Below are 57,671 nucleotides of genomic sequence, written 5' to 3'. Positions count from 1 at the left end.
GTTGAGGGAAATGGAGACCCGAACGCCCGAGGCCGTGCTTTCGGAAGCCAATAGTTTGCGACTTAAGGCCACACCTGCAGCGGGTGGGTGTGGTTAGACGTTGCGTCCGCGGCCGACATCAGCCGCCAATGCGGCCGTTTTCATGACGGCTTTGCGCCTGATCTCGGACGTTGGGGACAGATCTGCCACTGATTGAAAGCGGACATCACGGCGACAACGCCGGGCGTCGCTCGCGACTCAGCGCGATCAAAGCCACCACGGCCGAACGAGAGTCGCACCGTACGCCCGATTTGGATTGTGCGTCAGTGCATTGGCAGGATGTTCTGGTTGAGGCGGAACAGATTGTCCGGATCGTATCTGTGCTTGATCTTGGCGAGCCGCGCGTAAGCCTCGGCTCCGAAGGCGTCGCGCACGAGATCCGCTCCTTCGCCATGGCCGGGGAAGTTTAGATAGAGGCGGCCGGTCGAGTAGCGCTGCATGTCCTGCCAGCAGTTGCGAACCCAGCCGATGTTCGCATCGTCCTCGTCAGCGCCTGGCCAGATCGCATCAATGCTCAGCATGAACGGCATGGAACGGTCGCCGAAGGCAGTCGCATCGGCTGCAACGCGCTGGACGAAACCGCCGAACTTCCAGATCGAGGCGAAGGTCATTTCGGAGGGCCGCTTCGCCATCCGCACGGTGATCTCCCCGATGACCTCGTCGTCGAGGCGCGAGAGGTAGGTGGATTTCCAGTAGCAGTGGTCGCGGCCTTTCGGGAACAGGCCGTCATAGAGCGACTGGATGGTGCAATATGCCATGCGGCCGCTGAAATCGACGAGCGGTTCCCCAAAGCTGCGCAACGGCGCCACGACCCGCTCGCCCTCGTCGGCCGGTCCGTCATAGACATGCGCGAGCGCGAGGACGCGCCGGCCCCTTGCATGCTCGGGGATCGAGGGATCGTCCGGCAGCGTGGAGAATTCCGCTAGGCCGCTTAGGCGATCGGGTGCGGTCTGCATGAAGTCGCGCCAGAGCGGAATGATCTCGTTGGCACGCTCCTCGGGATAGGTCGGACCGCACAACATCAGCTCCGGCTCGATCGGGTGCAGCTTGAACTCGAAGCTCGTCACCACGCCGAAATTGCCGCCGCCGCCGCGCAGCGCCCAAAAGAGATCCGGGTTCTGCATCGCGTCGGCATGGATGAGGCTGCCATCGGCGGTCACCAGATCGGCGGCCAGCAGATTGTCGACGCTGAGACCGTGGCTGCCGCGCAGCCAGCCAATGCCGCCAGAAAGCGTCAGGCCGGCAACGCCCGTCGCCGAGATGAGACCGCCCGGCGTGGCGCGGCCAAGCGGGGTGGTGGCCGCATCGACATCGGCCCAGGTGGCGCCGCCCTCGACGAAGGCACGGTCGAGGTCGGGCGCGACCTGTACGCCCTTCATAAGCGACATGTCGATCATCAGCCCGCCGTCGCAGACGGCGTAGCCTGCAACATTGTGGCCGCCCGAGCGGATCGCGATCACCAGCCCGTTTTCGCGCGCAAAATTCACCGACGCCACGACATCCGCAGCATTCCGGCAGCGGGCGATGAGGGCGGGACGGCGGTCGATCATGCCGTTCCAGACGACCCGAGTCGCGTCATAGGAAGGGTGCGACGGCTCCAGCACCTCGCCGCGCAAGATGGAACGGAAGCTTTCGATGCTCGATGATGCAATGGTAGCGGTGGCGGCCATGGGGCGGTCTCCTCGTTTCACGCACGCGCACACGCTAGCGCGGCGCGGGCACGGCCGCTAAAGTCGAAAATGCTGGAAGGCGGTCATTTCTGCCATGATTGAACAGACCACACCATTGAATGTAGCGATCCTTGCCGCTCCGGAGGCTACCGCCTCCACGATCTACGGCATGTTCGACTTGTTTTCCTCGCCCGGCAGGGATTTCCTGTTCATCACCAGCGGGGCCGCGGGCACGCCGCGCATGCGGCCCTATGTGGTTGCCGGGGACGGCAGCCCGTTTCGCGCGGCAAACGGCATCTGGGTGCGTCCGGACCACGCGCTCTCCGATTGCCCCCGCCCCGACATCGTCTGCATCCCCGATTTCTTCGTCAATCCGGGCGAAAGCGTCGCCGGGCAGTATGATGCCGAGGCCCGCTGGCTGAAGCGCGCGCATGACGACGGCGCGATGCTGGCCAGTGCATGCTCGGGCGCGGTGCTGCTCGGCGAGGCCGGGCTACTCGACAATCGCGAGGCCACCATTCACTGGGGCTATGTCGAGACGCTCACGAACAACTATCCCGGCGTGAAGGTGAGGCCGGACCAGTCGCTTGTGCTGACCGGCGAGGCGCAACGGGTGGTCATGGCGGGGGGCGGCTCGAGCTGGCAGGATCTCGCCCTCTATCTCATCGCGCGCTTTGTCGGCCTCAAGGAGGCGATGGAGGTCGCCAAGGTCTACATGCTGCAGTGGCACGACATGGGCCAGCAGCCCTTCGCCGCGCTGATGCGCTTTCGCCAGACCAGCGACGCGGTGATCAACCGGTGCCAGAGATGGGCGGAACTCAACTACCGGACGCCGTCGCCCGTCACGGCCATGACCAAGTTGTCAGGCCTGTCCGAGCGCTCCTTCGTGCGCCGCTTCGCGAGGGCTACGGACATGAAGGCGATCGACTACATCCACGCGCTCCGGCTCGAGCAGGCCAAGCAGATGCTGGAGACGGGCGGTCTCCCGGTCGAAGCGGTGGCGAATGAAGTCGGCTACGAGGATGCGAGTTTTTTCGGGCGTCTCTTCCGCCGCAAGGTCGGGCTGACGCCGGCGCAATATCGCATTCGCTTCGGTGCACTCCGGCGAGCGCTGAGCCGCGATTGAATCTCAACCGTAGCGGCGCGAGGCCCATATTCCGCTCTGCGCCTATCTCGGCCGTATAGATTAGCATTGCCGTTTCCTGAAAGCTGCCGTTCAATCAATGGAGCGCTCTTGGATTCCTAAGCGGTCGGTGAGATGGCGTCGAGCGCCACCTCGAATTGTCCTTGGGCACCGTCGAAAGGATTATGACGGCCCGGGGGTCAGCCGGCTGCTAGGCGTGATGTCCTATGGGCATCAGTACAGCCGAGACGTTTATCGCCTAAGGAAACCGGTACTCTTCGAAGCCGAAAATCATTGGCGGCAGAACGTCGGGTAGGCGAAGGCAACAACGTAGTCCGGTGCGACGCCAAGCATACGGATGCTCCCCGATCGTCTCTTGGCGGCGGTCAGTGCTTGAGACACTTGCGACCCACTGCCATTGCTTTGAAGGTCCCCTTCAAGTCGACGACAAAGGTTCCCTTGGTTTCCGGAAACACGGTCATTTTGTATTTTTTTGCCACGTCGCGCTTGAACTTCGGGTCGTCGGTCAGGATGTAGCCGCCAGAATATCCGCCCTTGAGTTCGCCACTCGTGCTGGTCGCCACACCCTTGTAGAGATGGCCGTCCAAAGAGACGAAGATGTCCGACGTCGTCCCGTTCTTAAGGCCGATATCCACCTTCGTGAACACGCCGAGATACCCGATTTCCTGATTTGCGGTAACGCCCATTTGCACCGCACTTGGCCCGTCTTGGCGCACGATCAAGCAATCTCCACGGGTTTGATTTGTATAGACTGTCCAGCCCTCGACGTCCTCCCCGTATCGGACGAGCACATCGCTGGCCTTGGGAAGCGGATTTTGTGTTTGTGCGTAGGCTGCCGTCGCGGACGAAAGTGCTACTGACGTTGCCGCGATGAGTGTCATGAAGTTTCGCATGGTATTGCCTTTCCTTTGGGTTGCCGTTCTTTGAGCATGAATGTTCGTTTTTGTGGATCGTCACTGCCGTGCTCATCCTGGAGCGTTGCTCGGCGGTCAATTTCACCAGTTCGATCTCTCCGGCCTAGTCTTGTCGAACCAAGGCCAGAAACTTGACCTCGCGCTTTGTTCCCCACTTTCTTGCGCTCGATTGCTACTCGATCTTCTTCGGCGCCGTTAGAATGCAGCTAGCAACATCAGTTTCAGGCAACTTCTCCCTTGATGGTGTGAAAATGGCGCCGGCAAGACTGGCACATCGCCAAAGCCTTGGTCGGTTCGAGCTCTTTTTTCCATCAGGGCATCCTCGAAAGCGCATCGAGTGGCCCCGGAAACTGGATGCCAGGATACAAGCCCTGAATTTTGCGAACAGTTTTGCGCGCTCCCGCGACATTCCCGGAAGCGACCTCCCACAAGCCGAGCAGCATCAGAACATCGGATTTCTGCGGCGCCACGGCCAGCAGCGCATCGATTTCAAGTTTTGCGTCAGCGAGATTGCCTCGGTGCAGAAGAACGATGGCGAGAGTGATGCGAAGTTCCTGGTTATCAGGCGTGGCCCCGACCGCAGTCTTCAGCGTTGTCTCGGCCTCCTCCAGCCTGCCTTGTTGGATGAACAACTGGCCGAGATTGAGCGCGATGACGGCATTGCCGGGGTTCTTTTGATAGCCTGTCGAAAGGACCGATGTGGCATCCGCCACGTCTCCAAGAGCGGATGAAATCCGAGCGCGAGAGAGCCAAGCGTCGACGAGCTGGGGATCGAAAAAGGCGGCCTCGGCAAATGCGTCCTTTGCCGCATCCCAGTTTCTGGTCGCCATGGCCAAGCCGCCGATCGCCATCTGTCCCTCAGGAAAATCGGCGCTGGCCGCCATTGATGCGCGGAGGTTTTCAAGGGAGGTGCGCAGTTTGCTCCGTTGTTCGGCCGGCAACCCTTCCATCTGGACGATGGATAATTCGAGGGCAGCCGCCAGACGAACTGCCGCTATCTTGTCATCCAGCAGGGGTAGGAGCACCGCCACCCGTTCGCCTTCGGGGGCGTTGCGCCAAAGCTGCACCGCAGCTCTCCTCACGAGGTCGCTATTGTCCGACAGGAGTGGCAAGAGGCGGGACGCAATCTCTGCATCCGCCTGGTCGCCAATTTCGGCGACTGCGCTGGCGCGTACAATCGCCGTTTTGCTGGCGTCGCTCGCGACCTCGACAAGACCGCTGATCGTAGCTTGATTCAGCCCGTCGCGCCGCGCGGCGGCGAATGCTTCACCGTAACCGGTCTTGCCTGGCTTGTGCTCGGGGTACCAGGTGCCGATCGCGTCTGCCGCCCATTGCGCCGACTTTGCCGTGTGACAGGAGAGACAGGCGCTTGGCGAACCCACTTTCTCGGACAGAAGCGGATCAGGAATGCGGAAGAAGTGGTCGCGGCGAGCGTCGACGACCATGTAGTTGCGTTCGGGCATGTGACAACTCACGCATTGCGAGCCGGGAGTGCCGGGCACATGGTGATGATGCGACGAAGCGTCGTAGACGGCCCGTTTCAAGGTCGGGAATTCTGGCCTGCCAACCTCGTTGTGGCATTGCGTGCAAACAGCATTGCCTTCGGCGACCAATTGCCCGGAATGGGGGTCGTGGCAATTAGTGCAGGTGACGCCTTTCTCGTGCATCTTGGATTGCAGGAACGAGCCAAGCACATAGACTTCGCCCTCCTGCTGTCCGTCGGCGAAGTAACTGCCGTTTGCCAGATACGACAGCCGATACCCATCGCCAAACGCTCCGGTAGGAAGTGTGCTGTCCGCTCCTAGCGCTTCGCGGCGGGAATGACATGGGCCGCACATGTCCTGCTCGACGGCTTGTTTTGAGATGCCCGTGCGTCGCATCCAGCCATGCGGATCAAGCTGTTCGTCGGGGGCGGCGGTCGTGCGTTTCTCGGCCCACGCCACGTGAGCGCTGCCCGGCCCGTGGCAGGCTTCGCAGCCGACGGTGAGATCGCTCCATTGGCTCTTGTAGCCGTGCGATGCAGGATCGAAGTTCTTGCGGAAGTCGGTCTGATGGCAAACCGCGCATCGCGCCTGCCAGTTCTTGTAGGGACCTGTCCAATGCAGACCGTTTCCTGCGCTCACCTCTGTGTCCGGGTAGAGGTGAAACCACCTTTTTTGCGCGACGTCCCACGCAAGATCGAGCGGTTGCAGACGGCCTCCATCAAGTTCGACCAGATATTGCTGCAAGGGAGAGACGCCGACCGTGTATTTCACTTCGAACGTCGCAGGCTTGCCGTCGGCGCCATCGGTCTCGACGAAGTAGCGGCCATCCCTGATGCTGAAGCGCGAGGTCAGCCCCTTGAGTGTAAAGTTGGCATCATTGAAATCGCCGAGGACGTTCTCCACCGTCGCCGGCCGAAGCGCCCATCCGTGATGCGAGTCGGACCATGATCGAGCCTGATCTTGATGGCACGCCGCGCAGGCACCCGAGCCAACGAAACCTGGCGTGTCTGAGGCAAAAACCTTGTTGCTAGCAACTGAGAAGTCCGCAAGTTCGAACATGAACGCCAGCAGCAGACAGTGGAAGAGCCGCCCTGCAACAGCCGCAAACACCGCCCTTCCAATCGGAGGGCGGTGTGCACGAACTGCATCTTCAGCGGCCAAGCTTCGGGCCATCGATGAACTTCTATCGCCGGGGTCCGCGCCTCCTACTTACTCACGTCGAGCGTGATCTTGTCGATCTTGCCGCTAAAGCGGGTCTCCGGACCGATGCCGATACCCTCTGCAACCGGTGTCTGATTGTCGATGCCGACGTCAGCAGTCTCGTCCGCCGAGAAGATGTTGGGCTGGGTCTTCTCGACCCGTCCCTCGCCGACCGATTTTCCATTCACATAGAGCGTCGCCTTGCCACCTTTACCCAGTCCACCGCCGTCATAGACGAAGTCGAGGGTGACCGTTGCGGGACCGGCTGGTAAGGCCTCCGCTGCGGCGACGGTGTAACGCGACAGCCCGAGGAAGTTGTAGGTGTAGGCCGGTTTGCCGTCCTTCATGAACACCGACCAGCCGCCAAAGCGCCCGCCTTGTGACAGGATCGCGCCATTGGCGCCACCCTCTGGAATATCGAGTTCGGCTGTGATCTTGCTCGACCGGTTCTTCACGTTCATGAAGCTGTTCTCGAGCATGCCCTGCATCCCGTCGTAGAGGGTGAGGGAAGTCCGGTCACCCAGGAGATCAGGCCGGCCCGCGAGGGTTGGATTCATGCGATCGATGGTTCGGTCATCGATCGGCAGCACGTGGTACTTCTGCGCCTCCTCCATGAACAGAGCCTGCATCTCCTTCAGCTTTTCGGGCTGCTCTGCGGCCAGGTTCTTTGTGAGACTGAAATCATTCCTTGCGTCATAGAGTTCCCACACATCCGAAGTCAGCGGCGGCAGGTTGCTCGTCTGCCATGGCGCCCGGTGGATGGTTCGGGCAATCCAGCCATCGCGGTAGATTGCCCGATTGCCGAACATCTCGAAATACTGCGTCGTGTGCCGCTCCGCCGCCGTGGCATCGTTGAAGGTGTAGACCAGACTGGTGCCTTCGATCGGCGTCTGCACCGTGCCGTTGACGATCTTGGGCTCCGGCAAACCGGCCGCCTCCAAAATCGTGGGAGCAATGTCGATGACGTGCGAGAACTGAGTGCGCAGGCCGCCCTTGTCCTTGATACCGTTCGGCCAACGAATGACCATGCCGTTGCGAGTGCCGCCGAAGTCGGAGGCCACCTGCTTGGTCCACTTGAAGGGTGCGTCGAAAGCCACCGCCCAGCCGGCGGCCATGTGCGGGAAGGTTTCCGGGCCGCCCCACTTGTCGATTAGCGGGATCAGGTCCTCCACCTTCTCCGCCACGCCGTTGAAATAGGTCATCTCGTTGTACATGCCGACGAACCCACCCTCGGCGCTCGTGCCATTGTCACCGGCAATGTAGATGAAGAGGGTGTTGTCCAATTCACCTATGTCGTCCAACGCTTTTTCAAAACGACCGATCTCGTGATCGGTTTGCTCGAGGAATCCTGCAAACACCTCGGCCTGGCGCGCGAAGAGACGCCGATTGTCCGCCGGTAGCGTGTCCCACGCCTGGATCTCGGCTGGCCTGTCGGTCAAGCTGGTGTTGGCGGGGATTACGCCGAGCTTCTTCTGTCGTTCGACCGTCTCTTTTCGAACCTCGTCCCAGCCCTTGTCGAACTGGCCTTTGTACTTGTCGGCCCATTCCTTCGGAACATGGTGCGGCGCGTGCACTGCCCCGGTTGCGTAGTAGACGAAGAACGGCTTGTCCGGCGTCATTGACTGCTGCGCCTTCACCCAGTTGATGGCCTGGTTCGTCATGTCGATGGTGAAGTGGTAGTCCTTCATTTTCGGAGGATCGACCTTGATCACGCCGTCGTAGATGAGCGGGTACCATTGGTCGGTTTCACCGCCGATGAATCCATAGAACTTGTCGAAACCCTGGTGGGTAGGCCAGCGGTCAAAGGGGCCTGACACGCTGGTCTCCCAGGCGGCGGTTTCGTGCCACTTGCCGAAGGCACCGGTGCTGTAGCCGTTGAGCCGCAGCATTTCCGCCAAAGGCGCGATGCTGTTGGGAATCTGGCCGGTGTTACCGGGGAACGCCGTCGAGCTCTCCATGATCGAACCTGCGTTGGCGGTGTGATGATTTCGGCCCGACTTGAGCGCGATGCGTGTCGGCGAACACAGCGCGGTAGTATGAAAATTGTTGAAGCTGAGGCCAGACTTGGCAAGCTCGTCCATGGTTGGCGTGTGGATAGGACCGCCGAACGTACTTGGTCCGCCGAAACCTATGTCATCGATGAGCACGATCACGACATTGGGTGCTCCCTGGGGCGCCTTCACCTCGAACCGTGGCGGTGCCTTGGCATTACGCGCGTCAAGTTCGCCGTAGGTCGGTGGGGTGGGCTCCGCAATAGGCAGCACCGTCCGATCCAGATTCTCCTGTGCCGATACTGCCACCGCCGATAAATGAAATGTGCCCGCGAATGCTGCGGCGATGAGGCTTGGTTTGAGTTTGTTGGCCATGGTTCTGATCTCCTCCCTAGAATCGTTGATTTTCAACTACACTTTTCTTCCAGCCGCATTTGCCGGCAGCTACTTCACCAGCTCGACCTCACTGGGCTGCCACGTCTTGTCGAAGAACGCCTGCGTCGGACTGTAAAGACGCAGGATGGTGAACCAGCCTCTCTTGGGATCGGTCTGGATCCAGTTGCCACGTTTGACGGCGGTTGGCTGTGTCGGGGAAAAGTAAACCGTCGTCGAGCCGTCGGCGTCCGGTTCCGCGGCGGGAGACGGATAGCTCTGGTCACCGGCCCGTGGGTAGCGTTGCGGCGTGTCCAGGAACGAGCGCGTCTGGTTGTCGTAGACCGTGAACGACCAGAACCGCTCCTGCGGAATGCCCTTCGGCAACGTCACCCTGTAGGCCTTGCTGCCATCGAAGTAGTCCTTGTTCGCATCTGCGGTGACCATGAGGTACTGGGAGCCGATGCCGGTGAGATTCATGACCATCGCCGGTGTGTTGCCGGTGGCGAAGTAGAAGAAGCTCGTGCGGGCATCGAGCGTGCGATATCCGGTTCGAGGATACGGTTTGGCGCCCTCGGGCGTGATCTGTGCCGCGGGTGTTTCGAAGTCGGCGCCGCCGACGAAGAGCGGATTGAACCACGACTTGCCGGGATAGTAGTAGGCACCCGGGTCGCGCGGGTTCATCGCCAGGCTGCGAGCGGTGGCGTTCGCCAAGGCAACCGCATCGCTGAGGGTTTTCTTCATTCGCGTGTTCGGGGCGAATGGTTTGCCTTTCACGATGCCGATCGCGGCGATCGGTCCCATCAACTCGGCGTCGAGCGACGTGGCCGGCTCCTGCTGCACGAGCTCATTAAGCAGCTCGTAGTAGCTGAAGTCGCTTGGCGGAATGGTGTCAATCGATTTGCCGGTGCCTTCATGAAAGACTTGGGGCGCCAGTTGAGGCGCGGCTGCGAGTGTGCCGTTGCCGGTCAGAAATTCGGCAATGCTCGTGCCCGCTCCGCCGGGCGTATAGGGATAGATCTTGGCCGTTCGCCTGATCAGGTCGACCACGGGCTTGGGGTCGCTGTTCTGCATGAAGCTCCGGCCAAAGGCGAGTACGTGGTTGGTCTTGGAACGAGCGACATAGAACCCGCCTTCGGGCACTGGCCCGTCGTAACCGGGCGGAAGGATCAAGTATTTCCCGCCTTCGCCGCGGTCCGGTCCAGGGCCGCCGAAATCGATCACCCAGCGAAACCACATGTCGTCGATCAACCCAAGCGATCCGGGTGGCGCTTCGAACACCATCGGCCCCTTACTCAGGTCGATGAAGCCGTGGAAGTAGATCGTGTCTGAATTGGCCGTCAGGTACAGCGACTTCGCGTCCATCAGCTCGGAGAAGATGATGATTTCGTTGTCCTTGACTCCCGCTTCGAGCAAGCCTTTGCGCATGTCGAATATGTTGACGCCCTGATAGGTATTCATGAACGCGTCAAACGCGTGCACGAAGTCGAGGTTTTCGTAGACTTTGTCCAGCGTAGCCTTGCTCGGCATGCCATCCTTGAAATCCAGCGTGCCAACCCGCGTCTCGACGGAATCGGGTGTAATAGTGGACTTAGGTATGTCCGTTTGAGCGCGGGCGGTCAGTGTAGTGTCCACGCTTTCGGGTGGCGTCAGGGCCGCAGCCTCTTCGGCGCAATCGCTTGCGGGTGTGACATTGTCTGCGCGAATGGCCGCCAGTTCGGACTTTGCGGCCTCCAAGTCAGCACGGAATGCGGGCTCGGCATGGAGGCGCGCCACGACGCCGGCCGCCATGGCCTGGCCCTCAACGATGTCGCTGTGCCAATGGACGTTGCAGACGCTGCGGCTGTCTCCATACGCCGCGCCGCGCGCGAGAATGGAATCGGTTTGTTCCGGCGCGATCTCGCTCAGGATCAGGGCCCATCCCCAGCCAACCGCCGCGTGGCCCGACGGATACGAGCCGTCCTTTTCGATATCGGCCTGTTGGGCGGGGGTGCAAATGGGTTCTTTGTTTTCCATGAACGGACGAGTGCGATGGTAGTGATCCTTGGCGGCATAGGTTGAGAGACCGACGTCGGTCAGCGAGCGGCGTAGCAGCACGTACAGATGCGGCGTACGCTCTTCCGTTATGGGAGCCTTGAGGGCGCAGGAGAATATGGCGGCCGCCTTCGGAAAGCTCAGATCGGCATCCACTTCCGCCTGTGTCCACCGCGGGGTTCCGCGCAGAGCAACGCTCTTGCGCGCGACGTCTTCGTCAAGGGCAAATGCGGCCGATCCTGCCGGCGGAGGCGGGGGAAGCAGCACCAGACTGTTGGGGAGCGCTTCCCTAGGCAAATAGCCCTTGAGCAAGCCGCCCGGCAGGGACTTCGGCGCACCGGGAGCCGCATCCTCGGCGTATGCACTCGTGATCGTGAGCACGCCGGTGAGTACGGCAGCAAGAAGGGCTTGTTTGCGGATGATGTTCATGACTGAATTCCTTCTGTGCTCACTTCACGAGCTCGATCTCGCCCGGGCTCCAGGTCTTGTCGAACCAGGGTTCGAGCGGGCCGTAGAGACGCAAATACGTGAACCAGGCTTTGCCCGGCACCGTTTCAGTCCAGTTCGCCTCCTTGCCGGCCGGAGCCTTGGGACCGAAATAGAGGTCCACCGAGCCGTCTGCGTTGGTAATCAGCTTGTCGCGCTTGTTGTTCTTGCTGGGGAACGGCTGCGACGTCTGCAGTTCGGAGCGCGTCTGGGGGTCGTAGACGACGATGGACCAGAAGTCCTTCGCTGGCGCATTGGCGGGGATGTTCAACTTGTAGTCCTTGGCGCCGTCGAGGTAGGCGCCAGCGCTGTCCCTGGCCGCGAAAACATATTGAGACCCGACACCAATCATCTTTGCCACCATGGCCGGCGTGTTGATCGTGGCCTGGTAGAAGAACAGCGTGCGGGCATCGCTGTTGCGGCTTCCCTTGTCATCATTGAGCCAATCATAGGTGCCGCCGACAAACGTCGTGTTCCACTTGCTTCCCGGATGGATAGGAGCGCCTTCCATGCGCGGCTGGAAGGCGATGGCCCTGGCTGATGCGTTGCCAATGGCCACCGCGTCGGTGAGGATCTTCTTCATCCGCGCGTCCGGAGCGAAGGGCTTGCCTTTCTCGATGCCGATGGAGGCGAACAGTCCGCGCAATTCAGCGTCCGGCATCTCCACCGGTTCGCGCTCGATCACGGTATGGAGTTCTTCGTAGAACTCATAGTTGTTCGCATGGATGGTGTTGAAGGCCTTGCCGGATGCGCTGATGAACTCCATGACGGGTGGGTTGCCGGCCTGCGCCAGCGGATAGATTTTCAGGCCACCCTTGAACGACGCCGTGGCGGCATCAGGCTTTCCATCCACAAGGAAACCGCGCAGGACGATCAGGTCCACATAGCTGGGCGATTTGGCGACGAAATACTTCTCGCCATCGACCTCGGCTTGCTCGTCGCCCTTGGTGGGTTTGATCTCACCCGAGTAGTCCGGCGGCAGGATCAGATACTTGCCGCCCGCACCGCGATCCGGACCCGGACCGCCCATATTGATGATGAAGCGGAAGTAGGCATCGTCCACGGTGCCCGGGCCGACCTTGGGCGGCACCACCACGACCGTTGGCCCATCGGTTTTCAGGTCGAGAAACCCAAGGGCGTAGACGGTCTCGGTGTTGGCGGTGAGGAACAGCGGATTGGAGTCGGCGAGCTTGTCGAAGATGAGCACGTGATTGGACGTCTTGCCGCCGAGTTCCATCCATCCCAGGCGCATCCCCTCCAACGATGTGGCGGGAATGCCTTTGAGAAATGTGTCCACGCCGCGCGCCGTGTCGAGGTAGTCGTACACCTTCTGGGAAGTCGCTTCGGAGGGCAGTCCGTCAAAGAAATTCAGCGTGCCAATGCTGGTCTCCACCTTGTCGGGGGTCATGATCTTTTCCGGAATTTTCGTGTTGTATCCCGGCGTCTTGTCCTGCGCCTGCGTGCTCGTGAGGCTCAGCGCGCCGACGACTGCGGCTGCGATGAGACCCTGTCTGTAGAGTATCGTCATTTCGGTTTCCTCCCGATTTATCGTTGCTCGTCGCAGGTCACAGACTGATGTCAGTTGACCTGGACGACCACGTACCGGGAGCCCGCGTGTTGGTAGTATCTCCCGCCGCAATGCCAGACTGACGTTCCGTTGACGGAGGTTCTGACGCAACCGGCAGGAAGCCTGGCTACGTAGACGCTTGTTCTGCGGATCGTTCTACGGACCGTTCGGCGCGTCGTGCGTCGCCCGACACCCGCCACGCTGCGGGGCGTAAGAGGATGGCCGACGCGCGCCAGCGCTTCAGATGAAATCGACCCCTGGGTCACCAGGGAGACCGGATCAACCTGCACGAAAGTTGCCAAAGCCAGGGCCAGGACGGCGCAGTTGCGGAATGTAAGTTTCGTTGTCATCACTTCCTCCCCTTTCGTTCGTTGATGCAGTTTCTGGATCTAAAAACGCATGACCAGTCCCATGATCGGTCCTTGCTGGACGACATCGAAGACGAAGCCGTCATTGCGGTAGTTGACGCCGAGCGCGCGGTAGCCGGCGACCGCTAAAAACCGTTCGTTGAAGCGGTAGCCCAGTGCGGCTGCGACGTCCCAGTCGACATTGGCGCTGCCTGCACCAACCATGCCCCAGCCCGTCAGATAGACTTCGGGCGTGAGCGAGTAGTTTGCACGAACGCCAACCAGCCCATCCACCCAGGTCTTTCCGTCGCTGCCGGAGGCGCCGTCAAGGATACCGCCATGGAAATCGAGGTCTGTCTTTACCGACCAGACCCTCATGGCACCGACCAAATCGAGACGTCCGGCGTCACTCTGGAGAATCGAATAGCCAGCTCCGACCAACCCTGAAAATGTTTGCGACGTGAGATCGACACTTGTAGCGAGGACGCCTCTCGGCGTGCCGCTTCCAGACGACAGCTTTACATAGATGAGGTCGCCGAAAATGCTGTAGCGGTCATAGCGTGCCTCAGCTGTGGCCATCGCAGCGAAGTCGAGATTCTTTAGGATGTCGCCAAAACTCGCATCGACGTCGACGGGCGGCAGACCAAACTGCCCCACCTCTCCCGAGAGCCCCGCTGCCCAAAAGTACGGCGCAACGGAAAACGTCCAGCCCTGTTCCGTCACCACAGGCTTCAGATCCGGCGTCAAGGGTGAGACCGCATCCGCGGCCCCGGCGGGATGGGCAAGCCAAAGCAAGGAAAGAACGGCACAACCCAAGGCGTGTGTTCGATAGAAATTCATCATGTCAGGGCTTCCTCCCGAGTCCGCCCGCTTGCATCGGAGCTTTGGAAGACTTGAGCGAATGGCGGAGGGAAATCCCCTCCGTCGGCCCGTCTCCCGTGCTGCGGGTCCGGCATTCATTTGGCTGTTCACCGTGGCGGCCATGGGTTGATACCTGATCTGCGGGCGGCATCTGTGTTCAGCACTGCTGCTCCTACCTCTCCAACCAAGCGATCCACCAGTTCTTGCCATTCGGCTCGTCTGGCCTCGCGCAATGCTGGCGGGGCCTCGTCGACCTTCGAAAGCGCAACCTCCGCATCGGCGAGTTCCTCGCAGATGTCGCGAAAGCTTTCATTTCGGTCCATCAGCCGATGGATCGTCAATTCAAACTGGGGGTATCGGCGTACTGCCGCCGAGACCGCTCGGTGCCTGTCAGACGATCCGTCTTTTGTGCTCATGACGCCAGTTCATCGACCTGAAGCAATCGTATTGCAAAGTGGCGGCAGCAGAAGGTAAGTTACGTGGGCAAGCATGTAACCGCACAACAAAAAGAACCGCGGTTTCTGGGGATCAAGACATGGTAATTGAGGCGGAAACGTCCGCACCCGGGGAGCAGATGCTTTCCCCCGATGCTTGTCGCGCCCAGCTTGCCCTTATCCTCAACAGTGCGGACTTCGATGCCACTGGCCGTGAGCACCGCTTCCTCCGCCACGTGGTGGAGGAAGCCTTGTCGGGAAGAGGCGACCGTATCAAGGCCTATTCCATCGCAGTCGAAGTGTTTGGTCGCGGCGAGGCGTTCGACCCGCAGACGGATCCGATCGTTCGCATCGAGGCTGGCCACCTGAGGCGTGCGCTGGAGCGCTATTATCTGACAGCCGGGCACACAGACCCAATCCTGATCACGATTCCAAAGGGGGGCTACGTTCCTGCCTTCTCGCTTCGCTCGCTACCGGTGTTGCCGAGCCCACTGGCGCCCGTAGTTTCTGCAGCCATCGCTGACCGTCGGGCCCGGCGGTTGAGGTCGCGACCGCTGCTGTCGGCCGTGCTTGTGGCCTTCCTCGCGGCCGGAGCCTCTGTCTTGGTATGGTGGTGGCATGCAGCGAGAGCGGGCGCGCCGGAAACACCTCGGGTGCTAGTCGAATCGTTTGACGATCTGACCGGCACAAACGCGGCGGCAGCCATCGCGAGTGGATTGAAGCAGGAAGTCGTCAGCCAGCTTTCCAAGTTCAAGGACATCGTTGTCGTGGAGTCGGCCGCAAAGGAGGAGGATCCCTCGACCGCGCCGCCACGATTTGTCCTTGCCGGAAGCGTCAACCTGTCGGTCGATACCTTTCTGCTTCGGGTCCGGCTGCTCAACCGGGCTGACGGCTCGGTTCTGTGGGCCGAAAGCTATGATGGCGGGCTGAAAGTGGCGGAGCTTATGGAAGCCCAAACCGACATCGCGCGCAATGTATCCACGAGCCTGGCCCAGGCATATGGCGTTATCTTCCAGGCGGACGCCAATCTCCTCGTCGACAATCCGCCCGACGATTGGGCAGCCTACTCTTGCACGCTTTCCTTCTATGCATATCGGGCCGATCTCGATGCAGAAAGCCGTTCATCGGTACGCGCGTGCCTCGAGAAGGCGGTGGACCGCTTTCCGAACTACGCCACCGCCTGGGGTCTTCTTTCGCTGATCTACATAGATGACTATCGATTCGAGTTTCCAAGCGACGCCGCACTGTCCGCCGCCGCGATCGAGCGCGCCTTGGCAGCGGCAAGGCGGTCTGTGGGGATTGAACCTGTCAACATCCGCGGACGCCAAGCCGAAATGCTTGCGCTTTATTTCAACAAGGAGATCGATGCGGCATTGAAAGTGGGCAAGCAGGCTTTGACCATCAACCCGAACGACACCGAGTTCATGGGCGAATATGGAGAGCGCCTGGCTGTTTCCGGAAATTGGCGTGACGGATGCCAGTTGATTGCGGAGGCGCGCCAACGCAATCCAGGCTCTTCAGCCTACTACGAGGCGGATCTGGCGCTCTGCGCCTATTTCAGCGGCGATTATCCGCAGGCAGCTATGTGGATCAAGAAAACGCCGGCTCCGTCGAATCCGATCTACCATCTGATTGCCGCTGCCGCCTTCGGCGAAGGAGGATACAAAATCGAGGCTGATCGCGAGGTTGCGTGGCTGAACCAAAATCAGCCTGATTTGGTGAAGAACATGCGTCAGATGGTTTCGACACGGTTGGCCCGTTCGCAAGACGTCGAATTCGTCATCGGCTCGCTTAGGAAAGCCGGCCTCGACATCAAAGGCTGACCTCAATGGTGGCCCGGTCGGTCCAGACAATCGTCAGTTGGAGATTCCGGCTTCGGCTCAGCCCCATGAAAGGCTTTGACGTGCGGGTCTGCGTAGCATGTCCGCTCGGGAAGCTCGCGGTGAACACTTGCGTGACGTGGGGTATGTCTGGCCTGGGCCGGTCGAAGCTCTTCTTGAGGAACGTGCTGAGCACTTCCCTGCCAACCACCGACTAGGGCTCTCCATCACATGCATAGTTGCACATTTATGGCAAATAGACGAGTGGGGGCCAACGTGTCGGCTATCAAGGTTCTAAAGTTCAACCCCAAAGAAGCAAGCGAGGCCGTTCGATCGGCATTCGAAGCGATCCGACGCTGCTCGCCCTACGATGGCAGGATAGGGATTGAGCACGTAACCATGAGGGCCAAGACAGATCCGTAGCCGCTCCCCCAGAACTAGGCTCCTGGCCTGCCATATAGTTATCGCAAGCGGTTGCCAAGTTTGCCTAGTCGGGCGCTCGTTGCAACGCGGCACTGAATCCTATCCGCTGTTTGAGGGTGCCCGCGATGTCTGAAATGGGGATCCTAGAGTGGCGAAACCGCATTGGGCACCTCACCGCGATACTCGCAACTGACTCGAAGGTCCGCTATTGAAGATCCGAGGGCCGAAGCTGCCGGTCCGCTACCGGCCCAATCCGGTCATTCCCGAATATGCACTAGAGAACATTTCTTCATCCCGACGGGCATTACACATCACTCGATTGTTGCCTCAGGCGTCTCGGCAACGCCAAGTTTTTCAGTCAGTCACAATGGATTCCACCCTATCTATTCTTTTCACATAACTTTCATGTAATCGGCAAATCAAGCTGTGTAGGCGGCACTGCTGGACAGTCTGGGGTTGACGGCAACTCAGCAGTAGGCACCCGGCGCGCGTTGGAGTTATGGAGGGGCCTCGTGAAGAATCCGGGGTGTTGTCGTGGGCAATTTGGATTGAAGGATCGACAGCGCTCGCGAATCTCAGCCTTATGCGACTGCCTGCCTTCTAGGCAGCTGTTGGGCTTAGACTGTTGATTGATTGTCGAATGCAAACAACAATCTGGAACAACCAGAGGGATAGGGGGAAAGTGCCGATGGCCAGGGGCATACTAGTTAAGTTTCCGACGCCGGAAGCGCAGTTGAAACGCGCGGTCCGCCAGCATCTCAAGCGCCTTGGGTTCAAAAAGGGTAAAAACGGTTTGCTCTTGCCGCCGGGGCAAGACAAGGAGGCGGTGCGGCAGCTCCATGGCGAGCAACGCAGGGACAAGCTTGAGGCGAACAGAGTCTTCCTTGCCCGATGTGCAGAGGAACTCCTGCCGCATTTTGCGGACGGCGACGAGATTGAACCTGCCAACATCAGGTTGGCGCTTCGGCGAGTGCGCAGCGATACCAAGGATGCCGACCTGTTCCGGCTGGCCGCGCTAACTTGGTCCGTACCTGTATCGGCGGGGTTTGGGCGCCGCCTGCGCTACCTGGTGTGGGACGAGGGTCACGACCGTCTGGCGGGGATCATCGCTTTGGGCGACCCTGTTTTCAATTTGTCGGTACGCGACAAGTTGGTCGGCTGGAACTCGGCGGACCGTTCGTTGCGGCTGGTGCACCTGCTGGATGCTTATGTGCTGGGTGCTGTGCCGCCGTACTCGTTTCTGCTCGGCGGTAAGGCTGTGGCTGCACTGGTACGGACGCAGGAAGTGGTGCGGGACTTCAAGGACACCTACGGCGATTCCGTCGGCATCATTTCGGGAGCCGCCAAGCACGCCAGCCTGCTGATGGTCACAACCAGCTCATCGATGGGACGTTCATCGGTCTATAACCGATTGGCCCTTGGCGGCACGCGGTACTTCCAGCCGGTGGGCTATACCATGGGCTGGGGGCACTTCCATATTACAGACGCCCTGTTCGAGAAACTGCGGGCCTATCTCCGGGAACTCAGCCACGACTATGCCGATCACCACGCGTACGGCAAGGGACCGAACTGGCGGCTGCGCACCATCAAGGCGGCGCTGACGCGGCTGGGCTTCAAAGACTCGCTGCTAAAACACGGCATTCAGCGGCAAGTATTCCTGTGCAGCCTGGCAGCCAACACGGTCGACATCCTGCGTGGGAGCGGGGCCGATCCCGACTACGGCGGCCTTTTGAGCGTCGCCGAGGTTTCGGCGCTGGCCGTAAGCCGCTGGATGGCTCCGCGCGGCATCCGCGAGCCGGCTTATCGCAATTGGCGCAAAGACCGCGTGCCGCAGTTGGTGAGCGGCGCCGTTGCCGGCAGCCTTGCCGAGTTGAAGGAACAATCTGCGCAACCTGCCAGTCGAACGGGCTGAGGGGATGTATTTCGCCATCGACGTTGCGAGCGGACAGCGGGTAGAAGCCTCGCTGGCGCAGCGGTACCGCCGCTACTCCTGTCCTGTGTGCGATGCGCGTGTAAGCCCCCGGCAAGGCACCTACCGTGATGCGCACTTTGCCCACGTCTCGGGTGCCGCGCGACCGGAGTGCTACCTATATCATGCGTCCGAGGGATGGCAGGGACCAGGGGCGGAGCCGGCCGTGCAAACGCGGCCAGAGCCAGCCACACCTCAGTTGCCCCTTGCCCTTACTCTGCATGTGCAGCCGCCGGTCGGCAGGGTATCGGCCCGTTGGGGCCTTGAGGTGCAGGTTCCGCGCGCGCCCACCCCGAGGGGCAGGTTAACCTTCGATGGCGGTGGCGACGGGTTCCGGGTCGAGGTAGCCTGTGCCCGGCTGCACGCTGGGGCGCAGGCCTACGCCGTCAACCCTGACTCCCCGGCGTTTCGCGTGGCTTGGGTCAGCGGGGACGTGGACAACGCCTTTGGCGTCGCCGTGCAGGAACGCATACCCGGTTTGGATACCGTGCGGAGCACGGTCTTTTCGGCCGGAAGAGGCAGCCGACAGGCGTTGGCAACCGGCCTGGACTGGGGCGCTACCTATTATTTCGTGCAGCGTGCCGAGCTCGTCACGAGTGTGCCGCCGCAACTCGCAGTCAGCCGTCTGGCCGACCTGAAGCAGTGGAGCTGCCTGCTGGTCACGCTTCCGCAGGTGGCCGACGAAGGGCTGGCCGAGTGGATCAGGCGGGCTACTGGTTTGGCGGTGCAGCAACCCAAACGTCGGTGGGGCGTGGTGTCACCGCCCATGCACTTCATTGACGCATCGGCTCGACTTGTCCTGGACACCAAGGGCGAACTCACCTTGGCGGTCCACGCAGGCGATAGCCATGGTGAGGCAATCCTGCGCGCGCGCAGCGGTGAGGACAGTGCCTCCGTACCCCTCGCACGGGGACAATGGCAATTCATACGGGTCAGCGGCTTTCCGGCGACCGAGCCGCCTGTTCTGGAGGCCGAGGGGCGGCTATTGCCAGAGGTACTGGTCAGACCTGTTGTGCGAGCTGCAAGGGGAGCTCTTCTGACCTTCGGTTCACGCTCGGTTTCGGCGAGCTCGGCCGAGGCACGGCCCCTACTCGAGCAGGTGCGGGCCGGCTCGCTCGACCTTTCTGGCCTCAATGTTCCCCGCGGACTTGTTCCAAGTCTTCGGTCACGGCCGGCGGGGGCTGTCGATTGGACCCAGCACGCCTTCGCGACCACGGCCGCGGATCTCCATTCGGCTGCCGAGGCAGTGACGACGGAAGCCCTCGCTGAGCTCCAAGTCGCGCTGCGTGACACCAAACGCGACGTGGTATTGGACTTGGGTCCGTTCGGCGCATGGTGGTTCGAAATGCGGGGGGCGCCGGACGGGCCGACCCGGCACCTGCCGCCAGCCACGCGTGCGCATGCCCGTTGGGTTCTCGCCGCCGCTGGGCAGGCGGGCGTCGCTTCAAGGTCGCAGTCCGACGAGGCGCTTTCGACCGCATTGCGCGCCATGATTGCGCCGCGTTGGCTTGAGGCTCACCACCGTCTTGCCTTGACCCGGATTCGCGGAAACAGGGACGCAACATGACCCAGCCGTCGCCCACGCCACAGGCTGTCAAGCGGCTACGCGCGCTCGGTGACCGCGAACTGCTGGCCTTCTTCAACGAAGTGACCAGCAAGACAAGCCGGGAACTGTTGAAGGTGCTGCCTAGCGTTGACGGCTTTCGTAAGGATAGTGCCGCCAGCCTCCCGAAGCGCAAGCAGGCGCTGCTCCATCACTTTCTCAAGAAGGGCGGCGCTCCCAAGGCCAACAAGGAGCACGCCGACCTCGCCTACTATTATCTGTGGCGGGCGTGGGCGGAACAGCATTTGAAGGATGTCGAGGGTCTCGCCGCGATGCTCGACGCGATTGAGAATGCAACAGCAAAAGACCATCCACAGGTGGTCGCGGACCAGCCGCAAGCGGAGATTGAAGCACTGTTCCGCAGTCTGCATGAACAGTCGTTTCTCAACAATTGTGCTGCAGAGACGATCGCGCGGCTTCTCCAGTTTAGCCCCTTCGAAACCACCGATACGCTTGAGCGGCTGGTAAGCAGCGCCAAACCGCAGGTGGCGGTGGAGAGAGACCGGGCGTTGTCCGCCCTGCCGAAACGTCTGCAGGGCCACGAGGAACTGTTGAAAAGCCAGCAGGGCGACGTTGAGAGGTTGTCAGGCGAGGTGGCGCGATTGGCGGAGACCGTGACCGGTCTCGTGGCCCGGCCAGCCCCGGTGGTCGAAGAGGGCGTCCCTACGCGCGCACTCGAAGCGGTGCTTGCCGAACTGGCGGCTGTGCGGAAGGAGTTCGAAACCCATGGCCAGGCCGTTGCGCGCGTCAGCGACGCGGCAGACGGGCGCCTGAAGGCCGTTGAACGCAGCGTGGCCGATCTCGAGGCGCTCTGGAGCGACACCGAGGACCGGGCAGGCAAGCACACCGCGGAACTGCAACAACAGCTTGCCGACATCGACGAGAGGGTTGGGCAACTGGGGCAGAACGCCAGCCCGGCTCCGGTGCAGACCGAGGCACCATCCGTGGCCTCTACCCCATCGCTACGGGTTGTGCCGCTGGAGCAACGACCGGATCCGATCAAGGCCCTGGCGACGGGTACAGAGGCTGCGGCCCTGCTGACATCGAACTACGCTGCGCTTGGCCTTAAGTCTCCGGGCGCTGCGGTCTTTGCAGAGGAAGTGCTCGCCGCTGTAGTCACTGGCAGGGTGCTGTTTCTCAAGGGATCATTCTCGACCGAGCTGGCCCGTGCGACGGCATTGGCGCTCGCCGGCAAGCATGTGGTGCGGGCGCGGGTGCCGGTCGGTTTTGTCGATGCAGCGACGCTCGACACCGATGTGGTGGCGGCACTTGGCAAACAGGATGGCATGATCGGGGCGCTGGTGCTGGAGCGGGTCAACAATGCGCCCTTCGAACTGCTGGCCGATGCGATCGCGGACCTGATCCGCGACGCAAGCGTCTTGGTGGTGGCAACACTGGCGGACGGGGTTTCGACGTTTCCAGAGCAGCCGCTCTATCTCCAACTGGGGCCGGTGTTCGACGCGGATGTGCTGGACTGGAGCATCTTTCCGAAGGCCAACGCCGTCGTCTCGGCAGGGGCACTGGCGTCGCTCGATCCCAGGGCCTTATCGATGCAACTCTCCAAAGGCAAAGCCCAAACGGAAGAATTGCTGAGGCTTTTGCGGAAGGATCGTTCGTTGCGCAACCCGCGCATCGAGCGGACTGCAACAGCCTTCATGTCCACGCTTGAGAGTTTCCGTACTTCAAATGCGCCTACCTCGCTCCAATCCACATCCTATGGCTGGTTGTGGCCGTTTTGGCGCATGACGGGCTTGGCACCGGAGAACATCGAGGACGAACTCGATGGCGGGCGGATCGATAGCGAGGACCATGTAGACACACGGCTCCAACTCCTGCTCGACCTTGCTGGCATCAGGAGGGAGTAGCACCGAGATGGCCCTGTCACTGCGTGTCCTTTCCGCCTCCGAGGCGCTGGCGAGCGTGACGGTCGGCTTGTCGATCCAAGGCTCCCCGGAGGCGGTTCGGCGCGCGTTGATTGCGGCGCACCTGCACGCTGCGTGCGATGCAGACGGAGCGCGGGATGGTCACGGCGTGTTCACAGGGCGCCTCACCGACATGATCGAAACGAATCTTGGAGGCTTAATCGCGCCTGCCGAGGCGCGTCCGCTGGCTAACAAGGTGCTGGAGGCGCTCGAGGAAACGGGCGACCTTTGGCGGTCACCTGGAGGCTACTGGAAGTCAACACCTCCGCGCACCGTTGCACTCTCGGACAGCGTGTCCTTCTTGCTTGGCGCTCTCCCGCCAGGCGGCTTTGTCGCGGCAGGGGTCATGCGCTATGCGAATGCCGGCGTCACGCAGATGGTCGTGCAGAGCTTCGATGATTGGCTCGGTCGCACCGAACCCATCGGCGTCTGGCTGGGCAAGGCGCTCAAGATCTATCGCCCACGTCTCCAGCAGGCGACAATGCCAGCCGACCACCTCGAAGTATACGCTCCGGACCAAGCGGTGCAGCAGTCGCGATCACGCTGGATAAATGCCCGTGAGGTTGAACTCGCCGGTGTCTCTTTGCGGCTGTGCCGCGCGCAGGCAAAGCCAACGTCACTCTACAACCGACCGTACTATCTCGGAGAGTTCGAGCCTACGGCCGACGGGCTACTACTGCGGCGTGCAGCAACGGTCGGCCATGGACACGCGCGTCGGTTCCGCTTTGCCTACGACGACGCGCTTCGCGCTACACGCACATTAAATGCGAGGCGGGATAATGATCTGGTGCAGGTTACGCTGGCCAAGGATCTGCCCATGGAGGAGGCCCGCGTTCTCGCGCTTGGCTGGGAATGTGACGGCACAACTCCCCGGTCAGTTCGTTCCATGGCCTTCCCGGTTCGCGCCATGCCGTTCGTGGCACATGCGCTTGGGCGGCTTGGGATAAAACTGAGAGGGGGAGCGCTGTGAGCAACGGGGTCGAGCAGGGCGAGCACGGCGTACACGCCACGGTTGGGCGGCTGGGCTCAAGCCTGCGCGGCTACATTGAGGCGCAGTACCACGTCCGCAACCAGGCACTCATCCAAGAGCGGCGGCTGCTGCTGCAGGAGGGCGGCGCGGTCGCGCAGGCTCCATTTGTTGAGTCTACTCCGGTTTATGAACTGGGGGCTCCCTATGACCAACTTGATCTGCCCCCAACGGTGGCAAGGGTGTTGGCGGAGCTCGCAGCGGCAAAAGTCGGCTTGTTTCCCCGGCCCTACGTCCATCAGGCACAAGCCCTTGAGAGGTATTTCGCGGGCTCCGATCTCATCGTCGCCACGGGTACCGGCTCGGGAAAGACCGAGAGCTTTCTGATGCCGATCATCGGCCAACTGACCCAAGAGGCACGCGACCGGCCAGCCACGGCGGCGCTGCCGGGCTGCCGTGCCTTGCTGCTCTATCCAATGAACGCTCTGGTCAATGATCAACTGGGCCGCATTCGCCGGCTGTTCGGCGACGAGGTTGCATCGGCCATTGTTTCGGCGGGTCGCGCCCGGCCGGTGCGCTTTGGCAGTTATACCGGCCGATCGCCCTATCCAGGACTCCGCTCGGCCAAGCGCGATGGCGAGCGTATCGAGCCGCTGTTCGAGAGCTTCTACCTGCCCCTGATGGCAACACCCGAGACAGTGTCAGGCCTTACCAAGATTGGGCAATGGCCGTCAAAGGACCTGACCGCGTTCTATGGCAAGCAACACGAAGAGCTGAAGCCCAATCCAAAAGGCGGTGCACCCCGGCGCTATCGTCACTGGGACCGCCGCCTCATCACCCAGCCTGGCGACCGCGAGATGATGACTCGCGATGAAACCCAGCGGGCATGCCCGGATATCCTTATCACCAACTACTCGATGCTCGAATACATGCTGATGCGGCCGATCGAGCGGTCCATTTTCCAGCAGACGAAGGAGTGGCTGCACGCCGACAGCGCCAATGAGCTGATTCTGGTGCTCGACGAGGCGCACATGTATCGGGGTGCTGGTGGCGCGGAGGTTGCGCTGCTGATCAGACGCCTGCTCGCACGTCTTGACGTGCCGCGTGAGCGCGTGCGCTTCATCCTGACCAGCGCCAGCTTGGGGCAGGGTACAGCCGCTGAGGCAGCGATCGACGAGTTCGCGCGCAATCTCACTGGATTGCCACGCCAATCGCGGCGTGGATTCGCGGTTATCACCGGTACGCGCGAACAGCGCCACGGCAGCGGCCAACCTAGCGACCGCGTGACCGACTTGCTCGCGGTTTTTGATTTGGCAGCCTTCGAACAATACGCCACCCATCCAGAAACTGCGCGAGACGCGGTGGCCGCATTGGCTGCTGGATTGGGCTGGTCGGAACCGACGTCGGCCGAAGACCTGCCCGACTACGTGTTTGCCAACCTTACTGGCTTTCCTGTGCTCGAAAGGCTCATTGAGCTTGTATCCGGCAAGGCCCTCGCGCTGGATGCCCTGCAGGAGCAACTGTTTGAGCGCCATCCCGACGGTACTCGCGCTCTAGCGGCCTTGCTTGCGCTGGCCCCCTATGCGCGCCGCAAAGCGGACGACCGCGTATTGTTGCCTACCCGCCTGCACATGTTCTTTCGCGGCCTGCCGGGACTATTCGCCTGCGTCGATCCGAACTGTGCCCATGCACGCCATCAGGGACCTGGCCGGATCCTCGGCAGGCTCCATACCCACCACCGCCGGCAGTGCCAGTGCGGTGGACGGGTCTTCGAACTCCTGACGCACCGCGAGTGCGGTACCGCCTACTTGCGGGGCTACGCCGATGGACCGCAACCTGATTTCCTCTGGAGCACACCGTCTGGGCCGTTCCGTGAAGGCCGCCAGCCGCCGCTTGTTGAAGTGGAAGTGCTCATGGAACCGCCCAACCCGAGCTTTCTCGACTGCGTTTCCGCCTGGCTCGACATTCGGAGCGGCCGTCTTAATTACAGCGCCGAGCGGCCGGCAGAAGGTTTTACCCGCGTCTATCTGCCCACCCAGAACCAGGACTGGGTCAAGAACGGCGTAAGGTTTGGCAATTGCTGTGTCTGCGGCGAACCAACTCTGCGCAGTGAGACATCCACGATCATGGACCACGCCACCAAGGGCGAGGCGCCGTTCGCCAACTTAGTGAAGACGCAGTTAGACAGCCAACCGGCTTCGCGGACCGAAACCCGCGAGTATCCTAACGGCGGTCGCAAGGTCCTTCTCTTTTCGGACGGCCGGCAGAAGGCGGCCCGGTTGGCTCGCGATATTCCGCGGGAGGTAGAGCAAGACATTTTTCGACAAGTGTTGGCGCTGGCCACACGGGCGCTGCTCCAGGCGGGTCGCGAACCGCGGCCTGACCGTAGTCTTTACATCGCGGTGCTCAAGGTTCTGAGCGACAGCAATTTGCCAATCTTTGACCGGGAGGACGCGCAAACAATCGAGGACCAGGTGAGGCGCCTCCAAAAGGACCATACAGACCAACCTATCGAGGAATTGCTGGCCGATTTCGACCCTGGACCGCCGCCCAGCCGCTACAGGATGGCTCTCCTCAAGCAACTGTGCGGTCGATATTACTCGCTGGCCGGCACGACTGTCGGTTGCCTCTTTCCGGCCCGGCGCGCGCTGGCCAAGCTTGTTAGTGTGGCCGCCCCTTTGGTGCCGGCGCTTCCCGCCGCAGACATGGCAGGCCTGGCCGCCGCGTGGCTGATGCATGTGGCGGACGGCTACGCCTTTGACCATACCATCGAAGGCAACGTCCGTGGGTCGGCGGCAGGCCGCTGGAGGAACGCGTGGGGCAGCAACGGCAATTTTCCGAAGGCAATCCGGCCCGCGCTGGCCGCCGCCCTGCAGATCGACTTAACTACCCTCGGTTTGGTCGAGAAGGAACTCGCGAACGAACTGGGGCTCGCTGACTCCACCGGCGCGATCTTCATCGATCCCGCCAAGGTCATCGTTCACATCGACCTGGACATGACTTGGCATCACTGCGACGACTGTACCGCGCTATTGCCGATGACCGTTCATGGTCATTGCGCGGCTTGCGGTTCAGGATCCCTGGAGTCGGTCACGCCTTCCCAGAGCGAGTATATCAGGGCGCGCAAGGGCTTTTGGCGTGCCCCGGTGGAACGTGTGCTGACCGGCGGTGCGCAACTACGCAGCATTTCGGTCGAGGAACATACCGCCCAGTTGTCAAACCGCGACAATGCACGGGTGCACGCGACCACTGAACAATTTGAACTGCGTTTCAAGGACGTCCGTATCGCGAAGTCCGACAAGCCGATTGACGTGCTGAGCTGCACCACGACCATGGAAGTGGGTGTCGATATCGGCTCCCTGGTTGCGGTAGGCCTGCGCAACGTGCCGCCGCAGCGGGAGAACTACCAGCAGCGAGCCGGCCGGGCGGGACGCCGCGGCTCGTCGCTTTCAACTGTGCTGACCTACGCGCAGAATGGCCCTCACGACGGCTACTACTACAACAACCCAGAACAGATCGTCGCGGGCGATCCCCGCAACCCGGACGTCAAGGTAGACAACCCGAAGATCGCGCGGCGCCACATTGTCGCCTACCTCTTCCAAACGTTTTTCCACAACTACATGGACACTCACGATGTATCTGTCGGGGCCGGATCGTCTGCCCTGTTCCGGGCACTTGGCAAGGCTACGGACTTTTTCCTCGGTGAGCCCATGTCGGGGCTCGATATCGCGAGCTTCGACATGTGGGTGCGAAAGGAGCTTCTTGCGCCAACCGGCCAGCTGCGCCCTCTCATTCGCAACTGGCTGCCGGACAACCTCCGCGTCGCCCCCCGGACGATCGACGCCTGGATCGGCGATGAGGCCGCCGCCTTGCTGGCGACTCTCGCCCGTTTCCGGGCTGAACTGGTAGCAGCAACCGCCGCAGGCGAAGGTGAGGTTGCCGCAGGCGGGGAGGAGGAGGAGGACCGGCGTTCCGAGCGCGAGGCCATCGCTGATCAAGAGCTGCTGGAGTTCCTGTTCGCCAAGGGTTTGCTGCCCAGCTATGCTTTCCCCACGGACCTATCGAGTTTCCTTGTGGAGCGCCTGATTCAGCGCAACAACGAGTGGAAGATGGAGGTCGTCGAACGGCCGCAGCAGTCCATTGGCAAGGCACTGAGCGAATATGCTCCCGGACGCCTGATTGTCATCAACAAGGAAACCTATCGCTCCGGCGGGGTGGTCGCGAACACATTGCCCGACGTCGAGAATCGCGCAGAGGCGATCTTTGAGGAACGCCACACGTTGGTGCACTGTGAGAACTGCAGCTTTGTCGCGGATTTGAATGACGCGACACAGGGCGGGGCGCGTTGCCCGGTGTGCGAAAGCGACCTGAAACACACGCACATGGTGGTGCCGCAGGTCTTCCTGCCGGAGGAAGGCAGGGCGCTCAAGGACGACGATCGCGATCAGGACATTACCTACGCGACGGCCGCGCAGTTTCCCGTCCCGGTGGGCAAGGATGATCTGCCGAGCCTGCGACCCGTCGGCCGCAACCTCATGTACGTGGTCACCACTGACCGCCAGTTGGTGACCGTCAACAAGGGACAGGAGACGTCCGACGGTCGCAGCGGATTCTGGATCTGCAACCAGTGCGGACGCGCCTCGGTCGACGAGCAGCCGCACGTGTCACACAGCCGACCCTATAAGATTGAGTTCTCGTACGGGAAGCCGAGGCCGGGCCATCAGTGTGCTGGCACTTATGAAAACGTGTTCCTAGGCCACGTCTTCTCCACCGATTTGCTGTTGCTGCGCATCAGCCTGAGGCAGCCGCTTGTCACCGAAACGGGCGACCCCTTGCAGTTGAGGATACTCGAAGACGCCCTGTACTCGGTTGCCGAAGGCTTGCGCCTGGCAGCCAGCCGGCATCCACAAATCGATCTCGATCCTTCCGAGTTTGGCGCGGGGTTCCGTATCGTCCCGAACCGGGAGGATGACACGTTGCTGCTCGACGTCTACCTTTACGACACCTTGTCCGGTGGGGCCGGCTATGCCGATCTCGCGGCGAGGAACATCGAGGAAATCCTCCAGCAGACCCTCACGCTATTGGAAGAGTGCCCCGCCCGCTGCGAGCAGTCATGCGAGAGTTGCCTGCGGCACTATCATAACCAGTACCTCAAGGAACGTCTTGACCGGAACCTCGGTGCCGAGCTGCTACGCTACGCACTCGATGGCACGCTGCCTAAGGAGAAGGCGCCTGCGGCGCAGGCCAATCTACTGCGCAACCTTCAACGGCTGCTCGAACTCGAGGGCTTTGCGTGTAAGGGGCCTGTCGAAATACAAGGAGTCACTGTGCCACTTGGCGTTGCCAACTCCAACCAGCAAGTCGCTGTTGGGCTTCGCCCTGCTTTGCTTACGCCGGAATGGCAAGGGCACTCGTTCAGTAACCTACCCCCAACAACGGCCTCAGTCGTGCTGAACGAATTCGTCCTGGGTCGTAATCTGCCAGATGAACATCAGATGGTGCGCAACGCAGTCCTCTATGAGAAATAGGTCGGCCAACTAATCGCTGGGCTAGCGACGGCGGCTGGGTGTTGGTCGGAGAGGCGATCCGCCGTCTTAGCAGCCTTCGGGGCCGACGGTGCACGCCGTTTGAGATATGGCATCTTGACGGATCTGGGCTCCCTGAGGGAGCCAGCGCCATTTTCGTCGAAGGCGCCAATACCAAGACTTTTCGATCAGGGCTTTCGAAAGGAAGGAAAAATTGCGGATATGCCAGCAAACGCGCCCAGCGCGATCATCAGGACCGCGGCCCCGGAGCTAAGCTTCCCGGCAGCATTTGCGGCAATCATTCCTGGCCCGGCAGTCGCGATACCGATCGCAACAGCACGAATAGAAGCTAGGACAAGCGAGCCGCCAAAGATCATCTGGAGCGAGATGTCTTGGCGTACACGATCTTCTCCGTCGCCCTCTGCCGAAAGGAATAGTCTAATACCGCTAACGCGACTCATCACCTCCGGTTCGGCTGCAAAAACGTAGCGCTTCAAGTCATAACGTGAATCGATGACACTGCGTTTGGCAGATGCAAACTGGATCGAATCGTCATTTGCCTCGGCGACCAAGGCAAGTTCCTTTGGCGTCGGCCGGGCACCATCAGCGTCGATGGGGTGCTCGAACAACCTAAGGCAGTACACCTCGCATTCGTAGCGCTTGCCAGTCCAAAGTCGAAACGCGCCCTGCTCGACAGCACTCGACCGAGGCCAAGTTCCAAACCAGCTTCGGCCGGAGATCCTGCTGATCTGACGTACAGCGAAGAACGCGCTTTGCTCGGCTGCGAACGATTTATGACGGCTCAGCTGCCGTGCGGTCTCCTCAAAGGCTTCGAATGTCAAACGCTGGTGCGGTCGCAACTCAAAGTCGAGGGAGAAGCAATAGAACTCACTCGGCGCTTGAGCTGCGCTAGGCAAGCGCTCGCGACAGGCAGGATTGATTGCTGCGCGCAATTCACCAGTTGTCGCTTCACTGACATAGGCATCGGCAGCAAGAGTAAAAATGTAAGACGTTCCGACGCTCTCAGCCCGAACAATGCGAGCGATGCGAATAGGTATCAATTCATATGGGACTGGATCACCGCTACCGGCTACAAAGCACACTAATGCATACTCGCCGGCGAGTTGCTCGCGAGGAACCCTGTTACGAACATCGTCAGCAAGCCACTTGCCATCGTAGCGGAACTGCAACTGGCCGCCACGTGGAAGCGCCAGCATCCGGATGATATCATCAGCGTAGCGGGCTCGGGCCGACGAAGACAGAAACACGATCATAGCGCCCGATTCCCGAACTGACTAGCGCACGAAGTTCGGCAGACCCGGCTTCGTTTCCCAAATAAGGTGGATCCAACCCTTAGGAACGTAGTGAGATAAGCCCTGACTGTCGAAGATGCGGTGACCGCCGCTGTCGCTCACGTTCAGCCTCTGCGGACTATCGATTCGGACCTTAGCACCCGATTCAAAGTGATACTCGCGCCACGCTTCGCTGGAGATATCGCTGAAAACGAGATCGCTTTCGTTCTTGAATTCCGACGCTGTCGCAGAGGCCATGATGCGGTTCCGTCCTGTCTCTTTTCCAAATTTCATACAGTGATTTGGCCCCTCGTGCAGCTTCATTCTGAGGTGGCGGAGTCCGCCTAGCGGTCGCGCGGCATATTCATCTGGGCAGTTCCATCCTATATGGCGAGCCCAGAAGCCCTGCCCACCGTCGCGGTATGATGGAGACACGCTCGCGTCCGAGCTTGGAATTGTTGGTACGCCCAAGGGGCGTCGAATCCCTGTTACCGCCGTGAAAGGGAAATGCAAAACAGGAGAGGGCAGGAGGCGATGCGGTTGGCGGAGCGAGTGGGATTCGAACCCACGGTACCGTTCCCGGTACGGAAGTTTTCAAGACTTCTGCCTTAAACCACTCGGCCATCGCTCCAAATGTGATATTCTCGTGATATTTGCTAGGTTTCTGTCCTCGCAGAAGGCCGGATTTGCGCCTTTTTGTCCTTTCCCTGCAACGGTTTTCAAGACCGGTGCCTTAAACCGCTCGGCCATTCCTCCAACTAATTGCAATCATTGCGCTTTTGTCTATTTGCAAATGACCCGGAAAAGCCGTTTGCAACGCATTTTGCAACTATTTGCCTTGTCGCTGGCTGCTTATAGCCAGCTGCAATGCCACGTCAACTTGCTCCGCTGCATCGGCCTGCATTCCTGGCATGACATGCGAATATAAATCCAGCGTTATCCCGATATTCGAATGACCCAAGCGCTCGCTTGCTATCTTAGGGTGAACGCCGGCCGAAAGCATTTGCGTGGCATGCATATGCCGCAGGTCGTGAAATCGGATGCGGGGCAGGGACGTCTTGCCGAGAACCCGCACCCACTCATGCGTAAGGGATCGCGGCTGCAATGGCTGGCCGTCTATCTGAGCCACAACGAAGCTGTCACCGTCGGGACGTAGACCAAGGCGAAGCTGTTCCTCGGCTTGCCGCGACCGATGCGCTTTCAGTTCTGCCACTGTGCTAGCCGACAGCGCGACGGTCCGCGCCCTCCCTGACTTCGGTTCCTTGTACCTCACGCCGTCGTCGGTCTGTTCCGCACTTTCCTCAATCGACATCTGTCGGCGATTGTCTCCGAGTTCTAGGTGGCGCCAGCGAAGGGCGAGGATCTCGCCACGACGCAAACCGCACGTGACCGCCAAGAGGATCGGGATAAACATCCTCGTCGGCCGAAGCGTCTCAAGCAGAGTGGCCGTCTGACGAACATCGTAAGACGGATAGACTAAGTTGCGCGGGTGATTTGGGATTTTGTCCCAACAGATGGCGAAACGTTTGCTGTGCGGGGCCTGAGAGCCACCAGCCGGAGCGACGCGGGGATCGTCACGCGCATGCGGGGGAAGTTGCACCCGCGCTTCACGTGACCCGTAAACGTGTCACGTGATGTAACGTTACGTGGCGTTACGCGACGTTTCAGCCAGAGCGTTGCGGGATCGCCACCCGCGTGAAGGGAAAGTTGTACCTAACCAGCAAGCGGCGGACTGGGTGCGATCACCGTCTCCGGTTTTCTTTCACTGATCGATATGATCCCGTGCTTGAAGAAGACCGTGCTGGTTTCGCTGCCAGGAGCGCCTAATTCTGCCGAAACGACAACGAGCTCGAAGTGTCCTTTTGAACTAAGCTGATCCACAAGGCTTTCCAATCGTGCATTTTCGCTCTGGCCGAGATGCTGTCTTCCGTCAGTCGTGGTCACGACAAAATCAGTCATATTGACCTCCTACAACCATTTGGCTTCAATTAGATAGCGAAGTCGGAGGCTCGACCGACGGTCCGGATCGCGGCGTCTTACTCTCTTCGGCTATCACCAGGAGCGCCTCAAGGGTCAGTGCAATGCCCGACATCAGCGCGGAAATATCGGTGTTGCCGCCGGGCAATGCGAGTTCCGCCGCCCTGGTTTGCATGCTGTGACTGAGTTCTTTCAATTTTAGGCGCAGATCGTCGTCCATGACATTCCTCCAGTTGGCTGGAGGGCTAACGCTGCGATTGGAGACCAGTTCCTTTCTATGCGCCCAGGCCCTGACGGGCGCCCCTATGGCTGAAGCAGGGCAGCACCATATTGCGCCCACAACTGCTCGCAGTCCTTTGCTCTCAGGCTTGGAGTGCCCCATTCGCCATAGAAGACCATCGCTGCATGGACGTCATATCCAAGCACCGACGCATTGGCGACGAACTGGATGGCGTTCCCGAGGCGAGTAGCAGCAAGCTGGACTTCCGCTTTGGTGGTGAGGTCAAGCACCCCAAGAATTTCGGCGTCGTTATTCCTGGCAGCCAACACCGCGCCTACAGTCGCAAGCATAGCAGTCTCCGCTAATATATTAACCACGCAAGAGCGGACTTTGTTCCATTAGCCGAACTGCATAGCGCTCGGACCGCAAACCAACACGGACAAGCCAGCCTTCGCACTGATGGCCGACAGGGCGACAGGCAAATATATCGGGTCGGCTTTCATCATCTTGAACCGAGAGATGCGCGAACGGCTATGGAATCGCGTTCAGCAGCACGCGGGCACGGCGCCGAAGGGTATGAAGCGGCCCGCAACTCAATGGGCAAAGCCGGGCCTCATTGGCCGCGTGAAGCATCTGCGCGGTGAGCCAAAGCTGCGCGATGCATCTGTGCAGGATTTTCGGGAAGAATGAGCAAACGCACGCGAGGAATGGAACATTAGATACTGCTAATAGTTCTTTAGTCAGCAGGGGCAAACCAACACCCCAAGTCGCACAGCGCTCAAACCGGGAGAAATATCATGCAACGGCTTATGTTCACATCAGTTGTAATCGCTTTGTCGGCTGGCCTGTCGTTGTCACAAGCCGCCACGCCCGTTCAACATAAACACGGTATCAGAACGAATTATGGTGCGGCCGGCGGCATGAAGCTTGACCCCACCATAACGGGCGGTACGTCGAAACCGAATGCGGCAAAAGATTGTGCCACCGGCCAGCAGACCGGCAGTGCACAGTCCTCGGCGCCTGGTCAGGCGACAGTCGACGCGAAGGGCGCCGCCCCTGGCCAGATGGAAAAGACAGCTGCGCGCTGCTGAACCATCGCCGCCCGCTTCAAGGAGATCGGTGCGGATCGAGGAGGAGAAGCCGGGTCTGATCGGCCGCGTAAAACACTTGCGCGGCGAAGAGGACCTGCGGCACGCCTCGCTGCAGGATTTCAGGGAAGAGTAAGGGCCAACGCCTGCTCCCGCCGTCGCTGGTACATCCGCAGTCGACGGCGGGTGCCGGATTTAAAGCTTGCACCGGCCACTGCGGGAGGTCCCGCGCTAGTGAATTTACATCCACATCAGCAGTCACTCAATTAGGGCTAAGTGCGGGTGGCCATCATCCTTTCAGGGGCTTTGCCGGTCCATCGGGCCGCAAATATACGGTTACAAATACCGGTTCGATGACGGCTTGTTCAAGTTGCCTTTTACTAAGTATCCAAAGATTCGAACGCCGGACGTGCAGCGGTTTCGAGACGAGCACCGTCAACGCCTCATCGACGAAGGAACTCGCCAGTTCATCGTTCCACTAGAGGCCGTCGTCCAAAAGTGGCGCGAGATTGTCAATAAATTCAATTAGCGGCAACGCCTTCTCATCTTCATGTCGCCGATGAGTTGACCTCATGTCGCGCGTCAGGCGCGCGACATGGAACAGCCGGTGAACGGGTTGCTACGATTTTTGCAACGCAACGCTACGGTATGAGGCGGGACAGCCTAGCACGATAGGCACGCACAAGAGCGCAACGCGTTGACAGGCAAGGAGTTAGCAGTGTCGAACGGGAAGGGGAGGGACGCCAGCAACCGAATTTCAAGACCGGTGCCTTAAACCGCTCGGCCATTCCTCCATCGTGATTTTTCAATCACTTAGGCTTTACGCTGCCGACTGGTTTCGGCCCATTGGCACCGGATTGGCACCGAAGGCGTTCCCAACCGGTTCGCTGTTCATTCCTGTAGTGCGGCATTGAGGGCCGCGTCAAACACCGCTGCGGCGCCTTCCTGCCGCTCTGCAACAGATGCGCATAAATGTTCAGCGTGACCGATGGGATTGGCATGGCCAGCGCTGGCCGAAACCAGATGCGCCGGCAACAGGCGCAAGTCGTGGAACGCCAGATGCGGGCGCCAGCAGTAGAGGCGAGAATTATCCATTTTTCCATTAGGAAATACTAATAATCGAGGTTATGGTTCCGACGGACGCAGCGTCAGGCACCGCGTAGCGATGCCCTGGCCGATGGTGGTATGAACATCACGAAATTCGGTGATCCGGGCACCTGCCCATGGGGGACTGGCATGGCTTTGACCACCACCTACTCCGTCGCGCCGCTGCTCGAGCGTATCTTCCCGGCCGCGGACCCCGCCTCGAACTCGGACACAGTGGCCTTGACCGGCGGCGGCTTCGCGACCGTTGCCGACGTTCCCGGGGGGGTATCTGTCCCCATCTTCTACGACGCCGCCGGCAACCAGCAGCCCCAGCTTATCGCCTCATTTGCCCCCGATGCCAAAATCGCGCAGCTGACGGATGGCACCGTTGCCATCGTGGGAACGCATAGTGGCGTGGGCATTGATTTGGTCATGCAGACGGCCACCGGCATCATCATCGGTCCATCTACTATTTCGGTTGCAACCGCCTCGAACCCCAACGTCGCCGCCGTAGCCGACGGCGTTGTCGTTGCCTATCAGGTGCCCAACGGTGGGGCAAACAATGACATCCTGATCTACAAATCCACCTCCGGGGATTCCTTCTTTACATTTGGCGTGGACTCTTCACCGGCCAACGACCAGAACGCCAGCGTGGCGGGGCTCGCCGACGGCGGCGTCGCTGTTGCCTGGGAACGGATGGACGCTGGCGGCAACAGCGCGATCTGGTACGCCGTCTACAACCACGACGGCTCCGTGCGGAAGCCGCCAGCCGAGCTCTCTGCCGGCCACCAGGCGAATGTGACGGCACTCCAATCCGGCGGTTTCGCGATCGGGCTCGCCAGTGATGTGTTCTTGGGAGGACAGACCGACGCACTGGTGGCAAGCTTCGATTCGGCCGGACAGCTCGTGCAAAGCCGTGCGGTGGGCCAGCTGCCCACCGATGACAGCGAGGTCGCCGTTACACAACTCTCCAACGGCATGGTCCTGTCGACCTTCACCAACCTTTTCGACGCCGTCCACGATGATCACGATATCCGCGGGGCACTGTATGATCCAGTGACCGGATATATCAGCGACCCTGCCGACCCGCTGAAAATCGACTACTCGGCGGACGACAACTCTCAATCATCGGTCTCGGCGTTTGGCCTTGCGCAGTTCGTGGTGAGCTACAGCAGCAACACATCAGGTGATGTCACTCAAAAGACCTTCCAGCTTGTGCGGACCGTCACCGGCGACGACGCCGCCGACAGCTTCACCGGCGATGATGCCGTTGATATCGTGAATGGCCTGGGCGGCAGCGACAACCTCGCCGGCGGCGCCAATAACGACACGCTCAATGGTGGCGACGGCAACGACTATCTCGTTGGCGGCAACGGCAACGATACGCTGAACGGCGGAACGGGGGCTGACGCCTTGCTGGGTGGTGCCGGCAACGACGCCTACTTTGTCGACAATGCGAGCGACGTGGTCGATGAGGGCAGCGCAGCCCTCGGCGCTGGCATCGATACCGTCAACGGCTACATCTCGATCAACCTTGCCGACACCGCCCAGTTCATCGGCAATATCGACAATGTGGCGCTGCGTGGGCCGACCAGCATCAATGCGACCGGCAATGGCTTGAACAACACGCTGACTGGCAACTCCGGCAACAACATCCTCAACGGCGGTGCGGGCGCCGACCACATGATCGGTGCGCAGGGCAACGACTCCTACTATGTCGACAATGCGGGCGACGTGGTCAATGAGGGCAGCATGTTCCTCGGCGCTGGCGTCGACACCGTCAACGGCTACATCTCGATCAACCTTGCCGACACCGCCCAGTTCATCGGCAACATCGACAATGTGGCGCTGCGCAGCGCGGCGAACATCAATGGCACCGGCAATTCCATTGCCAACACCATCACCGGCAACAGTGGCAACAACATTATCGACGGAATGGGCGGCGCCGATACAATGAGCGGTGCTCAAGGCAACGACACCTACTATGTCGACAATGCCGGGGATCATGTCATTGAGGCTAACGGCCAGGGCACCGATAATGTGCAGGCCTATGTCAGCTTCAACCTGTCCGGCCAGGAGCTGGAGAACCTGCAACTGCGCAGCGCCGCGTCCATCAACGGCACCGGTAACTCGATTGCCAACATCATCAATGGCAACAGTGGCAACAACATCATCGACGGCCTTCTCGGCGGCGACACCATGAGCGGCGCTCAAGGCAACGACACCTACTATGTCGACAATGCCGGCGATCACGTGATCGAAGCGAACGGCCAGGGCACCGACAATGTGCAGGCCTATGTCAGCTTCAACCTTTCCGGCCAGGAGCTCGAAAACCTGCAACTGCGCAGTGCCGCATCCATCAACGGCACCGGCAATTCCATTGCCAACACCATCACCGGCAATTCGGGAGCGAATGTCATCAACGGCCTCGGCGGCAACGACACACTGTCAGGCAGCACCGGCCATGACAGTTTCGTCTTCACTACGGCGCTCAATGCTTCGACCAATGTCGACCACATCACCGACTTTTCGATCGCCGACGACACCATCCAGGTCGACAACGCGATCTTCGCAGCGCTTGGCGGCAATGGCACGCTGACGGCCGCCGCCTTCCACATAGGGGCAGTGGCCACAACTGCCGCCCAGCACATCCTCTACGACTCGGCGAACGGCTGGCTGAGTTACGATGCCGATGGCAATGGCGCTGGCGCCGCCAGCCATTTCGCCACGCTCACTATGGGGCTCGCAATGACCAACAACGATTTCTTGGTTGTGTGAATTCGCAATGCGGCAGCCGGATGAAACGATGTTCAAGGTTACCGACGGGTTGGCGTGACGCCCTGGAGCCGCGATCGGACGTCGACCAAGGCCGAGATGGCATTGCGCCTGCTACATTCGCGAGGCTTGCACGGTCTGAAGCTGGTCGAAAGAACCTGCGTCTGACATTGCAATCAACCGTGCACCGGCAAATGCGGCCAGAATCATGAAAACCGCCGTGACATCAAGGAAGGCGGACGACGCAAAAATGCTCGTGCTCTGGACATAGCAACTTGCGAATTCCATGACGCGCACCCCTTCAAAGCTCAACAAAGAGCGGCCCCACACCGCCCCTCGACAAGCATGATCTTGATTTGGGGAAAATTCAAGCGGTTGCTAATATGCGGCGACGCGGCGACTATGCGGGGGTGAATCTCGCGACACGGCGCCGACTTTCAGCGCGATCAGGCCAGACAGAATTACGATTGCCAAAAGGATAAGCGCCCACGATACGGCGGTGCGAGAGGGCCGGCAGCGGCGCCGCTGCTTAGCGCGCTTTCGCCACCGATCAGCCTGATTGGCTCCTTGATGACGCTGGACCTTGCCCACGCCCCTGTCTCCCCAGACAGACGGGAGAATGCGTCCGCTGCGCGAGAGAGTCTAGATCTCGCCAGATCGGCTCGTCGATCAGCGGCGCCGTGCCTTTCGGATTTCTAATGGAGGTCAACAAGCACGCGATCACCGTGACTAAGGCCGTCGTCGCCACAATAGGAACCGGCGAAGAAGCCGTCTCGTACAATCTGCCGGTGGGATACAGGGCAGGGGAGGAACCGGGCTTGGCGGGGTCATTTCGGCGATCAAGCAAGAATGGCCGACCGCATGCGTGCTCCGTCCAACCTGCCGGCTGACCATGCGAGGCGCCGGCGCCACAATATTGCCCGGTTCCGGCCATAATCGATTAATACCGTGATAAACAATTCCTGGGTACAAAGGATCGGGGTTCAAGGCGTCGTTGGTATTGTCGAGTGAGTGCTTTGGCTCCTCTGACGGTCAGCTTCGGCGTCTTTCATTGAGACTGTAGGGGACATCTGAAAAAATGCAGGCTGTGACGCACCCGCGTCTTCGTCGCGCTGCTACAGTCGCGTTGTTGGCCGCATCGGCTGCCTTGCTGGCGGCTTGTGCATCGCCTGAACCGAAAGCGATGGTCTACAAGAAGACCCACTCCAAGGAATATTTCTCCGAATCCGAATATGGCGTGAAGGCAAGCCCGCGCGTGGCCTTCCGGGGCGGGCGGCTGCAGCGTGGCGGCGGGCGTGACCAGCTCGGCAAGCCCTATCAGGTCCGGGGCAGGTGGTATTATCCCAAGGAAGACAAGCACTACGCCAAGGTCGGTCTGGCCTCCTGGTATGGCGATGCCTTCCACGGCCGGCTTACCGCCAATGGCGAAGTCTACGACATGACGCATCTGACGGCGGCGCATCCGACCATGCCGCTGCCAAGCTATGCCCGCGTCACCAATCTCAAGACCGGCAGCTCGGTCATCGTGCGCGTCAACGATCGCGGCCCCTATCACGAAGGCCGCATCATCGATGTGTCGGAGCGCGCCGCCCAAATGCTTGATTATGCCAACATCGGCACCGCCCAAGTGAAGGTCGAATATGTCGGCCGCGCACCGCTTGACGGCGATGACGACCAGTATCTGATGGCCTCCTACCATCCCGGCAACCGGGCGCCGGATCCGTCGGATGGGCTGCCGACCGGCGTCATGGTCGCCATGAACGGACCGTCGCCCAGCCTTCCCGTCGGTGCCGCCGCCGTACCGTTTCCTGGCCAGTTGACCGATTCAGGGACGGCTCAGCCGGTCATGCCGGCGCAGTCGCCGGCCTATGGCGATCTGGCATTGCCGGATTTCGGCCCGATCGTGCCGGAACGCCCGGAGATCAACCTGCCGCCGCAATCGCCGTTTGCCGTGGCCTCGCTTTCCTATGCGGACGAGCGGGTAGAGCGCGCCTCGAACGCCTTTGCAGCACTCGGAGGCGAGGGCATGTCACCGGCCGAAGTGCTTCAATCGTGGAAGCGGCAGTCGCCGCCGACCGGTTCGCCCGATTACGTCGCGGCGGGCTCGTTCGAGGATGCGGCGGAGGCCAAGCGCGTTGCCGCTCAGCTTGCCGCATTCGGCAAGATCGAGATCCAACGTTCAGAACTCGATGGCGAGGATTGGTATTCGGTCAATCTCTATCCCGATGGCCATCGCAATCTGGATGATTTGCTGCAGGCAGCCTGGTCGCATGGCGCGCCGGATGCGCTGGCTGTGCGCAACTGAGCGGAAGCCATGTCGGATTTCCGTTGCGCGGTTGATCCGCCGCTGAAAAAGCCCGATACTTTTTGCGGGCTTGCCGGACGTGCCGGCCAACGGGTCGAATTTAATGCAATTTCGCTTGCTCCAGCCTTTCACCGGGCTTCTGTTTTTTTGCCTGCTATTGCTTTCCCTGGCTCCGGCCAGTGCGCAGCTTTTCGAGACCAAGGCAGCGCAGGTCTTCATGATCGATGCAGAGACCGGGACGGTGCTGTTTTCGAAGGACGCCGACAAGCCGATACCGCCGGCTTCGATGGCCAAGCTGATGACCATGGAAGTGGTTTTCAACGCCATAAAGTCCGGACGCCTGAAGCTCGATGATACGTTCGTGGTCAGCGAAAACGCCTGGCGCAGAGGTGGTGCGCCCTCGGGAACATCGACGATGTTTGCCAAGCTCAAATCGTCGATCCGGCTCGAGGACCTCATTCAGGGCGTAACGGTGCAGGCGGCCAATGACGGCTGCATCGTCATTGCCGAAGGCATGGCCGGGTCGGAGGACAATTTTGCCGCGCAGATGACCGAACGCGCCCGCCAGATCGGCCTCAAGACATCGACCTTCGTCAATTCGACCGGCCTGCCGGCGGATGGCCAGCAGACGACCGTGCGCGAGCTGGCGCTACTGGCCGTGCATCTGTGGCGCGATTATCCGGATTTCTACCGCTACTATGGGCAGAAGGATTTTACCTGGAACAAGATCTCGCAGAGGAATCGCAATCCGCTTCTGGCGATGGATATCGGGGGCGACGGCCTGGCGGTCGGCGCGAGCGAGGCGTCAGGCTTCGGCATCGTCGGTTCGGTCAACCACAACGGCACGCGGGTGATCGCGGCGATGAGCGGGCTGGCCAGCGACAAGGAGCGTGCCGAAGAGGCGCGAAAGCTGCTCGACTGGGGTGCTCGCTCTTTCGAGAAGACCGAAATTTTCGCCAAGGACGAGGTGGTCGGCGAAGCCCAGGTTTTTGGCGGTGCGAAATCCGGGGTGGCGCTGAAGGCCAAGGGCCCGATCGAGATCTTCCTGCCGATCACCAACCGCGACAAGCTGACGGCCAAGATCGTCTACACCGGCCCGGTTGCCGCTCCGGTGGAGGAAGGGCAGCCGGTGGGCGCGCTGCGCGTCTGGATCGGCGACACGCTCAGCCAGGAGACGCCGCTTTTCGCCGCCGAGTCGATCGGCGTCGGCACATTGCCGCAGCGCGCGCTCGACGCCGTCAAGGAACTGGCGATCGGCTGGCTGCGCTAGAGCGGTTCATCGTTTCACAGAAACGCAGAACCGCTCTATCTCTTTGCCTTGACGCAATTCCGGACGGAAAACCGTTTCACACTTTTCCTGGAATTGCTCTAGCGCCGACGGCATAGACGTTTGCCCCAACGCGGACTATCTAGACGCTATAACACCCGCAAGCATGGCAAAGGCTTTTCGATTGGCGCGCGGATTTTTCATCACCTTCGAAGGCGGCGAAGGAGCAGGCAAGTCGACGCAGATCGAGCGGCTGGCCAGGAAGATGCGCGCCAAGAGATATGATGTCCTCCTCACCCGTGAACCTGGCGGCTCGCCGGGCGCCGAAGCGGTCAGGCATGTGCTGCTTTCGGGCGCCGCCGAACCATTCGGGCCGAAGATGGAGGCGCTGCTGTTCGCCGCCGCGCGCTCCGACCATGTCGAGCAGGTCATCCGGCCGGCGGTCGAGCGTGGCTCCATCGTGCTTTGCGACCGCTTCCTGGATTCCTCACGCGTCTACCAGGGCGTCACCGGCGGCATCGACCCGGGGTTCATGGATAGGCTGGAGCAGGTCGCCATCAACGGCATGATGCCGGACATGACGCTGATCTTCGACATCGATCCGGCGGAGGGCCTCAGGCGCGCGACGCTGCGGCGCGGCACCGAAGCAACCGCCGACCGCTTCGAAAAGGAGACGCTGGCGATCCATCAGGCCCGCCGCGAGGCGTTTCTGGCGATCGCCGCGGCCGAGCCGGAACGCTGTATCGTCGTCGACGCCGCCGCCGATCCCGACACGGTCGAGAATGTCGTCACCGCCGCCGTGTTCGCGGCGCTGGAGGAAAGAACGCCTTCGCGCAACAGACAGGCAACGCCGGCATGATCTTCGAGCGCATCGCCCCGGAGCAGCACGACACGCTGGACGGCGTGCCCGAGCCATCAGAGACACCCCGTCTGGTCGGACACAGGCAGGCCGCGGGAATGCTGACCGCCGCCTATCGCGCGGGAAAGCTGCCGCATGCGCTGATCTTCTCCGGGCCGGTCGGCATCGGCAAGGCGACGCTCGCCTTCCATCTGGCGCATCACCTCTTGAAGCACCCGGACTTCGCGCAGGCGCCGGAAAGCCTTGCCATTCCTGATCCGGCCTCGTCGCTGTTTCGCCAGATCGCCACCGGCGCGCATCCCTCGGTGCTGCATCTGACCCGTCCGCTCAACGACAAGACCAAGAGCTTCAAGACCGTCGTCACCGTCGATGAGATCCGCAAGGTCAGCCGCTTCCTGTCGCTGACCTCGCATGACGGCAGCTACCGGGTCGTCATCGTGGACCCGGCCGACGACATGAACACCAATGCCGCCAATGCCTTGCTGAAGAATCTCGAAGAGCCGCCGGCACGAACGCTGTTCATCCTGATCGTCCATGCGCCGGGCAGCCTGCTGCCGACGATCCGGTCGCGCTGCCAGGTGGTGCGACTGACACCGCTCGATGCCGACGACCTGATGGCGGTGCTGGAAACCGCCGAACCGCCACCGCCGCACGATCCTGCCGCGCGCGCGGCGCTGGCCGAGCGGGCAGGGGGCAGCGCGCGCAGCGCCATCCTGTTGACGCAATATGGCGGGCTGGAAATCGCCTCGACGCTCGACGCCCTGGTGGCGGCAAGAAAGAACGATGTCGGCGGCGCGTTTCGCCTTGCCGAGGCTGTCGCCGGCCGTGACCAGGCGATCCAGTTCGACATCTTCAACCGCCGGGCGCTGGAGCTGTTGTCGGACGCGGCAAGCCAGGCAGCGCTGGCGGGCGACCTCGCACGGGCCAAAACGCTGTCGGACACCTGGCATGAGGTGCTGGACGCTATATCCGAGACCGACACCTACAATCTCGACAAGAAGCAGCACGCCCTGACCATGATCGAGCGCCTGAATTCCGCAATGCGGATGTGACGGTTTCTTTGTGCATGCCGTTGCCCCAAAACCGGGGCCACTTTTGGGCGACATGCATGGCTTGGGATGGCAATCGCCATTCCAGGGAGGCTGTCGGCGTGCGCCGTCCGCTTTCAGGCGCCGGTCGTGTTCTCCTCCAGCAGTCGGATCGCGGCTATTCGGGGCGGCGCCGTGCGTGCTGGCTCGCTCGCTGCACCGCGAGCGCGGCATCATACTTTGCGCGATTGGCCCAATAGATGGTGGCGAACAGCAGCGCCTGGTCGCGGAACGGAACGTGGTCCACCGTATCCGTGGCGGCTTCGGCTTCGATCCAGTCGGCGTGAAAGTCGGAGGCTCCCATCCTGTCGCCGCCGAGAGCCATCTGCTGGAAGCGATACATGTGGTCCTCGATATCGAGATAGCGATCGGCCCAGACGATCGACCATTGCCGGTTCTGCATGGTGAATCTGCGAATCCAGCGCTCGCTCAGGTCCATGTCCCCTTCGGGTTTGGAATACATGACGTTCCGGCGCGCTTCGAGCAATGTGTTGGTGGCGACGACTTCATTTTCGCGCCACAGAAGCCGCATGGCCGGATCGTTCAGAAATCGGTCTGCGTAAATGGGATGAGGAAACGCGCTTTCCCTCAGCCCATCGATCTTGAAATAGACCAGCAGTTCGGAAGCCACGCTCGCTTCGAGTTCGTTGCGCTCCATCTTGCCGTGGAAAGCCTCGAATCCGATACCCGGAATGAAGGGCATGTGCGCGGCGTGCCAGATTTCGTGCAGAAGGTAGAGATCCTCGATGGCCGGAGCCGCATAGTCATCCCGGCGCATTGTCAGCCCCCACCAGGTGCAGAAGTGCGCGCGCTCCAGGCGGTCGTTGGTGGTCTCGCAGCTGAAGCGCGGCAGGCGGGCATACTGATCGACGATGCTGTGAATATAGCCGCCTTTGCGATGCGAGGATCGGAATGCTTCTGTTTTCCAGTGCACCAAGCAGTGAGCGTGGACATCGTCGCTCGTCACCAGCGGGATCAAATGTTTCATGAAAACGGCCCAGAATTCGGACTGGCCATGCCGATCCGCTCCGCCATGCCTGGCGTCAGGCACACGCGTGGCCGGGCATCGATCGCGCCGGGCGCGCGCGTGAGATAGGAGACAAGTTCCGGATCGACGTCCGCGCCTGCCGACGCCTTGGCAAGAATGAAGACGTCCCCGCCGGCATCAAGGCAAGGCCGAGAGCCTGGCCGGCATGTTCGGCTACGCTCTGTTGAATGCTGGCGTAGCGGCGCGCCATGGCGAAGACGTCGAACTGCTCCATGAGCCGTATCCCCAATTGCAGCGATGTCAGATTCTTGAACCATTGATTGCCAAAAAGGCCGAGATTCTCAGATCGGCAGAACACCCCGCCTATGCGGTCGTAGTAGGCGCCGAACGGCTTGGACAGGCTGATCACCACGGCGGTCACGCAAGGCGCGTCGGCGAAGATCGTCTCTGCCGGCGGTTCGGCGGTTGCCCCGACATATGTCAGATCGAGGACAATTTGGGGCGGGTTCGCGCGCTCGCTCAGCCGGCGCAGAAAGGCATTGGCCTCCGGCCACACCATGCCGTCAATGGCCGAGGGTTGGCTGAGACAGAGCAGGTCCTGGGGATCAATGGTGTCGGCGACATCGCGCCAAGCGTGGCGCTCATGTTCCGTCACCGGAACGCCGCAGGCTTCCGCGTAAGCCTTGTAGCCTTCATACTCGCCACGAAAGATCATAAGCCGAGGTGAAAACCTCTCGACCCGTGCGCGGTTGCCGTAGTCGGCGATTAGGTGAAAAAGCGGCTCGCTTGCACCGGCGGTCGGATAGGTGAATGGAAAGTCAGCCGCGTTCAGAGGTACCATCGGCTTCGACCAGCCGAGCCATGTGTCGAAGAACCGTCTGTGCAGCGCGTTCTGCTTTCCAGTCCAGGCATGGCGAAACTGATCGAGATAGGCGGCGCGGATCGGATCGGGGCCATTTCCCCCGCTATTGCCGAACAACTCGGCCTTCGCTGTTTCGATCTCGGGGGTGACGAGGGCGTAGACGGTTTTGCTCGCGCCGGCCTGACGCAAGCGCAAATCAAGCTTCTGTCGCGGATCATATTGAGAGGTCGTGGCCATGCCGGTCTGCCTTTGCACCGCCACGAAACTACGGGATCGTAGCCTCTCTTTGCAACGGGTCCCACTGGAGGTGGTCGGCGGGTGTCAGCGAAGCGCTGCTGGCTGGAAACATCATCAAGGCCAGAACGCGGTCCGGGACTTGGCATGAGGCGCTGGACGCTATATCTGAGACGGACACCGACAATCTCGACAAGAAGCAGCACGCCTTGACCATGATCGGCCGCCTGAATTCTGCAATGCGAATGTGACGGTTTCTTTGTGCATGCCGTTGCCCCAAAACCGGGGCCACTTTTGGGCGGCATGCATGGCCTCGGGATGGCAATCGCCGCGCCGATGCGATATCCACCGCCACGCCTTTCCATTCAGACATTCATGACGGTTCATTCATGTCACGCGACAAATTCTACATCACCACGGCGATTTCCTATCCGAACGGCAAACCGCATATCGGCCATGCCTACGAACTGATCGCCACCGACGCGCTTGCCCGCTTCCAGCGGCTCGACGGCAAGCAAGTCTTCTTCCTCACCGGAACCGACGAACACGGCATCAAGATGCTGCAGACCGCCAAGCGCGAAGGCATTTCACCGCGCGAACTGGCCGATCGCAATTCGGCCGAGTTCAAGCGCATGGCGGAGGCGCTCAACGCCTCCAATGACGATTTCATCCGCACCACGGAAGAACGGCATTACGCGTCGTCGCAAGCGATCTGGAAGGCGATGGCCGCCAATGGCGACATCTACAAGGGCGGCTATGCCGGCTGGTACTCGGTGCGCGACGAAGCCTATTACGGCGAGGAGGAGACGGAGGTGCGTCCCGACAATGTCCGTTACGGGCCGCAGGGAACGCCGGTCGAATGGGTCGAGGAAGAGAGCTATTTCTTCCGCCTCTCGGCCTATCAGGACAAGCTTATCGCGCTCTATGAAAGCCAGCCCGACTTCATCGGCCCGGCCGAGCGCCGCAACGAGGTGATGAGCTTCGTCAAATCGGGACTGAAGGACCTGTCGATCTCGCGCACCACATTCGACTGGGGCGTGCCGGTGCCTGGCGACGAGAAGCATGTGATGTATGTGTGGGTCGACGCCTTGACCAATTACATCACTGGTGTCGGCTATCCCGATGAAAATGCTGATGATTGGGGTTTCTGGCCTGCGGACGCGCACATTATCGGCAAGGACATTGTCCGCTTTCACGCGGTGTATTGGCCGGCCTTCCTGATGTCTGCCGGCATCCCGCTGCCGAAACGTGTCTTCGGCCACGGCTTCCTGTTCAACCGCGGCGAGAAGATGTCGAAATCGGTCGGCAACGTCATCGACCCGTTCACGATGATCGAGCATTACGGTCTCGACCAGGTGCGCTACTTCTTCCTGCGCGAGGTGCCGTTCGGCCAGGACGGCAGCTACAGCCATGAAGCAATCGTCAACCGCACCAACGCCGATCTTGCCAATGGCCTCGGCAATCTGGCGCAGCGATCGCTGTCGATGATCGCCAAGAACTGTGGCGGTGTGGTGCCGCAACGCGGCACCCTGGCGGATGAGGACAAGGCGATCCTCGATCAGGCAGGTGCCGTGCTCGCCGTGGCGCGCAAGACCATGGCGGAGCAAGGCATCCATCTGGCGCTGGCGGCGATCTTCGGCGTGGTGGCGGAAGCCGACCGCTACTTCGCGGGCCAGGCGCCATGGGCGCTGAAGAAGAGCGATCCGGCGCGCATGGAAACCGTGCTGTGGACGACCGCCGAAATCGTCCGGCGCGTGGCGCTGTTGTGCCAACCCTTCATTCCGGGATCGGCCAGCAAACTGCTCGACCTGCTGGCGGTGCCAGCGGACAGCCGCGATTTCGTGCATGTCGCTGACGAATACGCGCTTGTGCCCGGAGTTGCCTTGCCGGTGCCGGAAGGGGTGTTTCCGCGTTACATCGATCAGCCGGATGCGAACGCCTGATGCTCGTCGACAGCCATTGCCACCTGGATTTTCCAGACTTCGCCGAGGAGCGGGCGGCCATTGTCGCTCGCGCCAAAGCGGCCGGTATCGGCCGCATGGTAACGATCTCAACGCGCGTAAAGCGGTTTCAGCAAATCCTTGAAATCGCTGATACTTTCGACGAAGTGTACTGTTCGGTCGGCACCCATCCTCATAACGCCGCCGAGGAACTCGACGTCACCGCCACCGACCTTGTGCGTCTGTCGGTTCATCCGAAGGTGGTGGCGATCGGCGAGGCAGGGCTGGATTACTTCTACGACAAGGCGCCGCGCGACGCGCAGGCGCAAGGGTTTCGCGCCCACATCGCGGCCGCACGAGAAACGGGGCTGCCGCTGGTCATCCATTCGCGCGATGCCGACGACGACATGGCAGCCATCCTCGAGGACGAAACAGGGAAGGGTGCCTTCCCCTTCATCCTGCACTGTTTTTCGTCCGGGCGCCGGCTGGCCGAAATCGGCGTCGCGCTCGGTGGCTACGTGTCGTTCTCGGGTATCCTGACCTTCAAGAACTCGGCGGAATTGCGCGCCATCGCCGCCGATGTGCCGCATGACCGCTTGCTGGTTGAAACCGACGCGCCCTATCTGGCGCCCGTACCGTTTCGCGGCAAGCGCAACGAGCCGGCCTATGTCGCGCATACGGCAAAGGTGCTGGCCGAAACAATCGGCGTCAGCGAGGCTGAAATCGCTGATCTGACGACGAACAATTTCTTCCGTCTGTTCGGCAAGATGCCGCGACCCGCCGAGCAAAGCGCCTGAACGATGACTGACCGGCTGCGCCTTACCATTCTCGGCTGCGGCTCGTCGCCAGGTACGCCGCGCATCACTGGCGACTGGGGCAATTGCGACCCGGATAACCCCAAGAACCGGCGCACGCGCGCCGCCGCCCTTGTCGAGCGGATTGCCGCGAATGGCAGCCGCACCAGCGTCGTCATCGACACCGGACCGGATTTTCGCCAGCAAATGCTGATGGCTTGTGTCAGGCGCATCGATGCGGTTGTCTATACGCACCCGCATGCCGACCATATCCACGGTATCGACGATCTGCGCGGTTTCGTGCTCGAGCAGCGCCAACTGATCGATATTCATGCCGACAAGGCGACGATGCTGCGGCTGCGCCAGGCGTTCGGCTATTGTTTCGAGACGCCGGCGGGCAGTTCCTATCCGCCGATCGTTGACGCTCATATCATCGATCACGCAAAGCCGGTTGTCATTAAAGGAGAGGGGGGTGCCCTCACCCTCGAACCGTTGCCGCAGGTCCATGGCGACATCATATCGCTTGGTTTCCGCATCGGCGCGCTCGCCTATTGCCCTGATGTCAGCGACTTTCCAGAGGCCACCGCCGAGCGGCTGCGCGACCTCGACGTGCTGATCATCGATGCGTTGCAGTACAGGACGCATCCCAGTCATTTGTCATTAGGCGAAGCGCTGGAATGGATCGAGCGGCTGGCGCCACGGCACTCCGTGCTGACGCATATGCATGTACCGCTGGACTACGCCACGGTGATGGCCGAGACACCAGCCAACGTCGAGCCAGCCTATGACGGCATGGTCATAGAAATTCCATGTGATTCATAGTGATGAAGTCAATCCTTCATGCCGGCCACGCTGGAATTTCGACAATGAATGACGCGCGGCCAAACCGTCTGGTCAACGCGGATTTCACCGGCCGTGCAAGCTGGATCGACACGACGCTAGCGGTTGTCACGACAACCAGCGGCCTCAGATCTCTTCGATTGAGCAGCCCGGCGTTGCGGGCATCACCTATAGCCACAGCCAGACGGGCGCCAAACGGCTGATAATACGAGAAAATCTCCGTCCGCTGCCATACACTTCAGTTCCATAATCTATCTTATGCGACTTTTATTTGTAGGAGCTGAGTTAGAATGGTTGGCGCGTTTCGCTCCACAGAGTTTCGCCAACCTGCTACATCCGAAACCGCCGAAAGGCTCTCTGACCAATGACCGCCTCGCCGCCCTTTCTCGGCTTTCCCGATCGCCTCGCCGATGGCCGCATGCCTCGTGCGGTGATCTTCGGAGCCGGTCACGGCAGCACCTATCCCGGCAAGGACAGCAGCGGCTATGCCTTGGCCGCCGACGCCATCCGTGCTGCGAGCCAGGACGATGCCGCGCTCGTCGAGCACTGGGATTTCGATCTCGGCGGCCCGCTGTTCGACGGCAAGCCGGTCTGCTGCATCGACGCCGGCGATATCCCGACCACCATGCATGACAACGCCGGTAACCGGTCCCGGATCGAGGCGAAGACGCGCGAGGTCCTCGCATTGCCGGCCGTACCGATCCTGCTCGGCGGCGACGATTCCCTACCCATTCCCTTCCTCGCCGGCTTTGCGGATCACGGGCCGGTCTGGATCCTGCAGATCGACGCCCATATCGACTGGCGCGACGAGGTGCAAGGCGAACGCCACGGCTATTCGAGCCCGATGCGCCGGGCGAGCGAGATGCCGCATGTCGCCGGCATCGTGCAGGTCGGCATCCGTAGTGTTGGCAGCGCAGGCATCGCCGACATCGAAGCCGCTCGGCACTATGGCAGCCGCTTCGTGACCGCCCGCGAGGTTCACGCCCAGGGCGTCGAAGCCGCTCTCCGGCATATTCCGGAAGGTGCGCGGGTCGTCGTCACGCTCGATTGCGACGGCCTCGATCCTGGCATCATGCCGGGCGTGGCGGCGCGTACGCCCGGCGGCCTCACCTACACGCAGGTGATCGACCTGATCGCGGTCCTCGGCAGGCGGGCCAGGATCGCAGGATTCGACCTCGTCGAACTCTATCCTCCCGCCGACATTGACGGCCTGTCGGCCCTGACCGCCGCGCGCCTTCTCGTCAATGTGATCGGCACGATCGTCCGGCAGGTTTGAACCCCGGCTTCCTCTCTCGTAGCACGATGGCCCGACGTTCCATCCATCGTGCAAACGGCGCGGGCCAGACGCAAATCCGGGCCTGGATATGGCAAGCCAGGTCTGCCCCGAAGGAATTCAAAGTGACCCCAGCCCGCGCGGACGGTAGGACTGCCCGGCTGCGCCGATGGTCAGCGCAGAGAAAGGCGATTGTGTTGTGCATGATGGCTATAGGTTCAAGGCGTCATCTTCGAAGCAACTTCCCAAAGCGCCCAGGCTTTGCGGCGCGGGTCCTCCACCGCCTGCGTAAATTGCAGCGCTTCGGACGGTTTGCCCATTTCCGCAAGCGCGGCGGCGGCGAAGGTGATCAGCGTTTCCTTGTCGTAGTCGTTCGTCGCAGAATCGATGAGGGTTTGCGCAACCGGCAGGTAGCCGGACAAGGTCAGCGCTCGAACCAGGCCATTGGCCATACGGTCGCGGTTGAAGTTGGCAGGGTCGTCGCGCATCGCCTTCTCGATTAGTGCGAAGACTTCCGGCTGGCGGGCGTGTTCCGCAACGTTGACGAAGGCATAGACCCGGTCGGACGCAGGAAGTGTCTGTGCAAGATCGATTGCCTTTTGCCACTGCCCCGTCGCGGCCAGTGCATAGATCACTTCCAGCACGATGTAGGGGTAGTCGTCGGGCGGCACCTGCGCCAATGAGACAAGGACCGCGTCGGCAGCCGCCTTGTCCTTCGTTTTCGTCGCAATGTAGGCCTTGCGGCGAACGGCGCTGGGATCGGATGAGGTCAGGTAAGGCAGCATTGGTTTGGCGCGCTCGGTCTCACCGCCAAAATAGAGCGTTTCCGCAGCCAGTCCGGCCAACTCCTCCCGCTCGGTCTCCGGCACGTCGCCCAGATGCTTCACCGCTTCCGCCGCACGGCCGGCGCGCAAATGGCCGAGCACCTGCCAATAGCTAAGCTGGAACGGATCCGGCGGCGGTTGGATGGCTTTCAGCAAGGCGGCGAGTTTGTCCTCGCGGCCCAGTTCAACAAGGACCGGGCCGATGACGAAGGCATATTTCGTCTCCGACGTTTCGAGGCGTGAAAGGATCGCTTGCAGATCGGCCAGACGGTCGGCGCGGGCAAAAGCGGCGATCAGGTCGGCTGACGCGATCGAGTCCGTCTTCTTCAACTGGGCGGCGAATTCGAGCGCCAGATCGAGTCGCCCGGCGCGAGAAGCTGCCTCGACCATGCTACCGTAGGGCAAGTTCTCAGTCGTTAGCGGTGCCGCAGTGCGGATCGCGTCCGCAGCCATGTCGAGCGCGCAGGATTGTGTCGGCTTGGCCTGGCACATGAGCGCGGTCAGGCTTTCCTGGGCTATGCCGGCGTTGGGCGCGGCAAGCAGCAGAGCGGCAAGAACCAAACGACGCATCGAATGCCTCCGGAAAGTGCACTTTCACCGCATTGGGCTTTGGCCCGACTGGATTGCGCGCGACGATACACCTAAGCAGAGATTCGTTGGTTGGCCAACGGATCGCGGTTTCGTTCTGAATTCAAGGCGGCGACGGCGCTGAAATGACTTGGTCGCTGTAGAAGACGGCATTGATCATATGGAATTGTGGCGCGACGCCAACGGTGAGTAAACTGCCAACACGACCCGCCCCTGCCCGCTAATTTGTCGTCGTTCGCGGGACCGGCGGCAGTTCAGGCGCATGCAGTCCCTTGAAGGGATCGCGCCAGGCATCGATCTCTTCAAGCCGACGATACCAGCGGCCGACAGAGGGATAACCGTCGAGCGGCAGCCTGGCGACGTCGTTGAACGGCAGAAAGGTCGCCAATCGGAAGTCGGCATAGGAAACCGAATTCCCGACCAACCATTCCCGGTCACAAAGCACAGCCTCGAGTATTGCAGCGGCTGTGCTGAAGAGCCCTAGCCCCTCCTCCACGCGCTCCTGATCAATCGGGCCGATACCGTACCGCTGTTTGGTTCCACGTTCGAAATGCACCATGTCGCAAGCGAAGGCGAAGTGCTCCTTGCCCCAACTGAGCCACCGGATCATCTCGGGTTCGTCATCGCCGGTACGCCAGAAATCCGAATGTGCGTCGCGTGAGAGCCGGCAGGCTATGGCGTCTGCCTCCCAGAGGCTTTTTCCGCCGTCTTCTACAAGTATGGGCAATGAGAGATTGGGATTTAACGGGCGATATTTCTCTGCTTGCCCAGGAGCGAATGGCGAGGCGAACTCAAATTCGATATTCGCGTCGAGATGGCGTGCCACCGCGACCGCGAGCCGAGGATTGGGGTTGCGGCTGAAGTAAAGCTTCATGGGACACCGCCGGTGTGGCTGGCCAGCGCTATGGCTGATCTGTCGAGCACGGGCGTCACAGCAGCCGTATCTGATAGCTCAGCACGCGCTTCGAGGCGGGCGGGATCAGCATCAGGCCCGGCTTGTGGACAAAATCGCCGTCGAAGTCCACCGGACTTGCGATGCCGTGCCAGGGCTCGATGCAGAGGAACGGCGCGCCGCCCAGCTTCGACCAGACGCCCAATTCCTGAAATCCCTGCCACGCCATCTCGATCGCAGGACCACGCTCGGCCGCATAACGCACGCTGCTGCTGGCGGACTGGTCGAGAATGACCGCGTCCTCGTCGAATAGCCGCTCGGAGAGCGCGAGGATGTTGCCTTCGACGGGCGTCGGCTGCGGCGTTTTCAGCAGCAGGCCGTCCTTCAAGCGGCGGATCGGAGCAGGTTCGGCATCAGCAAAGGTCAGTTTGTAATCCGTCTTGGCCAGATCCGGCAGCAATGGCCAATTGAATGCCGGATGCGCCCCAATGGACGCCGGCAGCGGCTCTTCGCCGGTGTTGGTGATGTCGAAGGTCACGCCAAGCTGCTGGCGGTCCAGGGTGTAGGTCACGGCGAGGCGGAAGGCGAACGGATAGTGCGTGCGGGTATCGGCGTCGTCGGCGAGAACGAGCGTGCAGGATCGAGGCCCGCTCTGCGCCCAGGCAAACGGTTTGTCGCGCGCGAACCCGTGTTGCGTCATCGGATAGGTCTGGCCGCGATGGTGCAGTTGGTCTCCGTTCAGCCGGCCGACGATCGGAAACAGCACCGGCGAATGGCGCCGCCAGGCCGGCCCGGCTTGCCACAGGAACTCAAATCCCTTGTTGTCTTGCAGCGAAACCAGTTCGGCGCCCTGCGCGACGATGGTCGCCGAAATGCCGTCGCCCTGAAGCGTTTGGCTGTCTTGTGCCATATGTCCTCGCGCGGCCGGTGTGCAGGCTGATGCCGCGGGCAACTTAGCAAAAGCCCTTGCGGACTCAAGGTGTGGTCGGCCTTGCCAGGTCGATTGTTGGCCGGAGGATCTCCCCTCCGGCCATGCCGCCATGTCCAGGTCTGGGCGGCAACCCTTGCCAGCCCCTGCCCGGCTACTCGCGCTCGCCGGTGAAGTTCAGCAGCAGCTGGAAGATGTTGATGAAGTTCAGATAGAGCGAGAAGGCGCCGAAGACGGCCAGCTTCTGGCGCGATTCCGCGTCGAAATTCTCAGCATACTGCTCCTTGATCGTCTGCGTGTCCCAGGCGGTCAGGCCGATGAAGACGGCGATGCCGATCACCGAGATGGCAAACTGCAGCGCGGTCGAGCCGAGGAAGATGTTGACGATGCTGGCGATCACCACACCGATCAGGCCCATGATCATGAACGACGAGAACTGGGTCAGGTCGCGCCTGGTCGTGTAGCCGTAGAGACTGGTGGCGCCGAACATGGTGGCGGCGATGAAGAAGGTGCGGGCGATGCTGGTTCCGGTGAAGACCAGGAACACCGAGGCCAGCGACAGGCCCATGACCGCGCAGAAGGCCCAGAACATCGCCTGGGCGCTGGCCGCCGACATGGTCTGCATCTTGAACGAGAACAGCATGACGAAGGCGAGCGGTGCCAGCATCACCACCCATTTCAGCGGGCTGGAGAAAATCGGCACGTAGAGCGCCGGCGTCGACGAGATCATGAAGGCGACCAGACCGGTGACCACGAGGCCAACGCCCATATAGTTGTAGACGCGCAGCATGTGCTGGCGCAGGCCCTCATCGTAGACGGCGCCGGTTTGGGCGCCGGCGCCGGCGCGGTATCCCAGATTGGGAGTGTTCATTTGGCTTCTCCTTTGTGGATCGGTCAGTAAAGCGTGTTGGCGAGCGTCTCTGCGGCGCGGTCGAGGTCGTGGACCTCGCTTCGTCCGACCACCGCATAGGCGACCTCGCCGATCTGGAAATAGGCCGAGGAGATGTCACCCGATGGCGCGACGGTCGGCTTGACGACGTCGAAATTTCCCGGCCGGATCGCAAACAGCGACACCAGCCCCATGTCCTTGGTCTCGACCGCCATCTCGACGCTCGGGCCGAAGCGTGACGGATAGATCTGCACGTCGCGGACCTTCCAGTCCTTGGGCAGCGACGGCATGACGATGGCGGTCGCGGCGCGGATTTCGCCGGCATTGTAGTTGGGCGCTTCCGGCTGCGACGGCATGGTCTCGCGCACCAGCGTCGTTCTGTGTGCCCGCACCGCCTCGTCGACATAGGCGGGCGGCTGCGGCGAGGCGACGACCTTGGTCACCGACATCGGCCCGATGATGCCGTTCGCCAGCCAGCCGGCGGCGACGAAGGCGGCCACTGCCGCCGCGCGCTGCAACACGCCGAAGATGCGGCCACGGGCAAGCCCCCTCTCCAGACGTCGCGCGGCGTCGGCGGTCGCCGGCCGGGCCATGCCCTTGGAGCCAGCAAGCGCCACGCGCAGCTCGTCGCGGGTCCGCAGATCCGCCATCACGCGTGCCGCTGCCTCCGGCCGGGTGGACAGAAACGCCTCGACCTCGATGCGACGGGTGACATCGAGCTGGTCATCGACATAGGCGTCGAGGTCGGTATCTGCCACGGGATCGACAGTTCCAGTCATGACGGTCCTCCAACGATCCTGAGGTGGGTTTTCGCCTTCGAGGGCGCCGCGTCCTCCATCTCGCGCAGTGCGGCGCGCGCCCTGCCGATACGCGACATCAGCGTTCCCAGTGGTACGCTGCTGGCATCGGCCGCCTGTTGATAGGAAAGCCCTTCGATGGCAACGAGATGCAGCGCCGAGCGCTGTTCTTCCGGCAGGCTGAAAAAGGCTTCGCGTACCTGCGTCAGGCGCACGGAGTGTTCCTGCGGTGCCGGCGTGCTGTCATCGGCAAGATATCCGGCCTGTTCGACGCGCGCCGCTTCAGACCTGCGGGACCGCATTTTGTCGATGAAGGTGTTGTGCACGATCGACAGCAGCCAGGCGCGCAGGTTGCCGCCGGAGCGGAAGGTGCCGCGCCGCTCATAGGCGCGCACCAGCGCGTCATGCACGAGATCCTCGGCGTCAGTGCCGTCACGGGTCAGCGAGCGCGCATAGCGGCGCAGCGACCCGAGCTGTCCTATGATGTCAAAGCGCGGCATCGACCGTTTCATGTCCTGTTTACGGAGCATGTGGGGATTTTAATCCCTGCCCTGCCATTTTTTTCGCTGGGTTCGCCGGAGGACATCGTTCGTAGCTGCCCTCGCCTCGCAGGCCAAACCGGGCAATCCCGCGATGCCGCTGCCACTTTCCGACAGGCGGCGAGCGGAGCGCCGAGAACATGCAGGATCGAGGTGCGGATGACGCTGTGTGGGCTGAAGCGGCAGGAAAAGCGCTGGCGAAATGCGTTCGATTTGCGTATCACTCCGCCGCGTCAATGGAACCATTGCCGATGTTTGAAGATCTGCAGCCCGCCCCCGCCGACAAGATCCTTGCCCTGATCGGCCTCTATCGCGCCGATCCGCGTCCCGACAAGGTCGATCTCGGTGTCGGCGTCTACAAGGATCGCAATGGCAAGACGCCGGTCATGCGCGCCGTGCGCGAGGCCGAAAAGCGCCTGCTGCAGGGCCAGGACACCAAGACCTATCTCGGCCTGGCCGGCGATGTCGGCTTCAACGCCGTGATGGCCAAGCTTGCCTTCGGTCCAGGCGCCGACATGACGCGCATCCGCGCGGCACAGGTGCCCGGCGGCTCCGGCGCGCTGCGGCTGGTGGCGGAATTGCTGAAGCGGACACGTTCGGACGCGACGATCTGGCTTTCGGACCCGACCTGGCCGAACCACATGCCGGTGATGCGCGCCGCTGGGCTGAGTATCCGCGAATACCCCTATTTCGATGCGGCTTCCGGCGCTGTTCGCTTCGACGACATGCTGGCAGCGCTGCGGACGGCAAAGAGCGGTGACGTGGTGCTGCTGCATGGCTGCTGCCACAACCCGACCGGCGCCAATCTAGATAGCGGCCAATGGGCCGCCGTTGCCGATCTGGTCATCGAGCGCGGCCTGCTGCCGTTTGTCGACATCGCCTATCAGGGCTTTGGCGATGGCCTCGAGGCCGATGCTGTCGGCTTGCGCCTGCTGGCCGCGAAGGTTCCAGAAATGGTCGTTGCGTCGAGCTGCTCGAAGAACTTCGCCGTCTACCGCGACCGCGTCGGCGCGGCGATGATCCTGGCCAAGGACGGTGCCCAGGCCGATGTGGCGATGGGTCAGATGCTGTCGGCAGCGCGCGCCATGTATTCGATGCCGCCGGATCATGGTGCTGCCGCGGTGCGGATCGTGCTCGAAGACGCCGCCTTGCGCGCCGACTGGGAGGCCGAACTCGAGGAGATGCGACTGCGCATGCTCAGGCTTCGGGTGCAGTTCGCCGAGGCACTGCGCCGGCAGTCCAATTCCGATCGCTTCGATTTCGTCGCCAGCCACCGCGGCATGTTCTCCCGCCTTGGTCTCACGGAAGCGCAGGTCGAGCGGCTGCGTGCCGAGCACGGCATCTACATGGTCGGCGACAGCCGCATCAACGTCGCCGGTCTGCCCGAGGACGGGATGGACGAACTCGCCAAGGCGATCGTTTCCGTTCTGGATTGATAGGCTGGGTACCCAGCACCTGTGGACAAGGCCCCCTCGCCGGCTGACAGCGTTGGCCGCGCGAGCGGCCGCGCGATAGCATCCGACAAAGCTCTCTGTTTTGACGCAATTCCGGACGGAAAACCGTTTCACACTTTTCCTGGAATAGCTTTAGATGACGCCATCGAAAGACATTTCGCGCCTGATCGAGATCATGGCGGCGCTGCGAGCGCCGAAGACCGGTTGTCCATGGGACATCGAACAGGATTTCTCGACCATCGCGCCCTATACGATCGAGGAAGCCTATGAGGTGGCGGATGCCATCGCGCGCGGCGACCTCGACGATCTGCGCGACGAACTCGGCGACCTGCTGCTGCAGGTCGTCTACCACGCGCAAATGGCCGAGGAGGCCGGTGAATTCGCCTTCGGCGATGTGGTCCAGGCCATCACGACGAAGATGATCCGCCGCCACCCGCATGTCTTCGGCGACGAGAAGGCCCGCAGCGCCGGCATGGCCAAGGGCATGTGGGAAAAGATCAAGGCCAAGGAAAAGGCGGAGAAACGAAGCGCCCGCCTCGCCCGCGGTCTCGACCCCGAGGACAATGGCAAGGGGTTTCTGGACAGTGTTCCGGTCGCCCTGCCCGCGCTGACGCGAGCGCTAAAACTTCAGGGGAAGGCGGCCCGCGTCGGCTTCGACTGGAGCGAGGCAGCGCCCATCCTCGACAAGATCGAGGAAGAGATTGGCGAGTTGCGCGAGGCGCTGGCCAAGGGCGACACCGCATCGATCAAGGACGAATTCGGCGACATGCTGTTTGCCGTCGTCAATCTCGGCAGGCATCTCAAGCTTGATTCGGAAGCCGCGCTGAGCGGCACCAATGAGAAGTTCCGCTCGCGCTTCCACTATGTCGAGCAGGCTCTGGAAAAGTCGGGCAAGACGCTGGAAAAGGCGAGCCTGGCCGAGATGGAAGCGCTCTGGCAGGAAGCAAAAGGCGCGAAGTAACCTGCTTCTAGATGTTTGATCCCAGGCTCACATGACGATGCTGAGGTCAAGAGGTGTGTTAGGGCGGCATCGTGGTTGCTCCCAATTTGGCGGCGGAATCCAGAGCTGGGCCCGATTGCGTGACACGGCTCGGTCAATC

At 61.4% G+C, this 57,671-nt stretch carries 42 protein-coding genes, 1 tRNA gene and 2 pseudogenes; 21 read left to right on the top strand and 24 right to left on the bottom strand.

The window, feature by feature from the left end:
* Positions 1-302: 302 nt before the first annotated feature.
* Positions 303-1,709, bottom strand: coding sequence for an FAD-binding oxidoreductase (locus tag B5V02_RS10930; RefSeq protein WP_111544224.1), 1,407 nt, complete (start codon positions 1,707-1,709; stop codon positions 303-305).
* Between the two features lie 94 nt (positions 1,710-1,803).
* On the opposite strand from B5V02_RS10930, the gene B5V02_RS10925 reads away from it, so the two are divergent.
* On the top strand, positions 1,804-2,835 hold the full coding sequence (locus tag B5V02_RS10925) for a GlxA family transcriptional regulator (protein WP_111544223.1): 1,032 nt from the start codon (positions 1,804-1,806) through the stop codon (positions 2,833-2,835).
* A gap of 383 nt (positions 2,836-3,218) precedes the next feature.
* Here B5V02_RS10925 and B5V02_RS10920 read toward each other — a convergent pair whose 3' ends face one another.
* The 6 genes from B5V02_RS10920 to B5V02_RS10890 form a co-directional block, all read right to left on the bottom strand.
* A complete protein-coding gene (locus B5V02_RS10920) occupies positions 3,219-3,746 on the bottom strand; it encodes a hypothetical protein (RefSeq protein ID WP_111544222.1) in 528 nt (175 codons plus the stop codon).
* A 332-nt stretch (positions 3,747-4,078) separates the two neighbouring features.
* The gene (locus B5V02_RS10915; protein WP_167458455.1) at positions 4,079-6,361 is read right to left on the bottom strand and encodes a tetratricopeptide repeat protein; all 2,283 of its coding nucleotides are present in this window, start codon (positions 6,359-6,361) and stop codon (positions 4,079-4,081) included.
* Between the two features lie 95 nt (positions 6,362-6,456).
* A complete protein-coding gene (locus B5V02_RS10910; protein ID WP_111544220.1) occupies positions 6,457-8,817 on the bottom strand; it encodes an arylsulfatase in 2,361 nt (786 codons plus the stop codon).
* Between the two features lie 69 nt (positions 8,818-8,886).
* Positions 8,887-11,277 (bottom strand): DUF1254 domain-containing protein, encoded by a 2,391-nt coding sequence (locus B5V02_RS41095; RefSeq protein WP_111544219.1) that lies wholly within the window; start codon positions 11,275-11,277, stop codon positions 8,887-8,889.
* 19 nt (positions 11,278-11,296) lie between these two features.
* Positions 11,297-12,862, bottom strand: a complete 1,566-nt coding sequence (locus B5V02_RS10900) for a DUF1254 domain-containing protein (protein WP_111544218.1) — start codon at positions 12,860-12,862, stop codon at positions 11,297-11,299.
* Between the two features lie 428 nt (positions 12,863-13,290).
* Positions 13,291-14,091 (bottom strand): hypothetical protein, encoded by an 801-nt coding sequence (locus tag B5V02_RS10890; RefSeq protein ID WP_111544216.1) that lies wholly within the window; start codon positions 14,089-14,091, stop codon positions 13,291-13,293.
* 553 nt (positions 14,092-14,644) lie between these two features.
* On the opposite strand from B5V02_RS10890, the gene B5V02_RS10880 reads away from it, so the two are divergent.
* Positions 14,645-16,366 (top strand): hypothetical protein, encoded by a 1,722-nt coding sequence (locus B5V02_RS10880; RefSeq protein WP_111544214.1) that lies wholly within the window; start codon positions 14,645-14,647, stop codon positions 16,364-16,366.
* Positions 16,367-16,460: 94 nt separating this feature from the next.
* Here the strand turns inward: B5V02_RS10880 and B5V02_RS42425 are convergent.
* Positions 16,461-16,577: pseudogene (locus B5V02_RS42425) on the bottom strand (phosphatase PAP2 family protein); the annotation flags it as partial.
* An 897-nt stretch (positions 16,578-17,474) separates the two neighbouring features.
* On the opposite strand from B5V02_RS42425, the gene B5V02_RS10870 reads away from it, so the two are divergent.
* The 6 genes and pseudogenes from B5V02_RS10870 (at position 17,475) to B5V02_RS10850 (ending at position 28,775) form a co-directional block, all read left to right on the top strand.
* Positions 17,475-18,698, top strand: coding sequence for a Druantia anti-phage system protein DruA (locus B5V02_RS10870; protein WP_111544239.1), 1,224 nt, complete (start codon positions 17,475-17,477; stop codon positions 18,696-18,698).
* A gap of 4 nt (positions 18,699-18,702) precedes the next feature.
* Positions 18,703-18,840 (top strand): annotated as a pseudogene (locus B5V02_RS42900) (competence protein CoiA family protein); the annotation flags it as partial.
* Between the two features lie 348 nt (positions 18,841-19,188).
* On the top strand, positions 19,189-20,322 hold the full coding sequence (locus B5V02_RS10865; RefSeq protein ID WP_146606048.1) for a hypothetical protein: 1,134 nt from the start codon (positions 19,189-19,191) through the stop codon (positions 20,320-20,322).
* Positions 20,319-22,223 (top strand): hypothetical protein, encoded by a 1,905-nt coding sequence (locus B5V02_RS10860; RefSeq protein ID WP_111544212.1) that lies wholly within the window; start codon positions 20,319-20,321, stop codon positions 22,221-22,223. Before B5V02_RS10865 ends, B5V02_RS10860 begins: the two co-directional genes overlap by 4 nt.
* A gap of 7 nt (positions 22,224-22,230) precedes the next feature.
* A complete protein-coding gene (locus B5V02_RS10855) occupies positions 22,231-23,250 on the top strand; it encodes a hypothetical protein (protein ID WP_111544211.1) in 1,020 nt (339 codons plus the stop codon).
* Positions 23,247-28,775, top strand: coding sequence for a DEAD/DEAH box helicase (locus B5V02_RS10850; protein WP_111544210.1), 5,529 nt, complete (start codon positions 23,247-23,249; stop codon positions 28,773-28,775). The genes B5V02_RS10855 and B5V02_RS10850 overlap by 4 nt, the downstream gene beginning before the upstream one ends.
* A gap of 185 nt (positions 28,776-28,960) precedes the next feature.
* Here B5V02_RS10850 and B5V02_RS10845 read toward each other — a convergent pair whose 3' ends face one another.
* The 7 genes from B5V02_RS10845 to B5V02_RS10820 all read right to left on the bottom strand — a co-directional run bounded on the left by B5V02_RS10845 (position 28,961) and on the right by B5V02_RS10820 (position 32,611).
* A complete protein-coding gene (locus B5V02_RS10845) occupies positions 28,961-30,046 on the bottom strand; it encodes a hypothetical protein (protein WP_111544209.1) in 1,086 nt (361 codons plus the stop codon).
* A 21-nt stretch (positions 30,047-30,067) separates the two neighbouring features.
* Positions 30,068-30,322, bottom strand: a complete 255-nt coding sequence (locus B5V02_RS10840) for a hypothetical protein (RefSeq protein WP_111544208.1) — start codon at positions 30,320-30,322, stop codon at positions 30,068-30,070.
* Between the two features lie 283 nt (positions 30,323-30,605).
* A tRNA-Ser gene (locus tag B5V02_RS10835) sits at positions 30,606-30,695 on the bottom strand.
* Between the two features lie 198 nt (positions 30,696-30,893).
* The gene (locus tag B5V02_RS10830; RefSeq protein ID WP_208647069.1) at positions 30,894-31,478 is read right to left on the bottom strand and encodes a site-specific integrase; all 585 of its coding nucleotides are present in this window, start codon (positions 31,476-31,478) and stop codon (positions 30,894-30,896) included.
* Positions 31,479-31,777: 299 nt separating this feature from the next.
* On the bottom strand, positions 31,778-32,023 hold the full coding sequence (locus B5V02_RS40060) for a hypothetical protein (protein WP_146606047.1): 246 nt from the start codon (positions 32,021-32,023) through the stop codon (positions 31,778-31,780).
* Between the two features lie 25 nt (positions 32,024-32,048).
* Positions 32,049-32,261: a hypothetical protein gene (locus B5V02_RS10825; RefSeq protein WP_111544207.1), complete on the bottom strand. Its 213-nt coding sequence runs from the start codon at positions 32,259-32,261 to the stop codon at positions 32,049-32,051.
* An 83-nt stretch (positions 32,262-32,344) separates the two neighbouring features.
* On the bottom strand, positions 32,345-32,611 hold the full coding sequence (locus B5V02_RS10820) for a hypothetical protein (RefSeq protein WP_111544206.1): 267 nt from the start codon (positions 32,609-32,611) through the stop codon (positions 32,345-32,347).
* A 109-nt stretch (positions 32,612-32,720) separates the two neighbouring features.
* On the opposite strand from B5V02_RS10820, the gene B5V02_RS10815 reads away from it, so the two are divergent.
* The 3 genes from B5V02_RS10815 to B5V02_RS42225 all read left to right on the top strand — a co-directional run bounded on the left by B5V02_RS10815 (position 32,721) and on the right by B5V02_RS42225 (position 37,213).
* Positions 32,721-32,951, top strand: coding sequence for a hypothetical protein (locus tag B5V02_RS10815; protein ID WP_245445850.1), 231 nt, complete (start codon positions 32,721-32,723; stop codon positions 32,949-32,951).
* Between the two features lie 107 nt (positions 32,952-33,058).
* Positions 33,059-33,352, top strand: a complete 294-nt coding sequence (locus B5V02_RS40055) for a hypothetical protein (protein ID WP_146606046.1) — start codon at positions 33,059-33,061, stop codon at positions 33,350-33,352.
* 1,233 nt (positions 33,353-34,585) lie between these two features.
* Entirely contained in the window at positions 34,586-37,213 is a 2,628-nt protein-coding gene (locus tag B5V02_RS42225) for a calcium-binding protein (RefSeq protein WP_281004927.1), read from the top strand.
* A gap of 111 nt (positions 37,214-37,324) precedes the next feature.
* Here the strand turns inward: B5V02_RS42225 and B5V02_RS40535 are convergent, their stop codons facing one another.
* Positions 37,325-37,498 (bottom strand): hypothetical protein, encoded by a 174-nt coding sequence (locus tag B5V02_RS40535; protein ID WP_167458453.1) that lies wholly within the window; start codon positions 37,496-37,498, stop codon positions 37,325-37,327.
* A 790-nt stretch (positions 37,499-38,288) separates the two neighbouring features.
* On the opposite strand from B5V02_RS40535, the gene B5V02_RS10790 reads away from it, so the two are divergent.
* The 4 genes from B5V02_RS10790 to B5V02_RS10775 all read left to right on the top strand — a co-directional run bounded on the left by B5V02_RS10790 (position 38,289) and on the right by B5V02_RS10775 (position 42,693).
* Entirely contained in the window at positions 38,289-39,515 is a 1,227-nt protein-coding gene (locus B5V02_RS10790; protein WP_111544203.1) for a septal ring lytic transglycosylase RlpA family protein, read from the top strand.
* A gap of 103 nt (positions 39,516-39,618) precedes the next feature.
* Positions 39,619-40,785 carry a D-alanyl-D-alanine carboxypeptidase family protein gene (locus tag B5V02_RS10785; RefSeq protein WP_111544202.1) on the top strand — a complete coding sequence of 389 codons (1,167 nt, stop codon included), beginning with the start codon at positions 39,619-39,621 and terminating at the stop codon, positions 40,783-40,785.
* A gap of 181 nt (positions 40,786-40,966) precedes the next feature.
* The gene (gene tmk, locus B5V02_RS10780) at positions 40,967-41,641 is read left to right on the top strand and encodes a dTMP kinase (protein WP_167458452.1); all 675 of its coding nucleotides are present in this window, start codon (positions 40,967-40,969) and stop codon (positions 41,639-41,641) included.
* Positions 41,638-42,693 (top strand): DNA polymerase III subunit delta', encoded by a 1,056-nt coding sequence (locus tag B5V02_RS10775; protein ID WP_111544200.1) that lies wholly within the window; start codon positions 41,638-41,640, stop codon positions 42,691-42,693. Before tmk ends, B5V02_RS10775 begins: the two co-directional genes overlap by 4 nt.
* A 154-nt stretch (positions 42,694-42,847) precedes the next feature.
* On the opposite strand, the gene B5V02_RS10770 is transcribed toward B5V02_RS10775, so the two are convergent.
* Together B5V02_RS10770 and B5V02_RS10765 are read right to left on the bottom strand one after the other, a co-directional pair.
* Entirely contained in the window at positions 42,848-43,708 is an 861-nt protein-coding gene (locus B5V02_RS10770) for a hypothetical protein (protein ID WP_146606045.1), read from the bottom strand.
* 64 nt (positions 43,709-43,772) lie between these two features.
* Complete coding sequence (locus tag B5V02_RS10765; RefSeq protein WP_111544198.1) at positions 43,773-44,816, bottom strand: aminotransferase class I/II-fold pyridoxal phosphate-dependent enzyme; 1,044 nt, start codon at positions 44,814-44,816, stop codon at positions 43,773-43,775.
* Between the two features lie 386 nt (positions 44,817-45,202).
* Between B5V02_RS10765 and metG the strand changes: the two genes are divergently transcribed.
* The 4 genes from metG to B5V02_RS10740 all read left to right on the top strand — a co-directional run bounded on the left by metG (position 45,203) and on the right by B5V02_RS10740 (position 49,663).
* The gene (metG, locus tag B5V02_RS10755) at positions 45,203-46,756 is read left to right on the top strand and encodes a methionine--tRNA ligase (protein ID WP_111544197.1); all 1,554 of its coding nucleotides are present in this window, start codon (positions 45,203-45,205) and stop codon (positions 46,754-46,756) included.
* Positions 46,756-47,550, top strand: a complete 795-nt coding sequence (locus tag B5V02_RS10750) for a TatD family hydrolase (protein ID WP_111544196.1) — start codon at positions 46,756-46,758, stop codon at positions 47,548-47,550. The genes metG and B5V02_RS10750 overlap by 1 nt, the downstream gene beginning before the upstream one ends.
* A 3-nt stretch (positions 47,551-47,553) precedes the next feature.
* Positions 47,554-48,369: an MBL fold metallo-hydrolase gene (locus B5V02_RS10745; protein ID WP_111544195.1), complete on the top strand. Its 816-nt coding sequence runs from the start codon at positions 47,554-47,556 to the stop codon at positions 48,367-48,369.
* Positions 48,370-48,751: 382 nt separating this feature from the next.
* The gene (locus tag B5V02_RS10740; protein WP_111544194.1) at positions 48,752-49,663 is read left to right on the top strand and encodes an agmatinase; all 912 of its coding nucleotides are present in this window, start codon (positions 48,752-48,754) and stop codon (positions 49,661-49,663) included.
* Positions 49,664-49,878: 215 nt separating this feature from the next.
* On the opposite strand, the gene B5V02_RS10735 is transcribed toward B5V02_RS10740, so the two are convergent.
* The 6 genes from B5V02_RS10735 to B5V02_RS10710 form a co-directional block, all read right to left on the bottom strand.
* Positions 49,879-51,054 (bottom strand): tetratricopeptide repeat protein, encoded by a 1,176-nt coding sequence (locus tag B5V02_RS10735; protein WP_146606044.1) that lies wholly within the window; start codon positions 51,052-51,054, stop codon positions 49,879-49,881.
* A 238-nt stretch (positions 51,055-51,292) separates the two neighbouring features.
* Entirely contained in the window at positions 51,293-51,946 is a 654-nt protein-coding gene (locus B5V02_RS10730) for a glutathione S-transferase family protein (protein ID WP_111544192.1), read from the bottom strand.
* A gap of 55 nt (positions 51,947-52,001) precedes the next feature.
* Positions 52,002-52,874, bottom strand: a complete 873-nt coding sequence (locus tag B5V02_RS10725) for an aldose 1-epimerase family protein (RefSeq protein ID WP_111544191.1) — start codon at positions 52,872-52,874, stop codon at positions 52,002-52,004.
* Between the two features lie 172 nt (positions 52,875-53,046).
* On the bottom strand, positions 53,047-53,763 hold the full coding sequence (locus B5V02_RS10720; RefSeq protein WP_111544190.1) for a Bax inhibitor-1/YccA family protein: 717 nt from the start codon (positions 53,761-53,763) through the stop codon (positions 53,047-53,049).
* Positions 53,764-53,786: 23 nt separating this feature from the next.
* A complete protein-coding gene (locus tag B5V02_RS10715) occupies positions 53,787-54,560 on the bottom strand; it encodes an anti-sigma factor family protein (RefSeq protein ID WP_111544189.1) in 774 nt (257 codons plus the stop codon).
* Positions 54,557-55,090, bottom strand: coding sequence for a sigma-70 family RNA polymerase sigma factor (locus B5V02_RS10710; RefSeq protein ID WP_425374387.1), 534 nt, complete (start codon positions 55,088-55,090; stop codon positions 54,557-54,559). The genes B5V02_RS10715 and B5V02_RS10710 overlap by 4 nt, the downstream gene beginning before the upstream one ends.
* 278 nt (positions 55,091-55,368) lie before the next feature.
* Here B5V02_RS10710 and B5V02_RS10705 point away from each other — a divergent pair, with 278 nt between their 5' ends.
* Both B5V02_RS10705 and mazG read left to right on the top strand, forming a co-directional pair.
* Entirely contained in the window at positions 55,369-56,553 is a 1,185-nt protein-coding gene (locus B5V02_RS10705) for an amino acid aminotransferase (protein ID WP_111544237.1), read from the top strand.
* 154 nt (positions 56,554-56,707) lie between these two features.
* On the top strand, positions 56,708-57,532 hold the full coding sequence (mazG, locus tag B5V02_RS10700; RefSeq protein ID WP_111544187.1) for a nucleoside triphosphate pyrophosphohydrolase: 825 nt from the start codon (positions 56,708-56,710) through the stop codon (positions 57,530-57,532).
* Positions 57,533-57,671 lie beyond the last annotated feature (139 nt).

It is taken from the genome of Mesorhizobium kowhaii, assembly GCF_003253745.1.
GTDB classification, from domain to species: Bacteria; Pseudomonadota; Alphaproteobacteria; order Rhizobiales; family Rhizobiaceae; genus Mesorhizobium; species Mesorhizobium kowhaii.
This window is presented reverse-complemented; position numbering and strand designations above follow the sequence as displayed.

Bases quoted from the DNA above. Each gene is read 5' to 3' on its own strand.
- B5V02_RS10930 (WP_111544224.1), bottom strand. From the start codon at position 1,709: ATGGCCGCCACCGCTACCATTGCATCATCGAGCATCGAAAGCTTCCGT.
- B5V02_RS10925 (WP_111544223.1), top strand. From the start codon at position 1,804: ATGATTGAACAGACCACACCATTGAATGTAGCGATCCTTGCCGCTCCG.
- B5V02_RS10920 (WP_111544222.1), bottom strand. From the start codon at position 3,746: ATGCGAAACTTCATGACACTCATCGCGGCAACGTCAGTAGCACTTTCG.
- B5V02_RS10910 (WP_111544220.1), bottom strand. From the start codon at position 8,817: ATGGCCAACAAACTCAAACCAAGCCTCATCGCCGCAGCATTCGCGGGC.
- B5V02_RS41095 (WP_111544219.1), bottom strand. From the start codon at position 11,277: ATGAACATCATCCGCAAACAAGCCCTTCTTGCTGCCGTACTCACCGGC.
- B5V02_RS10900 (WP_111544218.1), bottom strand. From the start codon at position 12,862: ATGACGATACTCTACAGACAGGGTCTCATCGCAGCCGCAGTCGTCGGC.
- B5V02_RS10890 (WP_111544216.1), bottom strand. From the start codon at position 14,091: ATGATGAATTTCTATCGAACACACGCCTTGGGTTGTGCCGTTCTTTCC.
- B5V02_RS10880 (WP_111544214.1), top strand. From the start codon at position 14,645: ATGGTAATTGAGGCGGAAACGTCCGCACCCGGGGAGCAGATGCTTTCC.
- B5V02_RS10870 (WP_111544239.1), top strand. From the start codon at position 17,475: ATGGCCAGGGGCATACTAGTTAAGTTTCCGACGCCGGAAGCGCAGTTG.
- B5V02_RS10860 (WP_111544212.1), top strand. From the start codon at position 20,319: ATGACCCAGCCGTCGCCCACGCCACAGGCTGTCAAGCGGCTACGCGCG.
- B5V02_RS10855 (WP_111544211.1), top strand. From the start codon at position 22,231: ATGGCCCTGTCACTGCGTGTCCTTTCCGCCTCCGAGGCGCTGGCGAGC.
- B5V02_RS10845 (WP_111544209.1), bottom strand. From the start codon at position 30,046: ATGATCGTGTTTCTGTCTTCGTCGGCCCGAGCCCGCTACGCTGATGAT.
- B5V02_RS10840 (WP_111544208.1), bottom strand. From the start codon at position 30,322: ATGGCCTCTGCGACAGCGTCGGAATTCAAGAACGAAAGCGATCTCGTT.
- B5V02_RS10830 (WP_208647069.1), bottom strand. From the start codon at position 31,478: ATGTTTATCCCGATCCTCTTGGCGGTCACGTGCGGTTTGCGTCGTGGC.
- B5V02_RS40060 (WP_146606047.1), bottom strand. From the start codon at position 32,023: ATGACTGATTTTGTCGTGACCACGACTGACGGAAGACAGCATCTCGGC.
- B5V02_RS10825 (WP_111544207.1), bottom strand. From the start codon at position 32,261: ATGGACGACGATCTGCGCCTAAAATTGAAAGAACTCAGTCACAGCATG.
- B5V02_RS10820 (WP_111544206.1), bottom strand. From the start codon at position 32,611: ATGCTTGCGACTGTAGGCGCGGTGTTGGCTGCCAGGAATAACGACGCC.
- B5V02_RS10815 (WP_245445850.1), top strand. From the start codon at position 32,721: ATGGCCGACAGGGCGACAGGCAAATATATCGGGTCGGCTTTCATCATC.
- B5V02_RS40055 (WP_146606046.1), top strand. From the start codon at position 33,059: ATGCAACGGCTTATGTTCACATCAGTTGTAATCGCTTTGTCGGCTGGC.
- B5V02_RS42225 (WP_281004927.1), top strand. From the start codon at position 34,586: ATGGCTTTGACCACCACCTACTCCGTCGCGCCGCTGCTCGAGCGTATC.
- B5V02_RS40535 (WP_167458453.1), bottom strand. From the start codon at position 37,498: ATGGAATTCGCAAGTTGCTATGTCCAGAGCACGAGCATTTTTGCGTCG.
- B5V02_RS10790 (WP_111544203.1), top strand. From the start codon at position 38,289: ATGCAGGCTGTGACGCACCCGCGTCTTCGTCGCGCTGCTACAGTCGCG.
- B5V02_RS10785 (WP_111544202.1), top strand. From the start codon at position 39,619: ATGCAATTTCGCTTGCTCCAGCCTTTCACCGGGCTTCTGTTTTTTTGC.
- B5V02_RS10775 (WP_111544200.1), top strand. From the start codon at position 41,638: ATGATCTTCGAGCGCATCGCCCCGGAGCAGCACGACACGCTGGACGGC.
- B5V02_RS10765 (WP_111544198.1), bottom strand. From the start codon at position 44,816: ATGGCCACGACCTCTCAATATGATCCGCGACAGAAGCTTGATTTGCGC.
- metG (WP_111544197.1), top strand. From the start codon at position 45,203: ATGTCACGCGACAAATTCTACATCACCACGGCGATTTCCTATCCGAAC.
- B5V02_RS10750 (WP_111544196.1), top strand. From the start codon at position 46,756: ATGCTCGTCGACAGCCATTGCCACCTGGATTTTCCAGACTTCGCCGAG.
- B5V02_RS10745 (WP_111544195.1), top strand. From the start codon at position 47,554: ATGACTGACCGGCTGCGCCTTACCATTCTCGGCTGCGGCTCGTCGCCA.
- B5V02_RS10740 (WP_111544194.1), top strand. From the start codon at position 48,752: ATGACCGCCTCGCCGCCCTTTCTCGGCTTTCCCGATCGCCTCGCCGAT.
- B5V02_RS10735 (WP_146606044.1), bottom strand. From the start codon at position 51,054: ATGCGTCGTTTGGTTCTTGCCGCTCTGCTGCTTGCCGCGCCCAACGCC.
- B5V02_RS10730 (WP_111544192.1), bottom strand. From the start codon at position 51,946: ATGAAGCTTTACTTCAGCCGCAACCCCAATCCTCGGCTCGCGGTCGCG.
- B5V02_RS10725 (WP_111544191.1), bottom strand. From the start codon at position 52,874: ATGGCACAAGACAGCCAAACGCTTCAGGGCGACGGCATTTCGGCGACC.
- B5V02_RS10720 (WP_111544190.1), bottom strand. From the start codon at position 53,763: ATGAACACTCCCAATCTGGGATACCGCGCCGGCGCCGGCGCCCAAACC.
- B5V02_RS10715 (WP_111544189.1), bottom strand. From the start codon at position 54,560: ATGACTGGAACTGTCGATCCCGTGGCAGATACCGACCTCGACGCCTAT.
- B5V02_RS10710 (WP_425374387.1), bottom strand. From the start codon at position 55,090: ATGAAACGGTCGATGCCGCGCTTTGACATCATAGGACAGCTCGGGTCG.
- B5V02_RS10705 (WP_111544237.1), top strand. From the start codon at position 55,369: ATGTTTGAAGATCTGCAGCCCGCCCCCGCCGACAAGATCCTTGCCCTG.
- mazG (WP_111544187.1), top strand. From the start codon at position 56,708: ATGACGCCATCGAAAGACATTTCGCGCCTGATCGAGATCATGGCGGCG.